This is a genomic window from Hymenobacter terrenus (genome assembly GCF_000972495.1).
Classification (GTDB): Bacteria; Bacteroidota; Bacteroidia; order Cytophagales; family Hymenobacteraceae; genus Hymenobacter; species Hymenobacter terrenus.
Window position 1 is genome coordinate 115,344 of sequence record NZ_LATM01000011.1, and the last position, 47,156, is coordinate 162,499.

Sequence of the window (47,156 nt, forward strand, 5' to 3'; positions counted from 1 at the left end):
TTTCTTGATGCGTCAGAGTTGCCATAGATTATTTGTTGCCGGGAGTGTGTGTAACGCCGGAACCATTGGGAGCGACAGTGCCGCCTTGACCGGGAGTTTCGGAGGCCTTATCCGCCTGAGCTTCTCCTTCCGGCCCTTGGTTAGCGCGGTCAGTTAAATCAGAAGAGTCATCAGCTGTGCTGGCAGGGCCTTTTGCTACCAATTTGCTTAATGCATCAGGGCCTTCGCCCCGCTGTAGCACACGCACATACATGGCAATTTTCCAGCGTTCCTCAGGATTTACCTGTGAGCCGTGAGGCATCATGCGGTTGCGTCCCCACTGAATGACATGATAGATATGCCCATCATTCATTGTCTTGTAAGCGCCCGCGGAATAGTTAGGTACACCCTTAAACTTCAGGCCGACCGGGCCTTGACCGTCGCCAGCCTCACCATGGCAGTGTGAGCAAATGCGAGTATATAGCACTTTGCCTTCTTCCAAGTTTGACTTAGTATAAGGCAAAGGGTTACGCAACCGCCGCTCTGCTATTCCTACACTGTCTTTAGGAATGTGGGTATAGTAGTCAAGCTTACCGCGGGGTACGGTAGCAATTGGAGGCGTGCGCTCGTTGATACCGAAAGCATTTACCCTATTGAAGCCGGACTGCTTCAGCGGCTCATAAGGAATTGGGTCGTACATCTCCGGGGCATATTCCACACCAGGGTCATCGGGCCGGGGAGTACAAGCCGAGGCTAGCCCCAGCGACAATAGCAGCGCCGAAACGCGCAAGCTCAAGTTCAGCGAATGCGTCATTATTTGTTGGTCATTTCTTTTTGGTTGACCTCTGATGCGCCATTGTCGCGCAACAGTTGAGTCAACCGGGGAAACTGCGAGCTGGTTTCGTCCAATTCAATGGCCATTACGAACTTATCGTCGGTAGCACGTACGTCCATCACGGGTACTTTGAAGCGCGGATAAAGCCCTGTGATAGTAAAGAAGGTGAGTGCCATCCCATGGCAGGTAAAGAACACCGTCAACTCAAAAGCAACCGGAATGAAGGCTGGCAGCGCGATGTGAGGCTTACCGCCTACAATCATTGGCCAATCGAAACCCAGCATGTAAATCTGCATCCACAGCGCGAAGGATAAACCAGTCAGACCAAAGAAGAAAGCAGCAATAGGTAGGCGCGACCGTTCGATACCTAAGGCATCATCGATGCCGTGAACGGGATAAGGCGAGAACACGTCATAAATCTTCACACCGGCGGCGCGAATATTTTCTATGGCGTGCAACAGCACGTCTTCGTCTTCGAAGATGCCGACGGCAAAGCGCTTAGTCATGCTTGTTGTAAGTTATAGGTGCCGAAGCCGGAGCACCGACAGCAGGTTGGTGAGCGTGGGCGGCGTGAGCCTTTTGAGGATTGTATGTCGGACCGTTGTCCACTGTGTATTTCAGGATGGTCTTCACTTCAGCCATGTTAATCACGGGGAAAAACTTAGCAAAGAGTAGGAAAAGAGTGAAGAAAAGCCCTAGCGTGCCGAGATACAGAGCAATATCGATAATCGAAGGCGAGAACATGGCCCAGCTAGATGGTAAGTAGTCGCGGTGTAGTGAGGTCACGATAATTACAAAACGCTCGAACCACATACCGATATTCACAATGATGGACAACACGAAAGTCAGCGGAATACTGTAGCGTACCCGACGGAGCCACACCAACTGCGGCGTGATTACGTTGCAGGTCATCATTGAGGCGTATGCCCACCAGTAAGGACCTGTGGCCCGGTTGATGAAAGCATACTGCTCAAACTCAACCTGCGAGTACCAAGCGATAAAGAACTCCGTGATGTAGGCAACCCCTACGATAGAGCCGGTTACCATCATGATTTTGTTCATGAGAGCAATGTGCTCCAGTGTGATATAATCTTCTAAGCGGAATACTACACGGGTAATCAGCATCAGCGTGAGTACCATAGCGAAACCGGAGAAGATAGCTCCTGCCACGAAGTAGGGAGGGAAGATGGTGGTGTGCCAGCCTGGAACCACCGAGGTAGCAAAGTCCATCGATACAATGGTGTGTACCGAGAGTACCAGCGGTGTCGAAACGCCAGCCAGAATAAGCGAAACAGTCTCATAGCGAGACCACGCCTTAGCCGAACCCTTCCAGCCGAAGCTTAGCATAGAGTAGCTAAACTTAGCAATGGTACCCTTGGCACGGTCGCGGATAGTAGCGAAGTCTGGAATCAGACCAATGTACCAGAACACCAGTGATACCGTAAAGTAAGTCGAAATAGCGAATACGTCCCAGAGCAACGGAGAATTGAAATTTGCCCACAGCGATCCAAACGTGTTCTGGAAAGGAAATACCCAGAAGGCAAGCCAAGGACGACCCATGTGCAGAACTGGGAACATGGCGGCGCAGATTACGGCGAAAATCGTCATAGCTTCTGCAGCTCGGTTGATAGACGAGCGCCACTTCTGCCGGAACAGCAGCAGTACCGCCGAAATCAGCGTACCGGCGTGACCGATACCTACCCACCATACGAAGTTGGTAATGTCCCAGGCCCAGTTCACGGTTTTATTCAGACCCCATTCGCCAATGCCATACCACACAGTACGGTACACGGCATAGAAGAACACACCCAGGAAGAATAATGCTACGCTTAGTGCGGCCATCCAACGGATATTGGGTTTGGCTTCCACTTGGTAGCAGATGTCTTGCGTGACGTCATGTAGCGTTTTGCCCCCGGTTACGAGCGGCTCGCGTATGGCTGATACGTGCTGCATAATCTTATAGATTAGTGATTATTAAGCGTTTTCTTTTTCAAAAAACTCTGATTCTGCGTTACGAATCTTGGTCAGGTACGTCACGTTTGGCTGTACGTTGATAGAATCGAGGGCGTGGAAGGCCCGCTCGCCATCTTCACGACGCAATAGCTGGCTAATGCGGCTGTTGGGGTCACGCATGTCGCCAAACACAATGGCTTCGGTGGGACATGACTGGGCGCAGGCCGACACAATCTCGCCATCTACCGGACGGCGCTTCTGCTTTTTAGCTTCGAGCTTGCCTAACTGAATGCGTTGAACGCAGAAAGTGCATTTTTCCATCACTCCACGGGCACGTACGGTCACATCCGGGTTCAGCACCATGCGGCCGAGGTCGGTGAACATATGACCGTTAACAGTTTCGAATTTCTCATTCGAGTAGTACGAGAACCAGTTGAAGCGGCGTACTTTATACGGGCAGTTGTTAGCGCAGTAGCGGGTACCGATGCAACGGTTATAAGCCATTTGATTGAGGCCTTCCGAACTGTGCGTAGTAGCCAGTACAGGGCATACCGTTTCGCAGGGTGCGTGGTTGCACTGCTGGCACATCATCGGCTGGAAAATCACCTGCGGGTTTTCCGAAGGGTCCTCCATGGCTGCGTAGGTAGCCACTTTGCCTTTTGTCTCGAACTCATCCTTATGGTGATCGGAACTATAGTAGCGGTCAATACGCATCCAGTGCATCTCACGACGATTGAGCACTTGCTGTTTACCAACTACGGCAATGTTATTTTCGGTCTGGCAACCCAACACGCACGAGCCGCAGCCGATGCAGGAGTTAAGGTCTACTGCCATGCCCCAGTGATGGTCGTTGTACGTATAGTCCTGCCACAGCGACACTTTGTTTGGTTTTTCCAAACCATCGGGAGTAGCAATTTTCTCGTACTCGGTTACCTCCTTGGGGTTTTTGATATATTGAGCCAGAGTGTTTTCCTGAACTACCGGTTTGCGGTCCATCACCGTATGGTGAGTCTGCGTCTGCGCAATGGGCGAAGAAGCATCCGTTTTGGTCAGGGTTACCACATTGTGGTACGTCACACCGTTTGGGCCTACAAGGGACAATGGGGCAGCATTGGCTCCTACTTGGTCACCAGCTTTACCAGCTAGCGTACGACCATAACCCAGTGCGATGCTAACAGTGCCATTGGTTTGGCCAGGCTGAATCAAAATAGGCAACTCAACCGTGTAACCGTTAGCAGTGACTTTAACGACGTCGTTCTGCTCCCACTTGTTGTCTACGGCCATCTTGCGCGGCACGGCCACGTAGTTACCCCATACTGCTTTTGAAACCGGGTCGGGCAACTCTTGCAGAAAAGGGTTGTTAGCTTCGCAGCCACCTGCCCCGATGCCTACTTTCTCATATAGTGCCAACTCAATACCATTTGCTTTGGGAGCGCCACCAATTTGGGCAATCGCAGCATCCGGCGTCAGCGCGGCATTGACCATAGGTGGCGCGGGAGGCAGAGCAGTGCCGGTAGCTACGCCATCGTGCACTACTTTATCCCAAGCAGCATCGCTAGGGGTTATGGCGCGCCAACTACTCCGAAGATATTTGTAATAATTGGTATTATTACCAGCCCAACGCAGTAAACTTTCCTGAGCCTGACGAGTAGCGAAGAGCGGAGTGATGACCGGCTGAGCCAAGCTCAAGAACCCACGCTTAGGCTCGTAATCATTCCATGATTCCAACCAGTGGTGGTCGGGAGCAGCGTACTGACACAAAATCCCGGTTTCATCCAGCCGGTCGTTCAACGAAATAGTTAACGGTACTTTCGCCAAACCCGATTTCAGCTTCTCACCTAGTGGATGATTGTAGACAGGGTTGGCGTTATAAAATATGACCGCGCCTACGCGGCCATTGTTCATGTCATTGACCAAAGCCGTCATTCGAGCGTCATCGCCTTGGCGCACATAGCTTGGAGCGGCTGGGTTAATAGTCGTGCCCACATTACCCAACGACTGGTTGATAGCCGTTACCAATGCCTGGACAGCTGGGTCATTTGAGCCCGACACCACAAGGCTGGCGCCGCGGTTAGCAGTCAGATCTTTGGCGGCCTGGACCAGTTTATCGCTTTTATAAGTTGATGAGCCACCTGCTCCAGTCACAGCATTATAGAGAGCCAGCGCTACGGCACCCATTTCAGAGGGCTTCACTGGAACGCGAATGTCAGCGTTACAGCCGCTCAGACTCATTGCCGTTTCGAATTGATAATGGCGCGACATGGCTCGCTTAGCACTGCTCACCTTGCGGGTAATGCCGTACTGACGACTGTACTCGACTGGAGAAATCCACGTGCCGAGGAAATCGGCTCCGAGGCTCACAATAATATTTGCCTTGCTGAAGTCATAGCCAGGTACAACACCGTTGTTAGCTTGCAGCAGGCCCGTTACCGACTGCGCATCATACATGATGTGCGTGGTGCTGGGGTAGCGAGTGGCAAACTCAGCAATAGCCCTCTTGGTAGTGGGGCTAATAATAGTTGGCGAGACGATGGCAATGCGACCAGTGGTAGCGGCCAACTTCGTACGAATAGCTTGGTCGACGGCAGCAGCTTCGGCTTTTTCATGGCCATTACCATTCTTGATGGCAAAATGCTGTAAACGTCCTCCATCATAGAGACTTAGTACGGCTGCCTGGCCACGAGCTGATAGACCACCATTGGTGATAGGAGACTCTGGATTGCCTTCTAGCTTAATTGGCCGTCCCTCACGAGTTTTCACCAGTACCGCATTATAATCGGCACCAGTGAAATAAGTAGATGCGTAGAAGTTGGAGATAGCCGGGTCAATCTCTTCAGGCTTGTTCAGGTACGGAATGGCTTTGCGGACCGGTGCTTCGCAAGATGCCAAGGTGGCCGCAGCCACGCCAAAACCCATTAGCTTGAGGAAGTCGCGACGGGGAGCCGAGGTAGCATCACTACTTTCATGGCTTTCCTTGACCGGCATGAACTCAGCAAAAGCCGATTGCATGAATTCCGGAGCGTTTTCCAGTTCCTCAATTCCTTTCCAGTACTTCATTTTTGGGGACTTAGGGACTCGGGAGCTTAGAGGCTTGATAAGCCTCTAGATGACCACGAGGTACTTGAATTTATGAGCGGAATTTTTAATTATAAGTTGGCAAGCAACGACCTTGAAGCTACCAGGCCAGTAACGCCCTAGGCTCCTAAGACGATTTTAACCAATTAGTAGTGGCATTTCGAGCACTCGGTGCCACCATTCGACGATACGGTGAAGGGAGCACCAGCATTCTTAGTGTTGTGCAGCTTCACGAGGTTGTCGTAGTACTTGTTGTCTTTGGTATTGAGTGGCATCTCGCGATGACAGTTGATGCACCATCCCATGGTGAGGGCCGAGTATTGGTAAACCACTTCCATATTTTGGATAGGGCCGTGGCAAGTCTGGCACTGCAGGCCTCCCACTTGGGTGTGCTGCGAGTGGTTGAAGTAGGCAAAGTCGGGCAGGTTGTGGATACGCACCCACTGAATAGGTTGCTTGCGCTCAATGGCCCGGTATATTTTCTTGATTTCGGGCGATTCTGTCTTGATCTGCGAATGGCAATTCATACAGATATTAGCCGATGGAATGTTAGCCGACTTAGATTTATACACTGAAGTGTGGCAGTACGCGCAGTTAATTTGGTGCTCACCAGCGTGTAGCTTGTGTGAGAAAGCAATAGGCTGAGTGGGTTGATACCCTTGAGTCAGGCCTACAGCCATTACACTTTGCACCCCTTCGTAAAGTAAAACCAGAGCGAAGACCGTTCCTACAATACCACGCATAACCGGCGAGCGATAGAGTTTGCCCCAATCGAAGCGCTGCTCCAAAATCTCAACGTCCCGGCCATCCAAGTCTTTGCGCCCCCGCAATACGTCTTTCATTAGATTACCAATGATAACGAGCGTCACCACCAGTACAATCAACACTACTACTAATACAATAAGTAAGATGTCGACATATTTTCCAGCACCTGCTTCGGCACCACCAGCAGCATCAGCTTTACCATCGGTAGCAGCAGCATTGCCAGCCGTGGGACCAGCATTCGCAGCGACACCTGGAGCGCCTTCCTGCGAAGTTACATAAGCAATAATCGAGGTAATTTCCTTGTCCGAAAGGGCGAAGGAAGGCATCTGCTGCTTATTGAATTTGTTGTAAATATTTACAGCATATTCATCGCCACTGGCCACCATTTTGCTGGAGTTCTTGATCCAAGGAATGAGCCAAGAGATAGGCCGACGCTTGGTGATGCCCGCCAGTGCTGGGCCTACTACTTGCTCATTTACGGCGTGGCACTGGGCGCAATTGCCTTTAAATAGAGCGTCACCAGCTGCGATGGCAGCGGCATCAGCACCGCCGGCGGCGGGGGCAGCAGCAGTCGCGGGAGTAGCACCTGCGGTTGCACCGGGGGTCACCCCTTCTTTTTTCACGTCGGCGTTGGCAGTGGCATCTTGAGCCGAAACCCGTTGCGCGCCCGCAAACGTGAGAAATAGCGCCAGCAACAGATGAGGTAACGAACGAAGTCGATTGCTATTCATAAGAAAATAGACGGTAAAACGAAACGCTAGGGCATTTCAAGGCCACAAATGTAGGTCAGGAATCGTAGGCGGCAAAAAGTGGAATGCAATTTCTGGGCATCCTTGGAGGGTCATATCGGGCCTTTTCTATGCTCTCATCCCCTATTCACAGTCGGTTATCCGTTCAACCGCACACTCTCACTTATTACTGCCGGACACCTTCTTGGTTTGGGCATTCGACACCTGATAAAGCTTTGAAGGACAACCCCAGTTAGGAAGCTTTTGTTACCCTTCAGGCAAATAAAAAATGAGCAGTGGGAAGGATAATGGCCCAGAGTGAAGTATTAATCTGAGGAATCTGAAGCGAAGGGCCCGTGTAGATACGGCTATAGGCTCTCATCAGTCATAGTACATAATTAACGTGTTCTTTGCCTTTGGCAATCTGCCCGAAACTCAGTACCTTTGCGCCCCAATCAATTTTTTCATCCCCAAATTTTCACCCCGTCGTAATGGAAGTAAGAAATTACGAGACGGTCTTCATCGTAACTCCCGTGTTGAACGAGAGCCAGGTGCAAGAGACGGTCGAGAAGTTCACCCAGGTGCTTAAGGAAAATAGCGCCGCCATTTTGTCCACCGAAGCCTGGGGCCTGCGCAAGCTGGCGTACCCAATTCAGAAGAAGAACACAGGCTACTACTTCTGCTTGTCGTATACTGGAGAAGGCAACATTGTTGATGTACTTGAGTTGGCGTTCCGCCGCGACGAGCGCGTCATCCGGTTCTTATCTACGGTGCTTGATAAGCACGCCGTGGAATACAACAACCGCCGCCGTAATGGCGAGATGAACCTGCAGAAGGCTGCAAAAGAACCCGAAGCTGTAGCCCAATAATCCATAAAAGATATGGCATCCCCCGCATTCAACCGGAACAACGACCGGTCGGCTATGAACAAGCCGCAGGACACCCGCAAGAAATATTGCCGCTTCAAAAAGAACGGCATTAAGTACGTGGACTACAAAGACCCAAACTTCCTGCTGAAGTTCGTGAACGAGCAGGGCCGCGTGCTACCACGTCGCCTCACCGGCACTAGCCTGAAGTTTCAGCGTAAAGTGACTCAGGCCATTGCAAAGGCCCGTCACTTGGCGCTGATGCCGTACGTAGCTGACGCTCTTAAATAAAATATGAATTAGGAATTAGGAATTGTGAATTGTGGGCTGGCATCCAGTGCTAACTTATAGTTTATAACTCCTAACTCATAATTTCCTTCAGATATGGAAATCATCCTCAAAGACGACGTTAAGGGCCTTGGTTACAAGAACGACATCGTGACCGTGAAATCGGGTTACGGTCGTAACTTCTTGCTGCCGCAGGGTTTGGCCATACTGGCTGACAAAACCAACAAGAAAATCACGGCTGAGAACGTGCGCCAAGCCGCTCATAAAGCCGACAAAATCAAAGGTGATGCGCAGGCTATTGCCAACCAGATTGGTGATGTGGTGCTTGACATCCCAGCCAAAGTAGGCGAGAGCGGTAAGATTTTCGGCCGCGTAACCACTTTACAACTGGCTGAAGCGTTAAAAGCGAAAGGTGTGGACATTGACCGCAAACGTCTTTCGTTCGATCAGGAGCCTTCGACCGCTGGTGAATATACCGCTACCGCTAACCTGCATAAGGAAGTGAAGCATACGATAAAATTCCGAGTAGTAGCCGAATAGCTGCTGCTCAACAATAGTTGGAAAAGCCCTGCCGTTTGGCGGGGCTTTTTTGTTAGGCTTTCAGGTCTGATACTGGTTACGGGCTATTTTTGCTTTAATGTTTAGAACCGAATTACCAATTGCTCCGGCTACTGACCAGCTATCGCGCACGGCGCGAGTCCTTACTATGGGCTCTTGCTTTGCCGATAGTATTGGCTCACGATTAGCAGCGAATAAAGTAGAAACGCTGGTGAATCCCTTTGGCACCGTGTTTCAGCCGCTGGCGCTGGCCCGGCTGTTGCGCGCTGCGGCGGGCGAAGAGGTAGACTGGCAGCAACACCTTGTACAAGCACGCGGCCGCTGGCAGAGCTACGACCTGCATGGCAGTATCGGGGCTGATTCGCCGGTGGAGCTTTTGCAAACGATTCAGGAATTGGTACGGCGCACGGGCGCATTCCTGCGCGATGCGGACGTAGCGCTGCTCACGCTGGGCACCTCCTGGACCTACCGGCTGCGCGAAACGGGTGAGCTCATTAATAACTGCCACAAGCAGCCGGCCGATTTATTCCTGCGGGAATTACTGACGCCGGATGAAATCATCAATAGCTTGGCGGAAACACACGCCTATCTGCGCCGTATTAACCCTAAGCTACGCTTCGTATTGACGGTGAGTCCAGTGCGACATTTGAAGGACACCCTACCTCTAAACGCCGTGAGTAAGTCGGTATTGCGGGTAGCAACGCACATTGTGAGCGATTTGCTGCCGGGTGTGACCTATTTTCCAGCTTACGAGCTAATGGTAGATGATTTGCGCGACTACCGCTTCTACGCGGCCGATATGCTTCATCCGTCGGAGGTAGCGGAGGATTATATCTGGGACAAATTTGCCAGGACGTATTTCGATGTTGACTTTGGCCGTTTCCGCAAGGAATGGGCAGCGGTACGGCAGTCGCTCGGGCATCGTCCGCTGCATGCGGCTGCGCCGGAGCATCGCCAGTTTTTGGAGAAAACACTGGGAAAATTAGAACAGCTGAGTCTGCGGAAGGTGGAAGTAACCGACGAGTTGCGTGAAGTTCGAACAAAACTCGCAGCCTTGCCAGTGCCTCGGCAACCTGAGCCGGAGGTTGAAATTGAGGACGACGAAGAACGGGTTGATATCGGCGATGTTTCAGCAACGGCGGACGTAGGAGTAGCAACACCAACGACAGTTGAACTCTCGGCGCTGGGCCAGGCCAGGCCGCCGCGCTTGTCACCGGAGGAATTCCGGTCTCAGCGAGGGGCCCGTTCTGGAAGGCCCGAGCGTGGCCAACGCGATGGCCGCGGCAAGGGCCAGCAGCCACTTCCTGCTGAGAATGAACAATTTCAGGCCACAGCCGCCTTTGTCGGTGACCAATCGGTAACGTTGGATTTGCCCGATGAGGCATTGCCAACCACAGCAGAGTTGGAAACCACAGATTTGACAATAGAATCGGTCACGGCTGCTACGACTTCGGATGTGGCGGTAGCTGACGAAGGATTAGTAAAGAAGAAGAAACGTCGGTCGCGTGGTGGCGCGAAGCGGACGGCGCGTAAAAACGCGCTTCGGCTAGCAACTGGCGGCATCGCGCCAGAAGCCGGCGCAGCCACAGGACCAGAGGATTTGACGCAAACACCTACTTCAACTGCCTCGGATATCACAGCCGAAATATCCGAAGCACAGCTAATCGACAAAAAATCCTCAGTCATCACCAAATCGAAGCCGGTGAAGCGGGGCGGGCGACGCAATGAGAACCGCATACTGCGAGTGGAGTTGTTTGCGGTCCCTCCGGTTCCAGTTGATGAAGCAGCTGAAGGCAGGTCGGACGCAGAAGTGGAAGCGCCGGCTTTGGACATAGCAGTACCACCAGTTGAGATACCGCCAATTGTTAGGGATAATCCTCCTGCTGAACCAGCGAATGTGAATTCTAGATCGAGGGGAAACAGGAATAGAGGCCGAAAAGAGGTCGTACCAACCTCCATTATTGAGGAAGACAATGTTGATGCTGCGCCTGTTGCACCAGCGCTGGTCCCAACTGTCGTTACTGGTAGCACAGAGGAACTTATTGACAGCAATTCAGTTGCGCACTCATCAGCAACCCGTGAAAGGCAGGCAGATACCCCAGCGTCGGTGGAAGCACCCGCCTTGCCTGAGCCTACAACTCCGGAAGCAGCACCCATAGCTGCCGCACGCCGGCCTAACCGGGCAAAGCGGGCTGTGAGTGGGGGACGCGCAGAAAAGCCAGCCGTTGATGTGCCCGTAGTACCAGTGCCCGACCCGCTACAGATTCGTAGCCACGTGGCGGCGGGCCGTTTAAGTGGCTCTTCAGCTACTCTAATTGAACCAACAACCAAACCAGCTTCGCCGAAGAAGAAAGCGGTAGCACCTAAAGCCAAGCCGGCGAAACCCACGGCCGAAGCGGCTCCCCGAGCAGCGGCAAGTGCTTCCGAAGAACCTACGCCGGCGGCAAAGCGCAAACCGACAACAAAGCCAAAGGCCACGGCAGCAAAACCAGCCACTCCCAAAACGACGGCGCCCAAACCCACCGCAGCCAAACCTAAAGCGCCGAAAAAGCCGACTAAGCCGACCTAATTTTCTCCAAACCCGGCCCTTTTCGCCGGGTTTGGTGTTTCAGTACCTCCCCTACCCTCTCCGCTATGGCCCACGCTTCACAATCGACCAACCGACTCGCCCAGGAAACCAGCCCTTACCTGCAACAACATGCCCATAACCCGGTGGATTGGTACCCGTGGGGCCCCGAAGCCTTGAGCCGAGCCCAGACGGAGCAGAAGCCGATATTGGTCAGCATTGGCTATGCGGCCTGTCACTGGTGCCACGTAATGGAGCGTGAATCATTTGAAAACGAAGCAGTAGCTGCGGTAATGAATGCACATTTCGTGTGCATCAAGGTAGACCGGGAGGAACGGCCTGATGTAGACCAGATTTATATGGATGCCCTGCACGCCATGGGTTTGCAGGGTGGCTGGCCGCTCAATGTGTTCCTGACTTCGGAGGCTAAACCCTTTTACGGTGGCACTTATTTCACGAAAGGCAACTGGGTAAAGCTACTGGAGAATATTGGGCAAGCATATGCGGGCGAACACCGCGGTGAGCTGGAGCAATCTGCTGAACGGTTTATGGAGGTGATTGGCAGCAGTGAGCTGAAAAAGTATAGCGCACATAATCAACATGCGGCGTTACCAACTATTGATGGAATTCCGGAAATGGGCCCGGCTAGGGTTTCTGATGAAGAGTTTAAGCTACTGGTATATAATTTGGGCGTGCAGTTCGACCGGGAACGGGGCGGTACGAACCGCGTCCCGAAGTTTCCGATGCCCAGCATCTGGCGGTTTTTATTGCGCGCCAACGCCATCAGTGGTAGCCAGGCGGTGCTGGCTCAAACGGTGCTCACCCTGCGTGAAATGGCCTGGGGCGGGATTTATGACCAAGCTCACGGCGGTTTTGCTCGTTATTCGGTGGATGCAGAATGGCTGGCTCCGCACTTTGAGAAGATGCTGTATGATAACGGGCAGCTAGTCAGTCTGTACAGCGAAGCTTTTCAACTGACGCAGGATGAACTGTTTCGGGAAGTGGTGTATGACACAGTTGAATTTGTGCGGCTGGAGCTGACGAATGCCGAGGGCGGCTTCTGCTCCTCGCTCGACGCCGATAGTGAAGGTGAGGAAGGCAAGTTTTATGTTTTCACGAAAGACGAGCTACGCGAGATTCTAGGCGATGAGGAACCGTTATTTTCGGCTTACTATAACTGCACAGCCCTGGGCAATTGGGAGCACGGCCGTAACATTCTGCACCGCCGCGAAACAGATCAGGCTTTCGCTGCTGCTCACCAGCTAGCGCCGGGGGTAGTACCGGAACTCGTAGCCGAGTGGAAGCAGAAAATTATGGCGGTGCGTGCCACCCGCGTCCGTCCCGGCCTCGACAATAAAGTCCTGACTGGTTGGAATGCCCTGATGCTCCAAGGCCTAACTGACGCGTATCGCGCTTTCGCTGAACCCGAGTTTTTGGTGGTGGCCGAACGCAACGCTCGCTTTATCCAAGCCAACTTGCGTGACGGCGCACGCCTCTATCGCACCTGCAAAAACGGCCGCGCCAGCATCAATGGCTTCCTAGAGGACTACGCACTGGTAATTCAGGCGTTTATCAGTCTATATGAGGTCAGCTTTACGGAGACTTGGCTGCACGAAGCTGAAGCGCTGATGGAGTACGTGCTAGCCAATTTCTTCGACCCGACTGAGACATTGTTCTTTTACACCGATAGCAGCGCTGAACCGCTCATTGCCCGCAAAAAGGAGCTTTTCGATAACGTAATACCCGCTTCGAACTCTGTGATGGCGCACAACCTGCGCCGCCTGGGTCGCCATCTCGAAAACGCCCGCTACGTCGAGTTGGCCGCTGATATGCTGGCCCAGGTGCGACATTTGGTGGTGAAAGAGCCGCAACACCTCACCAACTGGGCCTCGTTGTACGCGGCGCTGCTTCGGCCGGGCGCGGAGGTAGCCATCATCGGGCCGGGGGTGGAGACGTTCCGCGAAAAACTTAACCGGCCGTTTTTGTTTGATACAGTCATCGCTGGCACGAAGAAACGTTCGAAACTACCCTTACTCAAACTGCTGCTGCCCGCTACCAATGGCCAAACAGCGGTGCACATATGCCGCAATCAGACCTGCTTAGCGCCGGTGTATGACGTAGCCGAGGCACAAGCGGCCCTAGGCTCGGTTTAGCACAGAAGCATAATTGCCAGCTAGCAAGTGGGGCGAATTTGTAACTCGCTGCCATGAAGGGGCAATCTGGCTAGCCATTGCACGCTTCGCGTCAAAGTGTGGCCAGGGGTTCGGTTGGCACGGGCGTCCTGTTATCTTTACTATTCGCCCTACCCTATCCTTGTTTTGAGTCTCGCTCTTGATTTTATTTCCCCTGTAGCCCTCCCTACGGCCGACCGGGTTACGCTGTTTGCCGACGTTATTTTGCCGTTGCCATTGCCCCGGCTCTATACTTATCGGGTGCCGTATGAGCTGAACGACAACGTGGTGATTGGCGGGCGGGTCATTGTGCAGTTTGGGGCCAAAAAGACACTCAGCTGCATTGTGGCGGCGGTGCATGAGACGCCTCCGGCAAATTACCAGGCCAAGTACATTCTCGAATTTATCGATGATGCGCCCGTGGTGACGCAGCCGCAGCTCAAGCTGTTTCGCTGGATGGCTGATTACTACATGTGTACCATTGGCGAGGTGATAAATGCGGCGTTGCCTTCGGCGCTAAAGCTCAGCTCGGAGTCGCGGATTCAGCTGCACCCTGGCTTTTCGCGAGAAGAAAACGAGTACCCGCTCACCACACAGGAAGAGTTAATTGTGGATGCCTTGGGCACCACCGAAGAGGGAAAGGCATTGACTTTTACCGAGGTAGGCGACTTACTCGGTATTACCTCATTTCATAAGGTGATAAAGTCGTTGATGCATAAGGATATTATCTTCCTCTTTGAGCACACGGCTGATAAGTACTCGCCTAAGGTGGTGAAGAAAGTACGGCTGGCTCACCATTTTATTTCCGAGGCAGCCATTGAGCAGCTGTTTGGGACCCTTGCTAGCAAGTCGAAGCAGCTTGATGTGCTGATGAAATACCTGCAGCGCGTGCCGGTATACCAAAACGAGCATTCCAACCAGAATGGCGTTGAAAAAGCGGCGCTCACAAGCAGCCCGCACCTCTCGGCCTCGGCGGTGAATACACTCATCAAAAACGGTGTGCTGGAGCAGTTCGACGTGATTGTGTCGCGCTTTCCGCTAGAAGACGAGCCCGCGGCCCAGCTGCATTTCAGCCTGACGGAAGCCCAAACCACGGCGCGCGATGAAATCATGGCGCATTTTGCTGAGAAGGACATCACGCTGCTCCACGGCGTGACCGGGGCCGGCAAAACTGAGATTTATATTGACCTCATCCGCAAGGCGCTGGAAAGCGGCGGGCAGGTGCTGTACCTGCTGCCCGAAATTGCCCTGACGGCCCAGATTGTGGGTCGCCTATTGCGTGTATTTGGCTCGCGGCTGGGGGTGTACCACTCCAAATTCTCGGACAACGAGCGGGTGGAAGTGTGGAATGGTGTGCTCTCGGGCCGCTTTCAGGTGGTAGTGGGGGTGCGCTCGGCGGTGTTTTTGCCGTTTGACAACCTCTCACTGATTATCGTGGATGAAGAGCATGAGTCCAGCTACAAGCAGTACGAGCCCACCCCGCGCTACAACGCCCGCGAAGTGGCGCTGATGATGGCAAACTTTCAGGGAGCCAAAACGCTGCTGGGTTCGGCCACGCCAGCCGTGGAAACGTATTACCAGGCCAAGCAGGGCCGCTATGGACTGGTGTCGCTCACTAAGCGCTTTGGGGAGGCGGGAATGCCAGATATTGAGCTAGTGGATACGCGCAAGGCACGGGAGAAAAAGACCATGCACAATCACTTTACGGCTGATTTGCTGGGTGAAATCGAGCGCAAGCTGGGCGCGCAGGAGCAGGTTATCCTCTTTCAGAACCGGCGCGGCTATGCACCCGTGGTAGCCTGCCAAGACTGCGGCTGGATCCCTAAATGCACCAACTGCGCCGTGAGCCTGAGCTACCACAAGCACAGCCACGAGCTGCGCTGCCACTACTGCGGCTACCACGACCCCATGGTAACCAAGTGCCCCGCCTGCGGCTCCCGCGCAGTGAAAACCCAAGGCTTCGGCACCGAGAAAATCGAGGATGATCTAAAAATCATGCTGCCCCAGGCCAGCATCCAGCGGATGGACCTGGACACGACCCGGGCTAAAAACAGCTACCAGCAAATCATCGCCGACTTCGAGAAACAGACTACCAACGTGCTGGTAGGCACCCAGATGGTGACTAAAGGCCTGGACTTTGCCAACGTTAGCCTGGTGGGCATCATCAACGCCGACAGCATCATTCACTACCCCGATTTTCGGGCCCATGAGCGGGCTTACCAGATGTTTGTGCAGGTGAGCGGCCGGGCCGGGCGTAAGGGCAAGAAAGGTAAGGTCATTATTCAAACTGCCGACCCGACGCAGGTGATTTTTGATAAGGTTATCCGCAATGATTACGTGGAGTTTTACAACTATGAAATCATGCAGCGGCAGGAACACGGTTACCCGCCATTCATGCGCGTCATCAAAATGACGGTGAAACACGTGGAGCAAGGCCTCGGCGAGCAGGCTGCCATTTTACTGACTCAGGAATTAGTGGACCGCTTGGGCCGGGCGGCCGTGCTAGGGCCGGAAGCACCCTACATTTTCCGTATCCGTAACTTTTATTTGCAGGAAATCACCATCAAGCTCGACCGCGCCCACACCGCCCTGAAATGGGCCAAAGAACAGATTTGTGCCGCTATGGATGTGGTACGTGACCAGAAGGAGTTCAAGCAAGCCCGGCTGGTCGCCGATGTGGACCCGATGTAGCCAACCTTCATTTTGAATAATAAAAAAGACCCGCTCATCAACTGAGCGGGTCTTCTGTTTGGAATTTATGCTAGGACTACGCCTGATCGAGCAGCCACAGGATAATGAAAACCAAGCCAATAATGGCAATGATAGTGCCTATCAATCCATTGAGTATGCCGACCAGCAAGCCAACCAGCAGCAGAATAATACCTGTGCGGAGGTTGCCGTCGATACCGCCTCTGGCAGTCGAGGCAGTATTGTCGTGCTGACGGGCCGTAGCGGATTTTTGCATGAGCTTGTCCACCTTGCGAGTCACTTTATTCAGAGCCAGGCGCTGGAGAGCGTTCAGCTTGCGGGGAGGCGTGGCGGTAGTGGAAACACTGGCAGCAGCGCTGCTGGCCGCAGTGGCTACAGCTTTTTTCTCTGAGGCACTTGGCTCAGCTACGGGAAGCGTAGCGGACTCTGCCGTAGGCGCCGGAGCACTTTCGGGCGCAGCAGCTACTACGGATTCGGGAGCAGTAGATTCGGTAAAGGAGGCGGGAGCGACGGACGTGGCAGCGGGTACTGGTGTCGCTACGCGGCTCACACCGTGGTACGACCCGCTTTTGGGCAGCATGGCGTATTCGGCGCGATTGCAGCTACCCAACGTCAGAGCACACGCGGCTATAGCTATAAGCCTAGTAAAGGGAGGAAACATATTTTTCATGGACAAGCTTGATGTAAGAAGAAATCAATAAACGGTCATTCTACGGCCAAAATTATAAACAGGTGAGGTGTTCAATACTTTTTTATTAGCTAAACTGCGCTCTTAGCTGCTGCTGCTCGCTCCTGATGGCTATAGTTTGCAGGCTAGGCGAGATAGTATCAAGCTGAACGCGCCATTTCAAATTGCTGTTGACTTCAGTCAAATGTGCTTACTTGCGACTCATTATGAGGTACTATTTTTCAACTTGGCAACGCGCTTTAAGCGTAGTGGGAATGGGTGGCGGAGCCGGGTTATTGGCGTTGAGTTGCACCCAGCTTCCCGCCGAAACCCGGCCTTCGGCTGGTAGTGACCGGCGCATGCAGGCCATCACCCTCGCCACCGACACCAGCGGCTACCAGAAGGCCCCGCCGCACGACCCCAATGGCATTGGCACCTATTATCTGGGCCGACAGATTGCCCACGTTATGGGCCACGAGGGAGCCAGCTGGCTGGAACGCAACGGCCGCCGACAGGAAGAGGGCACCGATATTCTGTTGAAAGAGTTGAAGCTGAAGCCTATGGATGTCGTGGCAGACATTGGGGCGGGCACGGGCTTCTTTTCATTCCAGTTAGCCAAAAAAGTACCCAAGGGCCAGGTGTTGGCTGTCGACATTCAGCCCGAGATGATTAAGGCGCTACAGGCCAATAAGCGCAAGCTCAACGCGCCCAATGTACGCCCCGTGCTGGGCACCACCACCAATCCCGCCCTACCTGCCGATAGCGTGGACCTGGTACTCATCGTAGATGCGTACCACGAATTCGACCATCCACGGGAGATGGGCCGAGCCATCCGGCGAGCCCTGCGCCCTGGCACCGGCCGTCTGGCGCTGGTCGAGTACCGGGCCGAAGACCCCAATGTTCCCATCAAGCGCATCCACAAAATGAGCGTGGAGCAAGCCCGCAAGGAAATGAGCGCCGTGGGACTAGAACTCGTGGAAACGGTGGAAAAGCTGCCGCAGCAGCACTTGCTGCTGTTTCGACGTAAGTAGGCACTTCTCTCTCCTGTTCGGGAATGATTACAGTGAGTATAGCCCAAAGAAACTGGACGAAAATTGTACTCGCTACGCTACTTAGCCGACCTTTGCGGGCATGAATCCTGACCCACGCCACCTTTCTATTCTCGACTTCACGTATCCCCTGCCACCCGAGCGCATTGCGCCGGAACCCCTAGCCGACCGCGCCGCCAGCCGGCTACTGGTGAGCAGACAGGGCCAGCTTTCCGATAAAAGCTTCCGCGACCTGCCGAATGAACTGCCATCTGGGGCACTGTTGATTTTCAACGATACCCGCGTGGTGCGGGCGCGGCTGCTGGCTCGGCGGCCCACTGGGGGGCAAGTTGAGCTGTTTTGCCTGGAGCCCGTAGTGCCGCACCGCAGCCTGGAATTAGCCTTGCAGCAGACTGGCTATTGCACGTGGCGCTGCCTAGTTGGCAATGGCCGCCGCTGGAAAGAAGGCCCTGTAAGCCTGAATTTCGCAACGGGCGATGGCCAAACTGCCACCCTTTGGGCCGAGCGCCAAGCGCAGGAAACTGGTACGGCTCTGATTAATTTTCGCTGGGAGCCGGCCACATTGCCCTTTGCCGAAGTATTGCGCGCCGCGGGCCATCTGCCGCTGCCCCCCTACCTGGGCCGCCCCGACACTGCCACCGATGCCGTACGCTATCAAACGGTATATGCCGCTACCGAAGGCGCCGTGGCGGCCCCCACTGCTGGGCTGCACTTCACGCCTGAATTGCTGACTGAGCTTCAGCAACAAGGCTTTTCGAGTGGCCATATTACCCTGCATGTGGGCGCAGGCACCTTCCAGCCGGTGAAGGCCGACCGCATGGCCGACCACCCCATGCACACCGAGCCAATTCTCGTCACGGCCTCTCTGCTGCGGCAGTTGCTGACCCATCGGCCCCAGCCGGTACTAGCGGTGGGCACCACAAGTCTGCGCACGCTCGAAACGCTGTACTGGTTAGGCGTAGGTTTGCTACAGACGCCCTCATCGAGGGACGAGACGACTGAGACTAGCCCCGCTGAATTGCTCGTGACGCAGTGGCAACCATATGAAATGGCCTCTGCTGCCGATAAAATCAGCCCGGAAGTAGCTTTGACGGCCCTGCTCCGATACCTTGAAACTAGCGGCACCGAGACGTTGCAAGCCAGCACCCAGCTACTCATCGCACCGGGCTATCGATTCCGTTTGATTGATGGTCTTATCACCAATTTTCATCAGCCCGAAAGCACGCTGCTGCTTTTGGTGGCTGCGCTGCTGGGCCCCGAGTGGCGGGCAGTGTACGACCACGCGCTAGCCCACAGCTACCGCTTTTTAAGCTACGGCGACAGTTCACTTCTGCTGCCGACAGCTACCTAACACCAAGAGGAAAGCGAGCTGGCTCAACCGAGATTTGCGGCACGCTGCTTGTAAAGAACCTTTGCATACGGGCTCCGTACAAAGCCTAGATGTTCTTATCCTCAATCCTGACCATGAAAAAAGTAACCCTGTTGCTCGCCCTTTGCGCTTTTGCTACCACTAGCTTCGCGCAGACCACCCCCACCACAGAAGTGAAGAAACGCGACAACGGCACCACGAAAGTTGTGACTAAAACTGGTAAGACCAACGTCGGTCAAGCCCTCGACAACACCGCCGATGCCGCTGGCAACGTAGCTAAAAAGGCTGGTACCGCCGTTAAGAAAGGTGCCAAGAAAACTAGTGCCGCCGTAAAACAGGGAAGCCAGAAAATAAGCGGCAAGGCCAAAGACGGCACCGAGAAAATGGAAGCTAAAACAGAATAGTTTCCAAAGTTTTTCCTTTCCGCATTCCCTAAAAACCCCGGCCGTGGCCGGGGTTTTTTATTGAATTTATGCCGAGATTGAGTGCTTATTACCTGGCGGGCTTCTCCCGTAGTTGGTACAGCACGCTTTCGGCCACGCCGTGGCCAAACAGGCTGATACCAGCATTGAAGACGACCAAAGCCGCCGTCCCGGCAGCTACCCACTGCTTCGCAGGCACTCGCTTCTCCATCAGCCCCCCAGCCCACTGCACCATGCAGGCGCCAGCGCCAATTGTTACGAGGCCCAACGGGGCAAATAGCAGCCATTTTTTTTTGTGTGTCATTGCTCGAAAAGTAAGGTAGCGGTGTAATAAAAGGCCGGCGCTTGCGATGCATGCCAGAGCATGGCATCCTAGCGTGCCTTTCGCCCTTCGCTTACGCACCAAATCTGGCCTTGTTTCGGGTCTGGCCACCCGTTTTTTATGTCGCCCTACGAACAACTGCTACACTTAGCCTTCACCGCTCCCAATGACGTGAAGTACTACCTCACTCCCACCGCCCGCCACGCCTACGACCAATTGCGGGCCGCCACGCCTGCCGAGCGACCTTTTCGCTTCGAGCAGGTGCGCCTGGGCTTGGCCATGAGCCTGCTCAAGCTGGTTTCGGAGCTGGGTGACCATGCCGAAAGCCGCCAAGTGCTCGACGTGCTGCACCGCGCCCTAAGCGAAGCCCGCTCGCCCGAAGACATCGACCGCATTGTGGGCCGCGAAGCTCGCCTGTTCGACCGGCTCTATGAAAACCTTTACGTGAATGAGGAAGGCGAAGAGCTTCTCAACCTCTTCGGCCGCACCCTCGACGCTGATGCGCCTCAATTGCTCGAAGAAGTAGCGCAGGAAGCCGTCGACCTAGCTCGCACGCTAGATTTCAGTGCTGATGAGGATGAAGAGTAATGTGTGCCTTTGACTATACCGACACCCTCATTCTTTTTACAATAAGCCCTTGAGCAGGTGCTTAGGTATTCTTCCTTTCTACCTCTCCATTTTTCAATTTCCTGCTCATGACTCTCACCATTTTTGGTTTCGTTCTACTGGTCGTGGGCCTGAACGCGTCGCGGCTCTCCGAACGTCTGGAACGACTGCGCGGCGGCCTCATCTTTCTGGGTGCCGCGTTTTTACTGCTTGGTTTGGCCCTGAGCACGGTAGTTCAGATTGGCGTAGGGCAGGTTGGGGTTCAAACGCTGTTTGGACAAGTCCAGAGTCGGATATTGCGGCCGGGCCTGAGCGTGGTGAACCCGCTGGTAGATGTCATCCGCTTCGATACCCGGACCCAGAATTATACCATGTCGGCGGTGCATAGCGAAGGCCAACAAAGTGGCGACGATGCCATTCGCGTCCTCTCAGCCGATGGCCTGGAAGTTGTCATCGACCTCACCGTACTTTACCACGTGGTACCGGACCAAGCTCCCAAAATCCTGTCTAACATCGGTGAGGATTATCAAGATAAGATTGTGCGCGCCATTTCGCGCACCCGCATTCGCGACAATGCGGTGTATTACGACGCCGTGGCCCTGTACTCGACCCGGCGCGAGGAATTTCAGGCACGCATCCTAGCCGCCATCGAAAAAGATTTCCGCGCCAGCGGACTGCAGCTCGACCAGCTCCTCATCCGCAACATCCAATTGCCCCAGTCGGTGAAAGCCAGCATCGAAAGCAAGATTTCAGCGGAGCAGGATGCTCAGAAAATGCAGTTCGTGCTGCAAAAGGAAAAGCAGGAAGCCGAACGTAAGCGCGTCGAAGCCCAAGGCATTGCCGACTACCAACGCATCGTAAACACCGAACTAAGCGACAAGCTGCTGCAATACGAAACCATCAAAGCCAACCAAGCCATTGCGACCTCACCCAATGCCAAGGTCATCATCATGGGTGGCGGGCGCGGAAATGTGCCGCAACTACTATTGGGCGATAAGTAGGTAGTTTAATTGAAAATGCTGACAGCTAGAAAAAGCCTTATAGCAATAGCTACGAGGCTTTTTCTAGTTTCAAACGGTGTGGCGGCTGCCGCTACGAATGCCTTAGCTAATAGGAGGCATTCTGCACCAGCGTGGGATTCACGTTAATTTCGCGTTGTGGAATGGGCAATATCAGGCGAGGGTTGCTGGCCAGCACTTCCAGTACCTCCGGGTCATCAGCCGTTTGGGGCTGATAGGGTACAATTACAGTTGAGAGGTTATTACGGCGAATATCGTGGATGTAGAAGCCCTCAAAAGCAAACTCCAGTTGGCGCTCGTTCAACACGTCATCAAGTGTGAGAGAAGTAAAAGGAGTGGCCCCGGAACGCTGGCGAATAGTGTTCACGTCATTCAGGGGACTGCCAGTGGTCAGGCCCGCCCGCACATCGGCCTCAGCGCGGATGAGGTACATTTCGGCTAAACGGATGACGGGAATATTCTGCCCGTAGGTGAGCCATTTGCCACTGCGCAAACGACGGGAAGAACGGGCGTAGTTGCCGAGGTAAATCAGCTTCTTGCTGGTCGTGGCTGTAAGCGAGTCGGTACCCCGCACGTCGCTTTCTTCGTAGCGGCTGGCGAAACTTCCTTCCACCTGTACGTCGGCGCGACCGGTGCCGCTGACGCCGCCATCGGTGCTGTAGCCGGCAAAGAATGTGGCCAAGCCGTCATTGGCCGTGCCAGCATTATTCTGGTCATTCTGCTGAATTTCAAACAGCGACTCCGTCGAATTTTTATTGGTGAACACCGAAGCCAGTGTCGCAGCTAAGGCTTTCCCGCTTCTGCGGATAACGTTGTCGGCGGCGATGCGAGCGGCAGCGTAATCACGCTTCTGCAGCTGGACGCGAGCAAGCAGGGCCTCAGCCGAGTATTTGGTGGCGCGAGTAGCACTGGCATCGGGCAGCAGGGTCATTGCCGTAGTCAGGTCGGTAATGACTTGGGCATATACCTGCTCTACGGTAGCTCGCGGCACTTGAACGCCAGCCTGGTCTACATTTTTGATGGCCGTCAGGGCTAAGGGCACTCCGGGGTCGGTGCTGGCCGTGCCAGCTTCGTACTGCTTGGCATAGAGGCGCACCAACTCAAAATACATGGCTGCTCGCAAGAAGCGTGCTTCGCCTTGATACTGGCTTTTGAGGGCCGGAGTGGCTACCACATCTAGTGCGTCAAGCACCAAATTGCTTTGGTTGATTGCCTCATAGGCCCTCAACCAGGTGCGGTCTGCTTCGGCATTGGTACTAATCAGCGTCCGCCGGAATACCTCCTGGTAGCTCCTGAAGGTACCTTGCCAATTGACATAGTCATCGCCACCAATGAGCTCGGGTAACATAATCAGGTTGGTGCCGTATAGGGCCGGATTATCCAGTTTAGCGTAGATGCCCACCACGGCTGAGCCCACCTTGGCTTCGGTATTGAGAGCCGTACTGGCATCAACAGACTGCTGGGGTTGAATATCGAGGGGGTCCTGGCAGGACTGAAGCAGGCCACCGCTCAGACCTAGAACAAGCAGCAAGGCTGCGCGGAAATGTAGAGTTTTCATAAACAAAATCGAATACTAATGATTTAAATACCCAGGTTCACGCCAAAAGTGAAGGTTTTGGACAGCGGCGGGGTGTAGAAATCGTGGCCCAGCAAGTAGTTAGCACTGCCGGCCGAGGTAGACGAAGTGCTATTAAATGACGTGGTGTTCACTTCCGGGTCATAGCCAGTGTAGTTGGTCAGCGTGAAGAGGTTCTGGGCCGTGATGTAGAAACGAACCGACTGCAGGTGGTAACGGCCCACGAGGTCAGTAGGCAGATTGTAGCCCAGCGTTACGTTTTTGAAGCGGAAGAACGAGCCGCTCTCAATCCAACGTGAGGAAGGATTGGTGCCGTTGCTGCCGTAGAGGCGCGCCTCGGGCACATCGGTGATATCACCACGGTTGCGCCAGCGGTTGAGCTGATCCACGGTCTGATTATCAAAATAGTCGGCGGCTACCGATTGGAACACGCCGGCGATGTTGTAAAGGTCGTTGCCGTACACGAACTGGCCGAGCACGTTCAAGTCGAAGCCCTTGTAGCTGAAGCTGGTGGTCGCCCCGCCGGTGAATTTCGGGTTGGGGTCGCCGAGTTTCTGGTCAACGGCGGCAGTATAATCGTTGGTCGTGCCACCTTCGGCGGTATAATAAAGCGCGTCGCCGTTGGCAGGGTCTACGCCGGCATATTTCTTACCCCAGAATACGCCAATCGGTTCGCCTTCGCGCACGCGGCCCAAGTTTCGGCCACCGCTAATGATTTCCTGCGGCAGCCTCGTAATCAGGTTGCGGTTGAAGGTGATGTTGCCGCCCAGGTTCCACTTAAAATCGCCGTCAAGAATGCGGCCGTTCAGGGACAACTCCAGGCCACGGTTGCGCAGGTTACCCACGTTTTCGCTGATAACACTGTAGCCGCTGGTGTAGCGCAGCTGCCGGTCGAGCAGCAGGCCAGTGGTTTTCTTCTCGTATATGTCGACTTCACCCGACAACCGGTTATTGAATAGGCCAAACTCAAGGCCTAAGTCAGCCTGCTTCGACGTTTCCCAAGTCAGGTTGGGGTTCCCTACACGGGCTACGCCCACTCTGCCGGTGCCAGGAGCCGTACCCGACTGGTCACCATAGGGCAGTGAAGAAACGAGTTGGCGAGCATCGAAATTGCCAATTTCGGCGTTGCCGGTGCTGCCGTAAGAGGCCCGCAGCTTAAGTAAGTTGACAATCGAATTATCTTTCAGAAAGCTCTCCTGCGAAATCAACCAACCCACCGAGCCAGCCGCAAAAGTGCCGTAGGGCTTGTCATCACCGAAGCGCGAGGAACCATCACGACGCACACTGGCCGAGAATAGGTAGCGGTCGAGCAGCGCGTAGTTGACGCGGCTAAAAAATGAAATGAAAGAGAATCCCGTACCGTTTGAGGCAGTGCCGCCGGTTTTAACGGCAGCACTGGCGAGGCGGGTAAACTCTGGCGTGGGGAAACCGCGGCCTTCGGCAATGGTTTGCTTCGTGTCGGAACGCTGATACGACTGCCCCAACAGTGCCTCCAGGCGATGCTCCTCACCAAGGTTAAAAGTATAGGTAGCTGTATTGTTGGTAGTGTAATTGATGACTTGCGACTGGCCGTTGTAGCCGAAGCCAGTCTGTCCTCCGTCGAGCGTGCCGGCCCCGCGGTACAGGTCTTCGTTGAGGTTCAGGAAGTCGGCTCCAACCTCTGAGCGTAACACCAAGTTTTTGATAGGCTCGTAGCTCACGTTAAAGTTGCTGAACGAGCGATAAGTACCTGCCCGGTTGAAACCCAGGTCGAGGTCGAGCAGGTTATTGTAATAGATGGTTTGGTTATTGAGCCGGCCAGTAACGGGGTCACGCACGGGCTGTTGCGGCGGCAGGGCATTCAGCTGCACTGGGTTTGAGAACGAGTTGTCGTCGGGAGTGCGGTCGTTCACCGAGCGCGACAACGACAGGTTCAAGCCCGCGCGGACTTTATCATTCAGGCTATGGTCCAGGTTGAGGCGAAGGCTACCACGACGGTAGCGGTTGCCGATGATAATGCCTTTCTGGTTAGAGAACTGTCCGCTCAGATAGAAGCGGGTTTTGGCATCGCCGCCACTCACGTTCAGGTCGTACTGCGACACACCACCGCGGCGGAAGGCCTCATCGCCCCAGTTGACGTCATAAGGCGCATTCAAATCGATGCCACTTTCGGACAACACTGCTGCTTCCGGTGTCGCATAATCAGGGTCGCTAGTATCAATAAGCCCACCATTCACAGCGGCCTCGCTGAACAGTTCCTTATACTGAGCCGCATTCAGAAACTTACGCTTGCGGGTGGCAGTGCTGGTGCCCACAAAATAGCCTACATTAACCCGGGTTTGACCCTGACGGCCTTTTTTGGTCGTCACGATGACCACACCATTCGAAGCCCGCGAGCCATAGATAGCCGAGGCCGAAGCATCTTTCAGAATGGAAATACTTTCGATGTCGTTAGGGTTGAGGTCGGCCAACGGGTTGATGGGCTCGTCATTCGCCGTCCCCACATCCTGTGAGGTCACGGGGATACCGTCAATCACGTACAGCGGCTGGCTGGAGGCGGTTATTGAGGCCGACCCCCGTACCCGGATTTGCAGCCCGGCGCCGAGCTTGCCCGATGACTGGGTAATCTGCACGCCTGGTGTGCGCCCCTGAACAGCTTGCTCGAAGCTCACTACGGGCTGATTCTGCACGTCTTTGCTCGAAAGCTGAGTCACTGCCCCTGTCAATTCCTGTTTCACCTGCGTGCCATAGCCCACTACCACAGCTTCATTGAGCTGAGTAGTAGCGGCGGCTAGGGTTACGTTCACCGTGGTCTGGTCGCCCACGGCAACGGTTTGGGCCGTGTAGCCCACCGAGCTAATCACGAGGCTGGCGCCCGGCTGCACATTTAGCGTGAAGGTGCCGTCGGCCCCGCTGCTGGTGCCGTTGGTAGTACCACGCTCTAGTACGGTAGCGCCGGGTAGCGGGCCCGAATCGGAGCCTTGTATCCGCCCGGTCACGGTCTTGGTCTGTGCCCATGCCGATACTGAGCATAGACACGCAGCAAAGAGCAGCATAATTCTGAAGAGTGTAACGAGTCTGTACTTCATAAGGAAAGCAGTAAGGGGTAAGAGGAAAATTTTAAAATATGAATAATCAAAAAAAACACAATATTAACCTCAAAACAATGGGCTATTTACAGTTTTTTCTTATGATGCCAGAGCTAATATAATTGCACAGCTTAACAATTGACGTTTTTTGTTAAGATTCTATCGCCCAGACATACCTTACCTACCTTTACCGCGTCAACCTTTGCTGCGTCAACCTTTGCTGCGTCAAGAGTTGGCGCAACTGATTTCTTCTTTGCTTTTCAATGCCAACCATTCACTATCTCACTACGGCCGACGCTATTGCTACTGCCGCCGCGCACTTTGCCACGCTGCCGCGCATCGGCATCGACCTGGAGTTTGACGATATGCGCCACCGGTACGGCCGCCATTTAGCTCTGATTCAGATTTTTGACGGCAAGGAAGTTTACCTTATCGACCCGCTGCCACTGCCAGACATGAGCGCCGAGCTGGAGTCGCTGTTTGCCGTGCTGCGCGACCCCACCGTGGCCAAAGTGTTCCATTCCTGCAAATCAGACATCTTGTTGCTCGATGAGGTTTTTGGGGTGAATTGCCGCAACATTGTCGATACTAGCGTGCAGTTTACGCTTCTGGCCGCCGAGGATAATAATATTTCACTGGGCCGCCTCATTCAGGCCGAATTAGGGTTTGAGGTTGACAAAGGCGAGCAAAAGTCTAACTGGCTGAAGCGCCCGCTCACTGAAGCCCAGAAGGAATATGCCGCCAATGATGTGCTCTACCTCTTTGAACTCACCGACCGCCTCAGTGCTCGCCTCACCGAGCTAGGCCGTGGCGACTGGGCTAAGCAGGAAAACCTAGCTCTCGAAGCTGTCCGATACGGCCGCGACGACCCACGGCCATGGTCGCGCAACGCCGCCAAGTACAAGATTACTCCCCAGGAAATGCCTATTTTCCGGGAGTTGTACCTGCTGCGTGATGCCGTGGCCCGGCAACTCGACCGCCCGCCCTACCACGTGCTCAGCAATGACCGGCTAGCGGAGCTTACTCGCCAGCCCATCGAAAACGTCAACCAGTTGCGCGGGGCCAATGGCCTGCACCCTGAGCTGAAGCGCTCACCCTACGCCGAGCAACTACTGGCCATTGGCACCACTGATTTGGCCCCGGAAGCTCCGCTCTCATCTGACCAGCGCAAATTTCCATTTCGTAGGCGCCTCAGTGGTGCCGCCGCCACCAGGGCCGAGGCGCGCGAAACTCTGCTCAATGTCCTCAAGACGCATCTCGTAGCCGACTACGGGGGCACCATGGCCAATATGGTGCTCAGCAACCGTCTCATTGCCGACATTATCGAGCAAGGCGCCAACGCCGCGCTGCGCCCCTGGCAGCAGCAGCTGCTCCGCGACACGGCCGAGCGGCATGGCGAGTCATATGAGTCGATTGCGGAGCCGTTTAGCTGATTGCCGGAACTCTGGATTCGCACGGATTTTGCAAGATTTGCAGGTATTCAATCTAAAAAAGGCGTCCTTTTACGTGACCTTCTTGGTTTCAGACCATGAGGCTGAAGGCGAGCTGTACCATGCATAAATTCAGGCAATCTGAATGCCTCGCGTGGCAGCATGTTTGTGGTGGGGATGAGGTTTAACGGCTCATTCAAGTTGTGATTGGCTATTTTTACTACCCAATCCATTCTTTTTTGACTATTCTTCCGCCGCGCCGCTCTTTGCTGATTGTTGTCATCCTGGTGACTTTACTGCTAGGTATTAGCGGCTACGCGGTGTGGCGGGTATTTTACCGTCCCAACGTGCGGGTATTTCCCGAAGGGCCAGCCTACTTGTATATCCGCACCGGCACTGGGTTTGCAGCGGTACTGGATTCGCTGAAGAGACAACAGCTACTCGTGGAGCCCGGTACCTTCGCGTGGGTGGCCGAGCAGCAGCAGTACCCAGCCCACGTGCGGGCTGGCCGCTACCGACTCGACCCTGGTTTGAGCAATCTAGAGCTGGTGAACATGCTGGCGGTGGGCCAGCAGGATACCGTGGAATTCGAGCTGAAACCTGTTCATTATCTCGACCGCTTGGCGCGCCAGGTGAGCCGGCAACTGGAGACGGATTCGTTTAAACTGGAATTGTTACTGGGCGACAATACGCAACTGCGCAACCGCTACGAGCTGGATACCTGCACCATCCGCACGCTCTTTATCCCGGGTAGCTACCATTTGCTGTGGAATACCAGCGCCGGTATGCTCCTCGATTCCGTAGCCGCGCGCCACCGCCGCTTCTGGACGGCCGAGCGGCGCAAACGGGCCGATTCACTCAAGCTCTCGCCCACGCAAGTGAGTGTACTGGCCAGCATCGTGCAGCGCGAAACAGCTCAGCCCACCGACAAGCCGCTCATCGCAGCCGTGTACCTTAACCGCCTCCGCAACGGCCAGCCTCTACAGGCCGACCCCACCCTGCTTTGGCCGCTGCATGGCCTGGGCAACCGGAAGCGCGTGCTGAATGTCGATAAAAAAGTGAATTCGCCCTATAATACCTACCGTCACAAGGGCCTGCCCCCCGGCCCCATCACCACGCCGTTGCCCAGTTCGCTCGACGCTGTGCTACGCCCAGCGCACAACAAGAATCTGTTTTTCTGTGCCCGGCCTGATGGCAGCGGCTTCTCAGATTTTGCCGAAACCTACGCCCAGCACAAGCGCAATGCCCGCCGCTACCAGCACCGGCTGGATAGCCTCGGCGTGAAGCGTTAGCCACACCGGCAACAACCGGACTTTTGATATCAGTTGCTGCAGATGATTATTGCAGCCGATACAATCGCAGCGATAGTGTATCTGCCGCCGCAGCCTGGCGGGCCGCCAGGGTTTCGTCAAAGCCCAATCCGGTGAACTCAGAGTGCTCCAGAAATAGTAATGGGCAGCTCAGTTGGGGGGCAGCCCAGGCCGCCACTGGCCTTCCAGCCGCCAGAGAATCGAAATGCTGAATGCCAGCGGCTCGCCAATAGCCATCGAGCAGCACGTATTGGTAGCCTTGCCGACGAAGACCAGTAAGCTGGTGCTCATCGGTAATAATAGTCAACTGTTGTGTCCTATCCAGATAAGGTGCCAGACCCAGCCCTACGGTACTGGCCACTTTTGTGGCGCCGTGCAATCGCAGCCAAGCCGCCACTTGCGGATAACGGCTGGGCAACGGCGCATACAGCTCCCGCTGAATTCGGAATACATTTAAGCCAACGGCCGCCACTACTATTCCGGCTAGTACGCGGCCGGGTAATAGCTGCCGGCCACTCAGTATGGCCAGGGCTGCGAGAGGGAAATAGGCGAAAAGCAGCCCACGAGGTGCTTTTATCAGCAAAGACATTCCTGCCAGTAAGCAGGCAGTCCACACCAGCAAATAAGGCGTCAGAAGCCAATGTTGCTCCCGAAAGTGCCAGCCGTTGCGCCAAGTACGCCATACCAGCCACGCAGCCATTAGCAGTCCGAGTAGGAGCAACGGCGACTCATAGCCGAGCAAATAGCGAACGTAATAGAAGAAGTCGAGGTGTAGGGTGGCTTGCCGGCCGGCTGCGTTGGCCGCGGCGGGCACAACCGTGCGGATGTAGAAGCCCAGCCAACGATACCACGGCAGGCCCACCGCAGCGCCCACTGCCCCAAGCAAGAGGTAAGGTGTGGCCAGCACCAGAAGCACGCGCCACCAGATGCCGCGTAGCCGCCACAAGCTATCTGCCTGAACTAACTCTAATGCAAGCAAAATGGGCAGCGTGAATAAGAACTTATAGTTGAAGCACAGTCCGGCGGCTAACCAACTCGCTACGCGCACGGCAGCCGCTCGACTCGGCCGCTGAAGTCGTGCGAAATGACTCCGCAGTAGCCCCGTGTACAGCACGAGGCTGGCGGAGCTCATGGTGAAGTCGCGGCCCGAAAATGTGAGTAACAGCGACGTGCCCGCCAGCAGTGTAAGCCCGGCCGTTTCCCAACTATTGAGCCGCGCTTGCTGCGAAACCCAGGCCGCAAAAACGCCCAGGCCAACCACTCCAAGCACCGCATTGATGTATTGGAATGCTGTAAACGCTCGCGCCAGGAAGGCCACTGGCACGTAGAGAAATAAAAATCCCGGACTGCCGTGGTGAAACAAATGCGCGAAATTACCTACGGCTAACTCTTGTACTATCTGCCAGTTGCGCACCGAATCATAATCGGGTGGGCCCGCTTCGGGCAGTCGCCACAACCGCAGCAGGGCCACAGCCAGCAACGCAACCAGCAGCCAGAACGGCCGGCTCGGGGTTTGGTGGGCGTTATTTGTACCAGCAGTTTGGGGCATGGATTAATTCGGCACTGGCCGGGGCGAAGGTCGGCAAAGCGTGCTTAACATTCCACTCTCTGTTTTTCACTTTTCACATCCTTGTAATGCGCCTCGTTATTCAGCGCGTCCGCGAAGCCCAGGTTACCGTCGATGGGCAGATTACCGGGCAAATTGGGCCCGGACTATTGGTTTTGGCAGGTTTTGCCCCCACCGATACCACAATGTCCCTCACCTGGATGAGCCGCAAGCTCGTGCAGCTACGCGTCTTCGGCGATGATAACGGGCAGATGAACCGCAGCGTGCTCGATACCGCCGGGCAAATTCTGGTAGTAAGTCAATTCACGCTGCTAGCCGACGCGCGCAAAGGAAACCGTCCCAGCTACGTTGGTGCTGCGCCACCGTCCGTTGCGCAGCCTCTATATGAGCAATTCGTTTCATTGGTCGCAGCCGAGCTTGGTCGGCCCGTGCCAACCGGCATTTTCGGGGCTGATATGCAGGTTAGTCTACTGAATGACGGTCCCGTAACCATCGTACTGGACTCTCCAGCGTGAACCTGGCATTTCCTCAATTCTGATTTCACTCCTCAAGCTATATGACCATCGAAGAAGCCCAGAAAACCGTCGATACCTGGATAACCACCACTGGCGTCCGCTACTTTAATGAGCTGACCAACATGGCTATTCTAACCGAAGAAGTAGGTGAAGTAGCCCGACTCATCTCCCGGCAATATGGTGAGCAGTCCTTTAAGGAATCGGACCGTGGCCGCGAGCTGGGCGACGAACTAGCCGATGTGCTGTTCGTTGTTATCTGTCTCGCCAACCAAACTGGCGTCAATTTAACGGATGCACTAACCCGAAACTTGGCAAAAAAGACACAGCGCGACAGCCAGCGGCACCAAGATAATGAGAAACTGAGAAAGCCGAACGCAGAGTAAACAACTACTCCCCTCCTTACCAAACAGGGATAGGGATGTTGGTGCAAAGCGCCAGCGGGGCAGCGGGGGTGGCTGCGTGGTTGAACGAATTCAGAACGAATGGCCGCGGAATCTTTCTGAACTCGTTCAACGAGTTAATTACCTCAATTTCAGCGCTGCCGAAATATCCCCTCATCATCTGAAGAGGGAACGTTTACTTACTAGCCACCCCGAACTAGCCGGTCTTCCTGCCAAACCGGTAAAACATCCGCATAAGCGTCAATTTGCAGGCAGAATTCAAAATCCTGGCTTGCTTCTAGGGAATTGAGGCGGCGGACGTGAGCCGATTGCAGTAAATATGCCGACAAATCTGCCCTGCCTTGCTGCCATAGATGCAACGCTGCCAGGGTAGCATCGGAACTACGCACGTCGAAGTGGGGCGCTAGCCGTTCGGCTAGCGCCCCACCGAAAACAGTGTCTTCGAGGCAAAAGCGGCCTTTCCAACCGGCGCACACTACCAGCACGTCGCGGCCCTGTTGGCGGGCGAAATCGGCTATGGCGGCTAAGTTGAGGAAAGCTCCTACCACCACGGCTTCTGCCGCCAAGGAGCGGCGCAGCGCAGTGGTCCCGTTGGTGGTGCTGATGGTGAGGGCCCGGCCGCTTACTGGTCGGCTCGCGTCCAAAAACCCGAATGGCGAGTTGCCTAGGTCGAACCCAGCGGCGGGGATGCCATCGCGCTCCGCCGCCGTCAGGCAGCCATGCTGCTGGCCATAGACTGCACATTCTTCCAACGAAGCCACAGGGAAAACGTGCGTCACGCCCTCTCCCAGCGCCGTAACGATGGTGCTGGATGCTCGGAGAATATCAACAATAACTGCCACCTGACCGCGCAAATCATATAGCGGTAGCAACTCGGGAGAAAAGCAAATATCTAGCTTAGACATAAACAAAGCGGGGCGCAGCCTTCGCTGCGTCACTCGCCGCGCCGCGGCGAATCAGGCATTGGGTTTCAGGGTTCACCAGGCAGGGCACCGCATTCGCCGCAGCGCGGCGAGTGGCGCAGCGAAGGATGCGCCCTACGGCTTATTCTTCTGCACCTTTGGTCAACGGTAATCTGCTCACGGTGGCGGGCAGGTTTTTGCCGCGAATCTGCACGAAAATCTGCGTGCCAGGGGCGGCATAGCTGGTTTGCACGTAGCCCAGACCAATGCCTTTGCTGAGTGAGGGCGACTGCGTTCCGCTGGTCACATCCCCAATTTTCTGCCCCTCCGCATCCACCAACTCGTAGTGGCTGCGCGGGATGCCGGGGCCGTCCATCACAAAGGCTACCAGCTTCTTACTGGCTCCTAGCTCCTTCTGCTTTTTGAGGTTTTCAGAATTCGTAAATTCCTTGGTGAACTTGGTAATCCAGCCCAGGCCGGCTTCCAAGGGAGAGGTGGTGTCGTCAATGTCATTGCCGTACAGGCAATAGCCCATTTCGAGGCGGAGCGTGTCGCGGGCTCCCAGGCCAATGGGCTTGATACCGTAGGGCTGACCGGTAGTCATGATTTTGTCCCAAACATCAGCGGCGCTTTCGTTCGGAATGTACAGTTCGAACCCGCCTGCACCAGTGTAGCCCGTGGCCGAAATAACGACATCGGGCGCTCCGGCAAACGTGCCTTGTACGAAAGAGTAGTACGGTATAGTACTCAGATCAACGTCGGTCAGCGTCTGTAAAGCCCTGATGGCTTTGGGGCCTTGCACGGCAAACAGGCTGATACGGTCGGAAATATCTTCCATTTCCACACCCTGCGTGTTATGGTGCTGAATCCAATTCCAGTCTTTCTCAATGTTGGAGGCATTCACTACCAGCAGGTAGTCCTCATCGGCCAGCTTATACACCAGCAAGTCGTCCACGATGCCACCATCGTGGTTGGGCAGGCAGGAATATTGGGCCTTGCCATCGGTAAGTTTGCTGGCGTCATTGCTTGTCACCCGCTGAATCAGGTCGAGGGCTTGGGGGCCGCGCAACCGAAATTCGCCCATGTGCGACACGTCGAAAATGCCTACTGCCCGGCGCACGGTATGATGCTCCTCCAGGTCCGAAGAGTAACGCACGGGCATGTTGTAACCAGCAAAAGGCACCATTTTAGCCCCCAGCTTGCGGTGGGTATCGTCGAGGGTAACGGTTTTTAGGGAAACAGTCATTGGGTGAAGGAGCAAACAAGTGAGTAAGGGACGGGCTCAATGAGCAAAAATGACATCGAGCGAGTGCGTAGAAAGGCCGAAACCTATCGAGCGGTGCAAAGGTGCGAAAAAAGAAAAGCCGCTCCGTAACGAAGCAGCTTTTCTTTGTCATTTCGACAAAAGTCAATTCCTACTAATAAGGGCGTATTCCGATTAAACCATTCTGTTTACACAGGCACCATCCAATGGTGCACATCAGCGCCGGCACCGCTGCGAATGGCATCGAGCGCCGCACTCACGCGCTTCGAAAAGGCTTGGGGCCCAACTATTGGCAAGTCATAATCATGGCCTTCGTAGCCGATGGTGGCGATGGGAGCAATGGTCGCGGCTGTGCCAGTGCCAAAAGCTTCCTCCAGTTTGCCGGCTTCCAATGCTTGTATTATTTCACGGCTGCTCACTTTGCGCTCCTCTACCACAAGGCCCATATCGCGGGCCAACTGGAGCACGCTACGGCGCGTCACCCCGTCGAGGATGGACGTGCTCAGGGCGGGCGTTACCACGCGACCATCAATGACGAAAATGGCGTTCATCGTGCCCGATTCCTCCACGTATTGGTGCTCTGAAGCGTCGGTCCAGATGAGCTGGTTATAGCCTTCCTGCTGGGCCAGCTTAGTAGGGTACATGGCGGCACCGTAGTTGCCCGCGTTTTTGGCGTAACCAGCGCCACCCTCCGCCGAGCGCACGTACTTCTGCTCGAAGCGCACGCGCAGGGGCTTACTGTAATACAAACCTACTGGGCAGGTAAAAATCACCAGGCGGTACGAATCCGAAGGCCGCACTCCGATGAATCCATCGGTAGCAAACATGAAAGGACGGATGTACAACGAGCTGCCCGCGCTAGTGGGCACCCAGGCCGAATCGAGACGAATCAGTTCGCGCAGGCCCTGCATGAACAATTCTTCGGGGATGGTGGGCATGCACATGCGCTCAGCCGATGAATTGAGCCGAGCCCAGTTGTCGAGGGGGCGGAACAGAGCCACGCCGCCATCGGTCTGATGATAGGCCTTCATTCCTTCAAAAATGGCCTGGCCATAGTGTAGGGCCGAATTAGCTGGACTCACCGCCATGTCGCCGTAGGGCACAATTTGAGCTTCCTGCCACTCGCCATCACGGTAATCAACCGCAAACATGTGGTCTGAAAAGGCCTTGCCAAATTCCAGGGTATCGAAATCCAGCTCGGCCAGCCGTGAGGCATTGGTGCGCTGCGTGCGAATAGGGAGAATGTCAATCATAATATGTGAGATTCAGAGTGCAGATGGGTGGGATTTTCCGAATACGGAGGATGGAAGCAGAGCGGCTGAAGTAGGGTGAGTATTGGGTTGAAAGAACGTCATGCGGCAGCGCGGTCCAATATAACGCTCAACTCTACGGAGCTTAAAGTCGTGCCTTCCACGTCACTTCTTCCACCCCCAGCTCGTGGGCCATGGCACGGCTAAGCACAAACAGGTAATCTGACAAGCGGTTCAGATACACGACTACCAACTCGGCCACAAACGACTCTTCCGCCAGCTGAATAACCATGCGCTCGGCACGACGGCACACGCAACGAGCTACGTGCGTGGAGCTCACGGCTGGGTGGCCGCCCGGTAGAATAAAAGCCCGCAACTCCGGCAATGTTACGTTCAGCCGGTCCATCTCGTCTTCCAGCAGCGTCACATCGGCGTCGTGCAGGTCGGGAAGCTTCATCTTTGACTTTTCCGGGTCGGCGGCCAAGGCTGAGCCGATGGTGAACAGACGGTCCTGAATTTCCTTCAGCAGCGGCCGGCGGTCAGCATTCACGTCTTGGTCCCGCACCAAGCCAATGTGCGAGTTCAGTTCATCGACCGTGCCATAGCACTCAATGCGTAAGCTACTTTTCGGCACCCGAGTGCCCCCAATGAGGGAAGTAAGACCTTTATCACCGGTTTTGGTGTAGATTTTCATGAGTGCGAATTAGAACAGAAATTCCCTTCCAACCGAAGGACAACACAACCAAGGGGGACGTTTTGCCACCAGCGAAATTGGAGTGGTTATGATATTGAAAGAGGCAGAACGTCGCTGTATTCCTCACCCGTATATCGCTCAACGAGTTCTTGAGCTTTCGCCCTGCGGCTTGCGCATTTCTTTCATTTTTAGAACGAAAAATGCGCTTAGTTTCCAATCGTCGCGTGGGTGGTTATCTCCTTGTTCTCCTCATCCGATTCCACTAATCCATCACGCAGACGCACAATGCGATGGGCGTAGCGAGCAATATCTTCCTCGTGCGTTACCATGATGATGGTGTTGCCCTTGGCATACAGTGCCTCAAACAGGTCCATGATTTCATGGCTGGTTTTAGAGTCCAGGGCACCGGTAGGTTCATCGGCCAGCAGCACACTGGGGTTGTTGACGAGGGCCCGAGCAATGGCTACGCGCTGGCGCTGGCCCCCGCTCAACTCATTGGGCCGGTGCGAGGCGCGGTCGGCCAGCCCCACCGAGCGCAGCGATTCGAGGGCCCGCTCGTTGCGCTCGCGCTTGTTCAGGCCCGCATAGATAAGCGGCAGCGCGACATTGTCGAGGGCGCTGGCACGGGGCAGCAGGTTGAAGCTCTGGAAGACGAAGCCGATTTCCTTATTGCGCACCTCCGCCAATTGGTTGTCGCTCATGCGGCTCACATCCTGGCCGTTGAGGATGTACTGGCCTTTGGAGGGCGTATCGAGACAACCTACAATATTCATCAAAGTAGACTTCCCCGAGCCTGACGGCCCCATAAACGCCACATATTCCCCGCGCGGAATCTTGATGCTGACCGAGCGGAGCGCGTGGATAACCTCCGCACCCATAACGTAGGATTTGGCGATGTCCGTGGTTTCAATGACGTTCGAATTCATGAAGCGTGGGCTTTATTGCAGAGGAGAAAAAATGGGTACCTCGGAGAATGATGCCGCAGCCGCCGCCCGGGCTGCTTGGTGAGCGGCGTAATCGGCAGCTAAAGTAGCATAGTCCGCCTTTGGCAATTGCGCCCGCAACTTGGCTAAGGCATCGGTAGAATATCCGGTGAGGCCGGCGTCGGCTGCGGCCAGCACGTAAGCCCTCAACAGCGGCAGCGAGTGGGGGTTTTCATCGAGGCCGGCGCGCAGGGCCTGATACGCCGCGGCATAGTCGCGGCCACGCGTGTAGAAGCTAGCCGCCGCGAGCACAGCCAGCTCATTGAAAGGTGCTTCGCGTACTATTCGCTGATAGCTCTTAGCCGCCGCTGCCGGTTTATTTCCTTGCTCCGCCTGCCGCGCCTGGGCCAGCCAATTATCTCCGATGCGTGCAGAGTTATTCCCATCCAATGCCAAGTTACCAGCTGCCAACAGCTGCTGAGCTTGCCGCCCCAATTGCTGCTGCCCCGAATTAGGTGATGCTACCAGTCGCGCAGCCGCCGCCTGGGCCGAATCAGGCCGGCCACTCAATGCCAGCGCATACACGCGGGCTTCGGCCGCTACCGCGCCGCCGTTTTTAGCTGCCAGGGCCAACTGGTCGGCCGCAGTGGCGTATTGGCCCTGCTGCAACTGCCATAACCCTAGCAACTGCTGGTAATAACCCGCCGTAGCAGTAGTGCCTGCTGCCAAGGGCCCTAGCAGTTGCCGGGCCGCCTGCTCCTCCCCTCTCGCATGACGTGCCAAAGCCTGCAAAAACAGCAGCTGCTCGTAATAATTGGCATTGGCCGGATTGTTAGCTAATCCCGACAGTCGCGTTAGCAGGGCTGGCGTAAGCTGGGCTTTGTGTTTCGCCACATGCAGCAGCACCAAGTGGTACAGCTGCGCAAAGCTGGCATCGTCCAGGTTCAGCAGGTTTTCGGCGGGGCCAATGGGCGTGGGCCCGCTAGTAGTACGAGTCCGGAGCTGCAGCAGCGTGTAGTTGCTAGCCAAAGCCGACTCATTAGCCTTCAGCGTGAGTTTAGTACTGACTTTATGCGCTTCATCCAATAAGTTTTGACTGAGCAGAAACCCCAGCTGGTTAGTACGGCTGGCGTAAGCGCCGGGGGACAGCTGTTCGGTTTTGTCTAAGTAAAACGCCACCGAATCGGTGAGGGCGGTTTGGGTGAACAACTGGGCTAAATCACCGGCCAGAGCCGCGCTGTGCGGCTGAGCTTTCAGGCCGCGCCGCAGTATGTCCAATCCCTCAAACAAATCGTTGGGTTCGCTATAGAGGGCCGCTAGGCGTAGCGAAATCTTCTCGTTTGGACCACGCACCAGAGCCCGGCGCAAGGCATTGATTTCATTCTGGCGCTCTTGCCGAAAACGGTACAGCGCCGCCCGGCCAAACTGTGCGTGCAGATTAGCGCGGTAAAGCACATCACCACTTTCGGCGTAGTAACGCTCAGCTAGCAGGGCCAAGCTGAGGTCATCAGGCTGTTCTTCGCTCTGCTGACGGGCCAGGTCACCAAGGTTATTATATTGTCCGGCCCGCACTTGGTCGGGTAAAGTAAAGCTTTGCCGGGTCTGAATAATGGCAATGCCGCCCAGCGCTAAAATATACACGGTATAAAATGGCAACCGCCGCGGCTCAAACACCACCCGGTATACTCGCAACCGCTGCCGAATAAGCGGCATAAAGTTCATGAGCACGTACAGCCAGAAGCCTCCTCCCACCAGCAAAAGCGCCAGCCCGGTGAAGTAGCGCGCCGCTACTAGCAAGGGCGTATTAGCCGTGGCAAAGGCATATGCCAGCGCCCCGGCCGCTCCCATCACCAGCAGCGGATAGAGCACCGCCGCACCGCCAGCGTAGGGCAGCCACTCCGCATAGCTGGGCGCACGCAGACGCAGGCCCAGCCCACCCGCCAGCACGGCAGGCAACAGCAGCAGTAGCGGGTCGAGGGTCATCCCCGGGAAGAGTTGCAGTGTACCATCGTTCCACACGTACAGCAGCAACACCCCCAAATACAACCCGCTAGCGGCCAAAAACGGCCCTAGGCCAAATCGGCTGCTTGGCTGCTCCGCCTGGGTATTGAACCAAAGGAGGGCGCGAATATTCTCTACCCCCACCCACAGCGCCAGCAACGCCAGCATCACCGCCCCCCCCGACGTAGCGTAAGCAGCTAATTGCAGCGCGGTTTCGGTAGCTGGCAACTGGCTTTGGGCAAACAACAGCCCGCTTAGCACAGCCACTATTATTCCAATTACTACTACGCGCCACGCCAGCGGCAGCCGCTCGGCAAAAGCGTGCAGCCCAAAAGCGCCGCCGCCCACCAGGCCCAGCATTAGGTATAGAAAGTATCGCTCCGTAGTACCAAAAATTCCCAGTGACTCGGTATTCAGGGATAAGAGCAAGAAAATCACTGGCCCCATGCCCATCACAAAGGCCGTGCGGGCCAGCGTACTCACCACCGCCACCCAGCCCACCAGCACCACAGTCAGCAGCCCCAGGAAAATGCTCGCTGCTACTGGCTGCGTAAAAGGCCCAGCCACATCATGCGTCAGACTTACGACGAACCCGCTGGCCTGCAGCGGCACCAGCGCCTGGCCTACAGCCACGTTATCGAGGGTGACGGGAATATTTTGCAGGTGCGGCACTAGGCGTACTGGCAGCGCACCAGCCTCGCCTGCGAAGTAGTAATACACCGTCAGCACCACGGCGAGCGTCGCCAGCACGGCGAGCCAACGGGGCCGCCAAGCGCGGTTCGAAGGCAGTTGCGTCACCAATTACTCCAGCACTTTGGGCACCCGGAAGTAGTCCGAATCCTTGCGGGGAGCATTGCGCAGGCCATCCTGGTGGCTCACGGTATTACGAGCCTCGTCGTCGCGCAACACGTTCACTTCCTGCGAAAGGTGTACCAATGGCTCCACCCCCGTCGTGTCGAGGCCTTCAAGTTGGGCCACAAAGTCAAGGATATTATTCAGGTCGCCGAGCATCTGCTGCTCGCGAGTGGCGTCGAATTCGAGGCGGGCCAAATGGGCCAGGCCACGCAGGGTACCTAGGTCAGTGCTCAATGGAATGTTGAGGTTTTAATGTTGAATTAAGAGTTAACGGATTGGGGCTGCTCCACTCCGCTGAGACCTTCGGAAACCGGGGCCCGCCATGTGCTCGGGGCAGGCTTAATGGCGCCTTCAGGTAGGAAATCACCGGCCAGCAGCGCCGCCACGCGCTCCTTTAGAGCTGGCACATCGGCCAACGTGAGCCCAGTTGTGGGAATAGGCGGGTGAAATACGATTTTGAGGCGATGATAACGCACTCGCAGGCCTTTTTCAACATCGGGCATAAACATGTGGTTCAATGGCATGCCTACCGGTACCAGCGGCACGCCCGCCTCAATCGCCAGCTGAAACGCACCATCCAGCAACGGCAACAGCTCCTTGCCCGGCGTGGGAGAAATCCGACCTTCCGCGAAGATGGCAATGCTTTTACCCGCCGCGAGGCCGCGCCGGGCTGCCACCGCGGCCCGCCCTCGGCTCACGGCACTAGTTCGGTCCACGGTGATGTAAACATTGCCGAAAAGCGGCCCCCATACCGGCACCTTAGCCAATGAGGCTTTGCCCATCATGTTCAAGAACCCAGAAATCGTCTTGAACAGCAGCATAATATCAACATAGGAGCCGTGGTTGGCCACGTACACGCACGGCTGCGGAGTTGGCTCAGAGCTTTCGCGCACCACCTCCACCGGCATTCCCCACATGAAAATCGACATTTTCGACCAGAAGCGGTTCAGCATATGTACCACCGGCCCGCCATCGGGCCGACGACTGAAAAACCACTGCCACGGATAGATAAGCACGAACGGCACAATGAACCAGAACACGGCCCAAGTCGTGTAAAGGCGATGGCCGATATAACGAAGCAGGTGGCGCATGTTGGCAAAGTTAGCTGATGAGTGATAAGAGAAGGATGCCAAATTCCCATCCTCACCTAAAGAAGGGATGTTCAGCTACTAGGCTGAACGGGGGTGGTTGCACCGCAAGGAGTCCTTGAGCGGAGCCAGAACGATTGAGCTTGACACTGTAGCTTCGCTATCCCTCAGTTCAATTCCCACAAACGAAGTTCAGCGCCTACAACTCTCTCAGTTGAAACCTCGCGCCAGCATCTCTTACCAGCAATGAGGGAAATTTCACGTCCCGTCATCCTCTTGCAGTCAGCACTTTTTCGGCTTTCAGCAAACCTGCTACGCTAATAGCATCGGTTATCCGGTCATCCATCACCATGCGCACCGCTTCAGCCAACGGCAATTTCCAGAGGCGCAGGTCCTCCGTTTCTTCAGGTTCTAATTCACTTTGAGTCAACTCTTCGGCCAAAAATACAAAACCTTCCTCATCAGTAACAGAATTAGAGGTATGCAGGCGGGCGATACGAGTCCAACGAGCAGCTAGTAGCCCGGTTTCCTCTTTCAACTCGCGCTGAGCCGATTCCAATACATCGACCTCCAGCAGGCCCCCACCCATTGGAATTTCCCAGCTGTATTCGTTCAGCGGGTAACGGTACTGCCCCACCAGCCAGGTATTACCCTCAGCATCAAGAGGCACAATACCCAATGCCTTATTTTTCATGCTCACTACCCCGTAAATACCCGGCCCCCCACTCGGGTTTAGTACTTGGTCTTCACGCACCGAAATCCAGGGATTTTGGTATTTCACTTCTGTACCCAGGATTTGCCAGGGATTGCGGGTTTCATCAAAATCGAGTGCAGTAGCGAGCGACATATACTAATGAGAAAGGGCTTTAAAATGGCCGTAAAATTACGTCTGTATTTATGATGGGCTGATATCATTGGACGTTCAAGTTCCGGCATCCGCCGGGCTAACTCGACCATTGAGCGATTAAAGCCGGCACTTCGTCAAAAAATAATTGCACTCCTCCCGGCCTGCCCAGTATCTTTGATCCATAAGTACCCCCGCACGGGCTGGAAATGTGGAAAGGAAGGACCTCTCGTGCGGCGGCGCTCTGACTGACAAGGTGGGGTAGACACCTTTAAGCCAGACCCGCCACTTTAAGGCCGTCGCACTCGTGCGACGGCCTTTTTTGTGCCCACTGAATTGAAAGCTGTCCCGCATAACGATGAGCTTTCAACCCTGAGTAGTGCCCCGCCGTACCATTCTATTCCAGCTGTCCACATTCCGGCTGGTACCTCTCCCATGGCTCAGTCCAAGCCTAAAAATCAAAATTCCACCCAAGATGAGCACGACCCGCTCTTTAATCTCAAGCATGCACAGGCCGAAGCTGACCTTGCACAGAATACGCAAGGGCTCGGCCCCATCACAAACGAATACGTAACTTCTGACGAGGACAGCGAAATTGACGAAGGCCCCCGCGACAGTCAGGGCCAGCGCCGAGGTGAAAATGACGCAGCCGACATTGGCAGCACCGCCGGTAGACATTAGGAATGTTAAGCGTTAAATGTTGAGTTTTGGGTGAGAATACTGCGTATCCGCGCCTATCTGCTCATTCAAAGCTCAACATTAAACCTTGCTACTCTCAAGCTATACCGGCCATGCATTAGAAGCAGGCCTCGACGAGGCTGGGCGAGGCTGCCTCGCTGGTCCTGTGTTTGCGGCGGCCGTCATTCTACCGCCCGATTTTAATCCTCCCTTTCTCAACGACTCCAAACAGCTCAGCGCCAAGCGACGCGAGGCTCTGCGCCCCCAAATCTGCGCCGAGGCCACAGCCTGGGCCGTAGGTCTGGCATCTGTCGAAGAAATTGACCGGCTCAACATCGCACAAGCCAGCTACCTGGCCATGCACCGGGCCGTAGCGGCACTGGCCATAACACCTGCTCATTTACTGGTTGATGGCAACCGCTTTCAGCCATTAGTGGGTTTTGAGCATACGTGCATCATTGGGGGCGATGGCCTCTACCGCAACATTGCCGCTGCCTCCATCCTTGCCAAAACCTTCCGCGACGAGCACATGCAAGCTTTAACCGCCGAATTTCCTGGCTATGGCTGGGAGCAGAATGCCGGCTATCCGACTCAGAGTCACCGCACCGCCATCCGGGCGCACGGCCCCAGTCCTCATCACCGCCCCGGGTTCCGGTTGCTATAAGAAACAATAAGTAAGGAGGGCAAATAAATAGGTTCTGATTCATTTGCCCTCCTTACTTATTGTTTCAATCGGAGCAGGTCCAGGAAGAGGCTGAACCCATCGACACTTGTGCCGCCTTCGCCAAATGTATCAAAGTTCAGCGGCTTGATAATGTAGCCACTCACGGCCAGCTTTTGTGCTTTTAAGCGGTCTGACTCTAGGTCGGATGTGGTCATGATAAACACATTCAAGCCCACAAATTCCGGATCAGAGCGGAGTGCTTCGAGCAATTCCAGGCCATTCATTCGGGGCATGTTGATGTCAAGCATCACCACGTTGGGTTTGGCAATTTTAGGCTTGTCACCTTCGCCGCGAAGCATCTTTAACGCCTCCCGACCATTGCGGGCCAGCACGAGCGGCACATCTATATTTTGGCGACGCAGTTCACGCTGCACGTTCATAACATCCATCTGGTCGTCTTCCACGAGCAGAATACTGGGCGCGGGATTGTCGGCGGACATAGGCTTGGGCAAATTTCAATAGCGGGAATATACCCGCACAACAGCGTCTGGCAGTCATCTAAGTAAGGACTGATACGGTAGAATCAGTGGCTGCGGCTACTGTAGCGGTTGAATTTTTGGCTCTAAATGACTGCTTGGGCCAAGTGAAGCTGAACTTAGCACCCTGGCCCTCCGCCGATTTAACTCCGATGCGCCCCCCTTGGCGCTCCACAATTTTTTTCACGATGGCCAAGCCGACGCCAGTACTTTCCAGAGTATCGCGCTCAGTAAGAGTTTGGAAAATCACAAAAATCCGGTCGTGGTATTCAGGGTCGATACCGGGGCCGTCGTCAGTCACTGAAAACAGATAGAAATCTCCGGCATCGTCGCAGCCAATGTGCACGGTCCCCGTTTCAGGATGGTCGTGGTACTTCAACGCGTTGCTGATGAGGTTGGTAAAAACCTGCTGCAACTGTACGACATTGGTGGTAAGAGTAGGCAGGAAAAACGGCAATTCGACCCGGAAACCTGAAGGAGGATTGAGCGTGTCCACGACTTCACGAATGAGCGTACGAACAAAAACCGTCTCGTCGGCCTGTTCCGTTCGGCCCACCCGCGCTAAATCCAAAATGCCAATGATGAGCTTCTCCATACGGTGCACCCGCTGGCGCATCAGCTCCAGAAACTCGCGGATGTGCGCCGGCAGCTGGTCCTTGCCCATGTCTTCCTCAATCCAGCGAGAGGCACTTTCAATCCCGCGTAACGGCGCCTTCAAATCATGCGAAACAACGTAGGCAAACTGGTCAAGCTCCTGATTCCGACTTTCGAGTTGACTGATATTGGCGCCCACGGTGCGCGCCATCACGTTCAGGGCCGAGATTAGCTCACTCACTTCATCCTGAGCAGTATCCAGTATCTGAGTATTATAGTCGCCATCCGCCATCCGCCGGGCCAAATCCAGCATGCTACGCAGACGCTTCGCAAATATTCGCACAATATAAATGGCCCATAGTAGTCCCAGCACGAGCGCCGCCATAGCTAAAGCAACTGATAGCCATTCTGCCCGATTAATGCTTTCGTCAAGCTGTTGGCGCAGTTTGTCGCGCGTCTTAGCCTCACTCTGCTCTAGCGCGGCCAACCGCTGCCGGATGTTATCCATTACCTGCTTGCCGGTGAGACCTTCCGTAAGGCGGCGGTGAGGCATCCCTTGCAGACCAGTCTGTCGGATGTCGCGGCGGCGCGCTTCCCGCTTTTCAGCCACCAACAAATGGCTGTATCGGGACCACTGCTCATAAAGCCGCTGGGTTTGATCTACGAGCTGCACCTGAGTGGGGGACTCCGTAACCAGATTTCGTAATTGTGCGAAGCGGCCTATCAGCTGCCGCTCCCCTTCGTAGTAAGGCTCCAGGGTTTGCTCGTTGCCAATAAGCAAATAGCCCCGAAAGCCCGTCTCCATATCGATAATATTGCGCAGCAGGTTCGATGCCTTATTCGAAATCAGTTGCGACGCCTGCACCTTGCGCGCATTGCGTACCACTTGCTCGGCCAACTGAAAGTAGAGTACCACTACTAGCGCAAACAGTGCTAGCAGCAGCACGAATCCGGCAAATAACTTGGTGGTGAGCGTAATTTTCATGCAATCGCGCCCAGGCGCATCGTTTAGGCTCCCGTACGTAGCTTATCTTCCATGGTTCGCAGCAAGGCAACCATTTTATCGGCGATGATTTGCAGAAGCGTAAACTCAGCAGTGGCATCGTTCTTCTCCCTTCTTTGGTGCATATCCATCAACCGGTTGGCTTCACGATGGATGAGCAGGTGCTGTCGGTCAAACTCTCGCGCTTCGGGCAAGTGTGCGTAAGCACCGGAACCGCGTAGCCGGTCAGCAATCCATATGCCCAAGCTGCACTGCTCAGGGTCGCGCAGGGGGCCTTCCGCCCCACCATTGCTAAAAAGAAACGAACGCAGCCTACTCTTGAAATGGACATGCTTGATGTGAGCAGACTCAAAATCCCGTTTTAGCTCTTCTGTTGTCATAAACAAAGCTATACGGCCGCAAGCAAAGGTGCTATGTGTGCTTGTTTAATGCACCCTGAAACTACTACCGGCCCCGTAAAAAGTCCTTTTTTGCCGAAGCATTAGCTTATAAACGCACTGGCTGCCTCAACTAAACCGTCTGCCGCGTCAGAATTCGGTACTTTCGCACTTTCAATATACCCAATGGGCAGGCCACATTGCCCCCGCGGCACTTGGCCGCCCCTCACTTTCCCCCACCATGACCCAAGACCAGATTAAGGACTTGAAGGGCCGCGCCGAGGCCCTGAGGAGGTATCTTTGACTACGATGCCCGCAAAGAACAAATAGCAGCCGCTGAGGCCCAAACTACTGCTCCTGGTTTTTGGGATGATTCCAAGGCTGCCGAAGCTACGCTCCGCGAAATTAAGGCCATCAGGACTTGGACAGATGACTTCGAAGCCGTGCAGCAAGCGTTGGCCGACACCGAGGTGCTCTTCGATTTCCATAAGGAAGGTGATGTATCCGAAGCCGAAATGCAGGCCGACTACGAGGCGACACTTAAGAAAGTAGAGCAATTGGAGTTCAAGCGCATGCTTTCCGATGAGGAAGACCAACTCTCGGCTATCATCGATATCAACCCCGGTGCTGGCGGCACCGAAAGCCAGGACTGGGCCGAGATGCTGATGCGCATGTACATCATGTGGGCCGAAAGCCACGGCTTTGGCGTGCGCCAAATCAGCTATCAACCAGGCGAAGGAGCAGGCATCAAGTCTGCCTCGCTGGAAATTGATGGTGACTTTGCCTATGGCTACCTCAAGAGCGAAATCGGTGTGCATCGCCTCGTCCGCATGTCGCCTTTCGACAGCAGCGGCCGGCGCCACACCTCCTTTGCCTCGGTGTTCGCCTACCCGGTGATTGACGACACCATCAACATCGAAATCAACCCCGCCGACATTTCCTGGGATACTTTCCGGGCCGGCGGCGCCGGTGGCCAAAACGTGAATAAGGTAGAAACCGCCGTGCGCCTCACGCACGCCCCTTCCGGCATCATCATCGCCGTCCAGATTGAGCGCAGCCAGCTCATGAACAAAGAACACGCTCTGCGCATGCTCAAATCGCGCCTCTACCAGATTGAGATGGACAAGCGCCACGCCGAGCGCGACAAAGTGGAAGCCACCAAGAAACGTATCGATTTTGGCTCGCAGATTCGCAACTATGTGCTCCACCCCTACAAGCTTATCAAAGACCTTCGCACGGGCATTGAGCGCACCGACGTGCAAAACGTGCTGGATGGGGACTTGGATGAGTATATTAAGGGTTTTTTGATGCAGAGCTAGACGATGGCAGCCACGTTAACACTGATGTGCTTTACCGAATTAGAAGCTTATCTTTACCATGATGCTATCCGCTAACTTCTTCGGATTTATGGCCTATAAGCTATAATAGGGCGAAATTTTCACATTCCTATGTCATATCTGCAAATGTGAAATAAGATCAATACATTCTCTAGTTTGAGAGATTAACATGTTTTTGTGCTATACTTGCTCTCATCTTACACAATTCAATGTTTTCTTTTTCACTCACCAAATTTCTAAACGCATGAAAAAATCATTATTTCTGGTTTTTGTGCTCGTTATGGTCTTGTTGCAGCAGGCACGAGCACAAGACCAGACCATTTCAGGCAAGG

41 protein-coding genes (1 of these 41 only partly in view) are annotated in these 47,156 nt (G+C 54.9%); 18 read left to right on the top strand and 23 right to left on the bottom strand.

The genetic code is table 11. From position 1 onward, the window contains the following. The 6 genes from WX88_RS14955 to WX88_RS14980 form a co-directional block, all read right to left on the bottom strand. On the bottom strand, nucleotides 1-25 hold the 5' end (the start) of the coding sequence (locus WX88_RS14955; RefSeq protein ID WP_046245193.1) for a hypothetical protein. 1,301 nt of this gene lie to the left of the window's left edge; 25 of the gene's 1,326 nt are visible here — the first part of the coding sequence; it begins with the start codon at nucleotides 23-25; its stop codon lies off the left edge, out of view. 3 nt (nucleotides 26-28) lie between these two features. Beyond that, nucleotides 29-679: a c-type cytochrome gene (locus tag WX88_RS14960; protein WP_231590718.1), complete on the bottom strand. Its 651-nt coding sequence runs from the start codon at nucleotides 677-679 to the stop codon at nucleotides 29-31. Nucleotides 680-792: 113 nt separating this feature from the next. Beyond that, nucleotides 793-1,320, bottom strand: a complete 528-nt coding sequence (locus WX88_RS14965; protein ID WP_046245195.1) for a DUF3341 domain-containing protein — start codon at nucleotides 1,318-1,320, stop codon at nucleotides 793-795. Continuing rightward, a complete protein-coding gene (nrfD, locus tag WX88_RS14970; RefSeq protein ID WP_046245196.1) occupies nucleotides 1,313-2,767 on the bottom strand; it encodes an NrfD/PsrC family molybdoenzyme membrane anchor subunit in 1,455 nt (484 codons plus the stop codon). Before nrfD ends, WX88_RS14965 begins: the two co-directional genes overlap by 8 nt. Nucleotides 2,768-2,788: 21 nt before the next feature. Beyond that, nucleotides 2,789-5,824, bottom strand: coding sequence for a TAT-variant-translocated molybdopterin oxidoreductase (locus WX88_RS14975; protein ID WP_046245197.1), 3,036 nt, complete (start codon nucleotides 5,822-5,824; stop codon nucleotides 2,789-2,791). A 164-nt stretch (nucleotides 5,825-5,988) separates the two neighbouring features. Beyond that, nucleotides 5,989-7,338 (bottom strand): cytochrome c3 family protein, encoded by a 1,350-nt coding sequence (locus WX88_RS14980; RefSeq protein WP_082116055.1) that lies wholly within the window; start codon nucleotides 7,336-7,338, stop codon nucleotides 5,989-5,991. 488 nt (nucleotides 7,339-7,826) lie between these two features. Here WX88_RS14980 and rpsF point away from each other — a divergent pair, with 488 nt between their 5' ends. From rpsF to priA, 6 genes are all read left to right on the top strand, one after another. Then, complete coding sequence (gene rpsF, locus WX88_RS14985) at nucleotides 7,827-8,204, top strand: 30S ribosomal protein S6 (protein WP_046245198.1); 378 nt, start codon at nucleotides 7,827-7,829, stop codon at nucleotides 8,202-8,204. A gap of 54 nt (nucleotides 8,205-8,258) precedes the next feature. After that, a complete protein-coding gene (gene rpsR, locus WX88_RS14990; RefSeq protein WP_035561439.1) occupies nucleotides 8,259-8,492 on the top strand; it encodes a 30S ribosomal protein S18 in 234 nt (77 codons plus the stop codon). A 93-nt stretch (nucleotides 8,493-8,585) separates the two neighbouring features. Next, a complete protein-coding gene (gene rplI, locus WX88_RS14995) occupies nucleotides 8,586-9,029 on the top strand; it encodes a 50S ribosomal protein L9 (protein WP_046245199.1) in 444 nt (147 codons plus the stop codon). 97 nt (nucleotides 9,030-9,126) lie between these two features. Beyond that, nucleotides 9,127-11,616, top strand: a complete 2,490-nt coding sequence (locus WX88_RS28820; RefSeq protein ID WP_072053023.1) for a GSCFA domain-containing protein — start codon at nucleotides 9,127-9,129, stop codon at nucleotides 11,614-11,616. 65 nt (nucleotides 11,617-11,681) lie between these two features. After that, nucleotides 11,682-13,766, top strand: a complete 2,085-nt coding sequence (locus WX88_RS15005; protein WP_046245200.1) for a thioredoxin domain-containing protein — start codon at nucleotides 11,682-11,684, stop codon at nucleotides 13,764-13,766. A 165-nt stretch (nucleotides 13,767-13,931) separates the two neighbouring features. Continuing rightward, nucleotides 13,932-16,475: a replication restart helicase PriA gene (priA, locus tag WX88_RS15010; RefSeq protein WP_046245201.1), complete on the top strand. Its 2,544-nt coding sequence runs from the start codon at nucleotides 13,932-13,934 to the stop codon at nucleotides 16,473-16,475. Nucleotides 16,476-16,551: 76 nt separating this feature from the next. Here the strand turns inward: priA and WX88_RS27735 are convergent, their stop codons facing one another. Next, nucleotides 16,552-17,073 (bottom strand): hypothetical protein, encoded by a 522-nt coding sequence (locus WX88_RS27735; protein WP_156176152.1) that lies wholly within the window; start codon nucleotides 17,071-17,073, stop codon nucleotides 16,552-16,554. Between the two features lie 314 nt (nucleotides 17,074-17,387). On the opposite strand from WX88_RS27735, the gene WX88_RS15020 reads away from it, so the two are divergent. The 3 genes from WX88_RS15020 (at nucleotide 17,388) to WX88_RS15030 (ending at nucleotide 19,982) form a co-directional block, all read left to right on the top strand. After that, complete coding sequence (locus tag WX88_RS15020) at nucleotides 17,388-18,191, top strand: class I SAM-dependent methyltransferase (protein ID WP_316932332.1); 804 nt, start codon at nucleotides 17,388-17,390, stop codon at nucleotides 18,189-18,191. 100 nt (nucleotides 18,192-18,291) lie between these two features. Beyond that, nucleotides 18,292-19,560, top strand: a complete 1,269-nt coding sequence (locus WX88_RS15025; protein ID WP_046245203.1) for an S-adenosylmethionine:tRNA ribosyltransferase-isomerase — start codon at nucleotides 18,292-18,294, stop codon at nucleotides 19,558-19,560. Nucleotides 19,561-19,673: 113 nt separating this feature from the next. Next, the gene (locus tag WX88_RS15030; RefSeq protein WP_156176153.1) at nucleotides 19,674-19,982 is read left to right on the top strand and encodes a hypothetical protein; all 309 of its coding nucleotides are present in this window, start codon (nucleotides 19,674-19,676) and stop codon (nucleotides 19,980-19,982) included. Between the two features lie 88 nt (nucleotides 19,983-20,070). Here the strand turns inward: WX88_RS15030 and WX88_RS15035 are convergent, their stop codons facing one another. Further along, nucleotides 20,071-20,304, bottom strand: a complete 234-nt coding sequence (locus WX88_RS15035) for a hypothetical protein (RefSeq protein WP_046245205.1) — start codon at nucleotides 20,302-20,304, stop codon at nucleotides 20,071-20,073. Between the two features lie 138 nt (nucleotides 20,305-20,442). Between WX88_RS15035 and WX88_RS15040 the strand changes: the two genes are divergently transcribed. Both WX88_RS15040 and WX88_RS15045 read left to right on the top strand, forming a co-directional pair. Continuing rightward, a complete protein-coding gene (locus WX88_RS15040) occupies nucleotides 20,443-20,910 on the top strand; it encodes a hypothetical protein (protein WP_052732712.1) in 468 nt (155 codons plus the stop codon). Between the two features lie 107 nt (nucleotides 20,911-21,017). Beyond that, nucleotides 21,018-21,929, top strand: a complete 912-nt coding sequence (locus tag WX88_RS15045) for a prohibitin family protein (RefSeq protein WP_046245206.1) — start codon at nucleotides 21,018-21,020, stop codon at nucleotides 21,927-21,929. A 106-nt stretch (nucleotides 21,930-22,035) separates the two neighbouring features. Here the strand turns inward: WX88_RS15045 and WX88_RS15050 are convergent, their stop codons facing one another. Then, complete coding sequence (locus WX88_RS15050) at nucleotides 22,036-23,505, bottom strand: RagB/SusD family nutrient uptake outer membrane protein (protein ID WP_046245207.1); 1,470 nt, start codon at nucleotides 23,503-23,505, stop codon at nucleotides 22,036-22,038. A gap of 23 nt (nucleotides 23,506-23,528) precedes the next feature. Next, complete coding sequence (locus WX88_RS15055) at nucleotides 23,529-26,591, bottom strand: SusC/RagA family TonB-linked outer membrane protein (protein WP_231590719.1); 3,063 nt, start codon at nucleotides 26,589-26,591, stop codon at nucleotides 23,529-23,531. Between the two features lie 263 nt (nucleotides 26,592-26,854). On the opposite strand from WX88_RS15055, the gene WX88_RS15060 reads away from it, so the two are divergent. Next, nucleotides 26,855-28,024: a ribonuclease D gene (locus WX88_RS15060; protein WP_046245209.1), complete on the top strand. Its 1,170-nt coding sequence runs from the start codon at nucleotides 26,855-26,857 to the stop codon at nucleotides 28,022-28,024. Between the two features lie 236 nt (nucleotides 28,025-28,260). Then, nucleotides 28,261-29,313, top strand: a complete 1,053-nt coding sequence (mltG, locus tag WX88_RS15065; protein ID WP_197076803.1) for an endolytic transglycosylase MltG — start codon at nucleotides 28,261-28,263, stop codon at nucleotides 29,311-29,313. 46 nt (nucleotides 29,314-29,359) lie between these two features. Here the strand turns inward: mltG and WX88_RS15070 are convergent, their stop codons facing one another. Next, a complete protein-coding gene (locus tag WX88_RS15070; protein ID WP_046245210.1) occupies nucleotides 29,360-30,880 on the bottom strand; it encodes a hypothetical protein in 1,521 nt (506 codons plus the stop codon). An 86-nt stretch (nucleotides 30,881-30,966) separates the two neighbouring features. On the opposite strand from WX88_RS15070, the gene dtd reads away from it, so the two are divergent. Together dtd and WX88_RS15080 are read left to right on the top strand one after the other, a co-directional pair. Then, nucleotides 30,967-31,413 carry a D-aminoacyl-tRNA deacylase gene (gene dtd, locus WX88_RS15075; RefSeq protein WP_046245211.1) on the top strand — a complete coding sequence of 149 codons (447 nt, stop codon included), beginning with the start codon at nucleotides 30,967-30,969 and terminating at the stop codon, nucleotides 31,411-31,413. A gap of 41 nt (nucleotides 31,414-31,454) precedes the next feature. Beyond that, on the top strand, nucleotides 31,455-31,796 hold the full coding sequence (locus tag WX88_RS15080; RefSeq protein WP_046245212.1) for a nucleotide pyrophosphohydrolase: 342 nt from the start codon (nucleotides 31,455-31,457) through the stop codon (nucleotides 31,794-31,796). 200 nt (nucleotides 31,797-31,996) lie between these two features. On the opposite strand, the gene WX88_RS15085 is transcribed toward WX88_RS15080, so the two are convergent. From WX88_RS15085 to WX88_RS15125, 9 genes are all read right to left on the bottom strand, one after another. Then, nucleotides 31,997-32,719, bottom strand: coding sequence for a 2-phosphosulfolactate phosphatase (locus WX88_RS15085; protein ID WP_046245213.1), 723 nt, complete (start codon nucleotides 32,717-32,719; stop codon nucleotides 31,997-31,999). A 139-nt stretch (nucleotides 32,720-32,858) separates the two neighbouring features. Continuing rightward, entirely contained in the window at nucleotides 32,859-33,962 is a 1,104-nt protein-coding gene (gene gcvT, locus WX88_RS15090) for a glycine cleavage system aminomethyltransferase GcvT (RefSeq protein WP_046245214.1), read from the bottom strand. Between the two features lie 206 nt (nucleotides 33,963-34,168). Further along, the gene (locus WX88_RS15095) at nucleotides 34,169-35,233 is read right to left on the bottom strand and encodes a branched-chain amino acid aminotransferase (protein ID WP_156176154.1); all 1,065 of its coding nucleotides are present in this window, start codon (nucleotides 35,231-35,233) and stop codon (nucleotides 34,169-34,171) included. 142 nt (nucleotides 35,234-35,375) lie between these two features. Further along, a complete protein-coding gene (locus WX88_RS15100; protein WP_046245216.1) occupies nucleotides 35,376-35,924 on the bottom strand; it encodes a cob(I)yrinic acid a,c-diamide adenosyltransferase in 549 nt (182 codons plus the stop codon). A 206-nt stretch (nucleotides 35,925-36,130) separates the two neighbouring features. Continuing rightward, the gene (locus tag WX88_RS15105; protein ID WP_046245217.1) at nucleotides 36,131-36,850 is read right to left on the bottom strand and encodes an ABC transporter ATP-binding protein; all 720 of its coding nucleotides are present in this window, start codon (nucleotides 36,848-36,850) and stop codon (nucleotides 36,131-36,133) included. A 12-nt stretch (nucleotides 36,851-36,862) separates the two neighbouring features. Continuing rightward, nucleotides 36,863-39,646, bottom strand: a complete 2,784-nt coding sequence (locus WX88_RS15110) for a tetratricopeptide repeat protein (RefSeq protein WP_156176155.1) — start codon at nucleotides 39,644-39,646, stop codon at nucleotides 36,863-36,865. Nucleotides 39,647-39,649: 3 nt separating this feature from the next. Then, nucleotides 39,650-39,937, bottom strand: coding sequence for an Asp-tRNA(Asn)/Glu-tRNA(Gln) amidotransferase subunit GatC (gene gatC, locus WX88_RS15115; protein WP_046245219.1), 288 nt, complete (start codon nucleotides 39,935-39,937; stop codon nucleotides 39,650-39,652). A 26-nt stretch (nucleotides 39,938-39,963) separates the two neighbouring features. Next, complete coding sequence (locus tag WX88_RS15120; protein ID WP_052732714.1) at nucleotides 39,964-40,794, bottom strand: lysophospholipid acyltransferase family protein; 831 nt, start codon at nucleotides 40,792-40,794, stop codon at nucleotides 39,964-39,966. Between the two features lie 265 nt (nucleotides 40,795-41,059). Further along, a complete protein-coding gene (locus WX88_RS15125; protein ID WP_046245220.1) occupies nucleotides 41,060-41,638 on the bottom strand; it encodes an NUDIX domain-containing protein in 579 nt (192 codons plus the stop codon). A 432-nt stretch (nucleotides 41,639-42,070) separates the two neighbouring features. On the opposite strand from WX88_RS15125, the gene WX88_RS15130 reads away from it, so the two are divergent. Continuing rightward, nucleotides 42,071-42,316 carry a hypothetical protein gene (locus tag WX88_RS15130; protein ID WP_046245221.1) on the top strand — a complete coding sequence of 82 codons (246 nt, stop codon included), beginning with the start codon at nucleotides 42,071-42,073 and terminating at the stop codon, nucleotides 42,314-42,316. An 85-nt stretch (nucleotides 42,317-42,401) separates the two neighbouring features. Continuing rightward, a complete protein-coding gene (locus tag WX88_RS15135) occupies nucleotides 42,402-42,977 on the top strand; it encodes a ribonuclease HII (RefSeq protein WP_046245222.1) in 576 nt (191 codons plus the stop codon). Nucleotides 42,978-43,033: 56 nt separating this feature from the next. Here WX88_RS15135 and WX88_RS15140 read toward each other — a convergent pair whose 3' ends face one another. The 3 genes from WX88_RS15140 to WX88_RS15150 are packed head-to-tail and all read right to left on the bottom strand — an operon-like array spanning nucleotide 43,034 to nucleotide 45,490. Then, nucleotides 43,034-43,477: a response regulator gene (locus WX88_RS15140; protein WP_046245223.1), complete on the bottom strand. Its 444-nt coding sequence runs from the start codon at nucleotides 43,475-43,477 to the stop codon at nucleotides 43,034-43,036. A 58-nt stretch (nucleotides 43,478-43,535) separates the two neighbouring features. Continuing rightward, nucleotides 43,536-45,092, bottom strand: a complete 1,557-nt coding sequence (locus WX88_RS15145) for a sensor histidine kinase (protein WP_052732715.1) — start codon at nucleotides 45,090-45,092, stop codon at nucleotides 43,536-43,538. A 23-nt stretch (nucleotides 45,093-45,115) separates the two neighbouring features. Next, complete coding sequence (locus WX88_RS15150; protein ID WP_046245224.1) at nucleotides 45,116-45,490, bottom strand: CZB domain-containing protein; 375 nt, start codon at nucleotides 45,488-45,490, stop codon at nucleotides 45,116-45,118. Nucleotides 45,491-45,728: 238 nt separating this feature from the next. Between WX88_RS15150 and prfB the strand changes: the two genes are divergently transcribed. Further along, nucleotides 45,729-46,806, top strand: a protein-coding gene (gene prfB / locus WX88_RS15155) for a peptide chain release factor 2 (protein WP_156176156.1) whose coding sequence is annotated in 2 segments (ribosomal slippage) — nucleotides 45,729-45,788 and nucleotides 45,790-46,806 — 1,077 coding nt in all. Because the reading frame shifts where the segments join, the coding sequence is not laid out codon by codon here. The last annotated feature ends 350 nt before the right edge of the window (nucleotides 46,807-47,156 follow it).

Coding starts and splice junctions, on each gene's coding strand:
- WX88_RS15005 (WP_046245200.1), top strand. CDS start 11,682: ATGGCCCACGCTTCACAATCGACCAACCGACTCGCCCAGGAAACCAGC.
- rplI (WP_046245199.1), top strand. CDS start 8,586: ATGGAAATCATCCTCAAAGACGACGTTAAGGGCCTTGGTTACAAGAAC.
- WX88_RS15105 (WP_046245217.1), bottom strand. CDS start 36,850: ATGAATTCGAACGTCATTGAAACCACGGACATCGCCAAATCCTACGTT.
- WX88_RS14965 (WP_046245195.1), bottom strand. CDS start 1,320: ATGACTAAGCGCTTTGCCGTCGGCATCTTCGAAGACGAAGACGTGCTG.
- gcvT (WP_046245214.1), bottom strand. CDS start 33,962: ATGACTGTTTCCCTAAAAACCGTTACCCTCGACGATACCCACCGCAAG.
- WX88_RS15030 (WP_156176153.1), top strand. CDS start 19,674: ATGAAAAAAGTAACCCTGTTGCTCGCCCTTTGCGCTTTTGCTACCACT.
- nrfD (WP_046245196.1), bottom strand. CDS start 2,767: ATGCAGCACGTATCAGCCATACGCGAGCCGCTCGTAACCGGGGGCAAA.
- WX88_RS15085 (WP_046245213.1), bottom strand. CDS start 32,719: ATGTCTAAGCTAGATATTTGCTTTTCTCCCGAGTTGCTACCGCTATAT.
- WX88_RS15120 (WP_052732714.1), bottom strand. CDS start 40,794: ATGCGCCACCTGCTTCGTTATATCGGCCATCGCCTTTACACGACTTGG.
- WX88_RS15025 (WP_046245203.1), top strand. CDS start 18,292: ATGAATCCTGACCCACGCCACCTTTCTATTCTCGACTTCACGTATCCC.
- WX88_RS15145 (WP_052732715.1), bottom strand. CDS start 45,092: ATGAAAATTACGCTCACCACCAAGTTATTTGCCGGATTCGTGCTGCTG.
- WX88_RS15050 (WP_046245207.1), bottom strand. CDS start 23,505: ATGAAAACTCTACATTTCCGCGCAGCCTTGCTGCTTGTTCTAGGTCTG.
- WX88_RS15080 (WP_046245212.1), top strand. CDS start 31,455: ATGACCATCGAAGAAGCCCAGAAAACCGTCGATACCTGGATAACCACC.
- WX88_RS15100 (WP_046245216.1), bottom strand. CDS start 35,924: ATGAAAATCTACACCAAAACCGGTGATAAAGGTCTTACTTCCCTCATT.
- WX88_RS15150 (WP_046245224.1), bottom strand. CDS start 45,490: ATGACAACAGAAGAGCTAAAACGGGATTTTGAGTCTGCTCACATCAAG.
- WX88_RS15125 (WP_046245220.1), bottom strand. CDS start 41,638: ATGTCGCTCGCTACTGCACTCGATTTTGATGAAACCCGCAATCCCTGG.
- WX88_RS14975 (WP_046245197.1), bottom strand. CDS start 5,824: ATGAAGTACTGGAAAGGAATTGAGGAACTGGAAAACGCTCCGGAATTC.
- WX88_RS15060 (WP_046245209.1), top strand. CDS start 26,855: ATGCCAACCATTCACTATCTCACTACGGCCGACGCTATTGCTACTGCC.
- WX88_RS15040 (WP_052732712.1), top strand. CDS start 20,443: ATGTCGCCCTACGAACAACTGCTACACTTAGCCTTCACCGCTCCCAAT.
- WX88_RS15095 (WP_156176154.1), bottom strand. CDS start 35,233: ATGATTGACATTCTCCCTATTCGCACGCAGCGCACCAATGCCTCACGG.
- WX88_RS15070 (WP_046245210.1), bottom strand. CDS start 30,880: ATGCCCCAAACTGCTGGTACAAATAACGCCCACCAAACCCCGAGCCGG.
- dtd (WP_046245211.1), top strand. CDS start 30,967: ATGCGCCTCGTTATTCAGCGCGTCCGCGAAGCCCAGGTTACCGTCGAT.
- WX88_RS15035 (WP_046245205.1), bottom strand. CDS start 20,304: ATGACACACAAAAAAAAATGGCTGCTATTTGCCCCGTTGGGCCTCGTA.
- WX88_RS15130 (WP_046245221.1), top strand. CDS start 42,071: ATGGCTCAGTCCAAGCCTAAAAATCAAAATTCCACCCAAGATGAGCAC.
- WX88_RS15140 (WP_046245223.1), bottom strand. CDS start 43,477: ATGTCCGCCGACAATCCCGCGCCCAGTATTCTGCTCGTGGAAGACGAC.
- WX88_RS15045 (WP_046245206.1), top strand. CDS start 21,018: ATGACTCTCACCATTTTTGGTTTCGTTCTACTGGTCGTGGGCCTGAAC.
- WX88_RS14980 (WP_082116055.1), bottom strand. CDS start 7,338: ATGAATAGCAATCGACTTCGTTCGTTACCTCATCTGTTGCTGGCGCTA.
- rpsF (WP_046245198.1), top strand. CDS start 7,827: ATGGAAGTAAGAAATTACGAGACGGTCTTCATCGTAACTCCCGTGTTG.
- WX88_RS15055 (WP_231590719.1), bottom strand. CDS start 26,591: ATGAAGTACAGACTCGTTACACTCTTCAGAATTATGCTGCTCTTTGCT.
- rpsR (WP_035561439.1), top strand. CDS start 8,259: ATGAACAAGCCGCAGGACACCCGCAAGAAATATTGCCGCTTCAAAAAG.
- WX88_RS27735 (WP_156176152.1), bottom strand. CDS start 17,073: ATGCTGCCCAAAAGCGGGTCGTACCACGGTGTGAGCCGCGTAGCGACA.
- WX88_RS15020 (WP_316932332.1), top strand. CDS start 17,388: ATGAGGTACTATTTTTCAACTTGGCAACGCGCTTTAAGCGTAGTGGGA.
- WX88_RS28820 (WP_072053023.1), top strand. CDS start 9,127: ATGTTTAGAACCGAATTACCAATTGCTCCGGCTACTGACCAGCTATCG.
- WX88_RS14960 (WP_231590718.1), bottom strand. CDS start 679: ATGTACGACCCAATTCCTTATGAGCCGCTGAAGCAGTCCGGCTTCAAT.